Genomic DNA, 57,671 nt, shown 5'->3' with positions numbered 1-57,671 from the left:
AGGCATTTCGATAAAGTTGAGTAGTTGAGTAGGGTGCGTCAGACCGATAAAGTTAGCTATCTTACCCAAAATTCTGCTATCTGACGCACCCTACAGCCTTAAATGGGGAGAGCAATCGCACTTCTTGGGGAAAGATTAGCGATCGCACTGCATGATTCAGTATCTACTAAGCAACTGGGATTGTCACATCAATCTTACGATCGTCTTCATCTGTAGCTAACCATCGATAAGCCGGAAAATTCCAAGTCACACCGGATAATTCAACCCTAATCATTTCTACATACCAGTTAGCACCGCTTCCAGCGTTATCATGCCAAAGGCGGACTTTTTTTAAATTCCCTAACTCTTTATCAGTCCTGACTTGGTAAGTATCTTGATCCCCACGTTCAAAATCATCGTAACCATACTTGTCTAACAAGTACCCACTACTGTCAGTCTCTCCAAGATCGCCGAATAGTTGGATACGCACGTTAGCGTCAGTTCCTCCTCCCGCAACATTGCCAGTCTTAATGGTTACATTGTAAATGGGCATAGTTATGTCCTTGAACGATCTAAAAATGAAAGTTGTGTAAAAAACTTAGTACATAGGGCTTGCCGATCCGCCACCTTGTACCATGAGAAAAATCTCTAAATTTGTTCTTTACACTAATAAGACGTTTTCCCCAGGCAATTTCTGAATTTTTCGAGTTAGAGGCGTTTTTTTGCCAAAAAAATGCACTCGAAAAATCAGCATTAAGGACGAGAACGCTTTCTTAACTTAGCTCTCAGACGTTTGATTCGCTGTTTCACTTCGTCACGAACTGGAAAAAGCAATTGTTGAGTTAAGGCATTTCGATAAAGTTCGATCGCTCCCAAAGCATCACCCAACCCTTCTAAAGCTCTTCCTTGCCAGTAATCAGCCATAACTGGGTGAAATAACCGGAATTTTTGACTTCCCTGACAAGCTTCTTCCCACCACTGGCGACTGGATCGATCGTTCCCCAACGCCCGGTAACTTTCTCCCAGCCACACCGCAGCAGACACAGATTGCCTATATCCTCCTGTTTCGGGTAACAACTGCCATCCTTTCTCTAACGCCGCCACAGCTTTCTGATGTTTCCCCGCTAAAGCCAACACTCGCCCATAACAAAACCAAGCATCAGCTAACTGGGGCTGAAGTTGTGTTCCTCGCTGGGAAAGACTACATCCCTGTTTAATCTCCTGAAAACTTTCTACTAATACCCGCCCCGCCGTCGCCCAAACACTCCAGCGTTCCGGGAAACGCTCTAGCATTTCTTCGACTAGGGAAGCCAGGATTAAGCGATCCTTTTCTGTGATTTGGAGATCCCCCCCAGCCCCCCTTGGCAAGGGGGGAGTTAGGGAGAGAGGCAAAATCTCACATAATGCTCGATAGATTTCACAATCATCTGGATACAGACGATAAACTTTCAGCATCACTTCAGCTGCCTCCTGATATTCACCTGTATGGAACAAGCAGCGCCCGTAGTGATACCAACCGCTAGGGTTATAGGGATGTTCCTCAGTAAACTCTGCTAACACCTTGATTCCTTGTGTCCAATCGCCTCGGTAAATGTGATAGTATGCCAGGGATTTGTGGGCATCAGCGGCGCGATCGGTTTGTTCCAAAGCAGCGCCAATCATCTTTTTAGTTTGCTTTCCTGGCTCACCGGATACCAATCCGATCTGGCAACGTCGATCCAACTGTCGTTGCAGTACCCGGAGATCGTTGGCAGCTAAAATTATTAATTTGTCCAGCCTAGCCTGAGCTTGGGAAAGGTTGCCCACTGCCATAAGCGCATCATAGCTGTGAATCAAAGCCACAATGTCATCTGGGTTGAGCGACAAAATCTCGTCAAAGGCTTGTAAAGCTGCTAAAGGATTTTCTCTCCCGATTTGTAATTGTCCCAAAGCTAGCCAGTGAGCGGCGTTGTTTGGTTCTAGGTTAGCGGCAGTTTCAAAGGCGAGGATTGCTTTTTTGCTGTCACCTTGACAAATTGCAATTAATCCGGTAATATGCTGCTCAATTACTTGATTGCTGGACAATGCTAAGGCACGGTGATAAATGTCGATCGCCTCAGCCACTCGTCCCATTAGCTGCAAGAGTTTCCCCAATTTCAACCAGACATCGATTAATTGGGGTTGCTGCTCAACAATCCGGCGATATTCCGCTACCGCTTGCTCCCAGAAACCCTTTGCCGAGAGCAGATTGGCTAATTCCAAGCGTTTTTTCCAACCAGAGGCATATTGCTGTACATACTGGCTTAATGTTTTTAGTTTTTGGTCTTGTCGGCTGGGCTTTTCGTCTAAGACTAAGTGAACGTTCAATTCCACCCCAGAGGACTGGGTGATTGATACCAAACATGAGGCAGTGTTTCTAGACATATTGCTGTTACTTGATAATAGTGAGGGCAACGATCGCAGCAATCTTTTTGATTGGAGGTTGAAGGAGTTTGTACTTTAACTGCCATAGTTTGGCTGGGAAGTTTCTCAACTCCAAATTTCGCCTTTTTGCTCAATGATGGGGAAGGCTCAAAGGGAGAATCATCAAACTCTGATAAATAACTTCTCAACCGCTTTTGGAGAATTTCTCTTGCCTGGAAAATACGTTGGCAAAGGTTGTCGTAGGAAATTCCTAGCTCTTGAGCAATGTCTTGATAGGATTTTTCTAGAATGAAGTGTAAAGTAAACGGTTCGCGCAGTCTGGGGGGTAAATCCGCAATAGCATTGTGGATAATGGTTTTTAGTTCGTCCTGCATTGCTGATTTTCCAGGGGTATCAAACCAGGAAATCAATTCCACTTCCCCTCGTTCAGCCATTGCATCTAAACTTTCGACGCGATAACCACCCCTTTTCCACTCTCTCTGTATATCTACGCAGAGGTTATAAGTTAGTCGGATTAACCAAGCTTTAAAGTTGCTGATAACATAAGTAGAATCTCGAAATTTCTCCCAAGCTTTCAGCATGGCGCGACTTAGTACTTCTTCGGCATGGCTAGGATTGTCCCTCATCCACTTCAAACAGCAATGGTAAAGATGATCTCGATACTTTTCCCATTGCTGCCAAAACTCTTTTTCTCTGTCTTTGTCGCTATTTCGCTGGCAGAATGCCATCTGTGAAGTCATCAATTGAGAATTGGACATAACTCCTGTACTGAATTGATTTAGTATCAATGTCAATTCCTAAGCTCAAAAGCTCTTACTCTCTTTTGGATCGAAGAATTTCTCTGTTGGTAGTGAATCCTGAGACAATGGAAAAAGGTGTAGCCAAAACTCCTGGTGACGGGAAAAATTTTCGCCACGTCAACAGGTCAGGAGCGTCAATTTCAACTAAGAAATGATTGACCGCACCCACTAGGGTCTAGGAAATAAATTCAGTGATAACTTTGTATCCAGAAAGGAGTAAGTATGGGGTGGAATAAAACTCAAACTAGAGATTCGGTAATATTCCCTACTAATCTAATTTAACATCCTTCCCTAGAGTGATTTAATTAGTTTTATGAAGTTTTTACACATTTGTTGGGTAAAATATAAAGATTGTGCAAAAGGCGATCGCTTACTTTCTCGGCAGCAAATCTTAGAGAAATGTAAATAGAGACAACAATTATATAAAGATTTGTTTCATTAATATTAGGAATATTGCCCTTAGATCTAATCCTAGATAAGCAAACAAACCGCCCCCGAAAACAGAAGACGGTTTGTGATTTAATTTGAGATTCAGCTTAGCTTAGGCTTGCTTGCTGAAAAAGGCTTGGGCTTGAGCAATGGCATATTTACCGATATTGTAAACAGCCCAACCGCCTGCAACTGCCAAAGGTGCTAATACAACAATCACGCGCCAATCCATAGTTTGTTTCCCCTCTTTTAAAATTTTATGAAGCAGCTTTCATCTTTAATTTATATTTTGCGATCAAGTGAGCAAAATTTCCAGATCCAGCGGAGATTTTTTCAGGGGAGGGGACTGGGGACTGGGGACTGAGGGAATTGTTAGCTTTTGCCTTCTGGGTTCTGCCTTTTATAAGACAGGGGGAGGGAAACCCAAGTCTGTGCCTTTACCAGCGTGAACCAAAGCTAACTTGTGATAACGTTGGGCGTGGACGATTAATTCTTCGGCTTCTTCTTTTGAAAATTCGCGGACTCGTTTGCCTGGGACACCGACGACTAAAGATAATGGCGGGACATCTTTGGTTACAATAGAGCCTGCGCCAATTAAACTACCTGCGCCGACTCTGACTCCATCTAAAATGACTGCGCCAATGCCAATTAAACAACCGCGTTCGATGTAAGCGGAATGAACTACTGCCCGGTGTCCAACGGTAACGCAATCTTCTAAAATGGTTGGTTGTCCGGGGTCGCCGTGTAAAATTGCGCCATCTTGAATATTGGTAAACTCGCCTAGTAAAATTTTTTCGACATCGGCGCGAACTACGGCGTTGTACCAAATGCTTACGCCCGATGCTACTGTTACCCAACCCATAACTGTGGCGTTGGGGGCGATAAAAGCGGCTTTTGACAAATCGGGTGTGGGCCAATAGGATGATGAATTGGTGAGTAAGGGATTGATATTTTCCACAATCTGCGATCGTTCCTAATAAAATGCCTCAGTAACTCATATCAGTTATCTTAAATCGAGCCGAGGACTCCCGCTATACCTGAAAGGTTGGCAGTGAGATAATTATGAAGCACGAACAAATAAACGGACTTCGAGAAACATTCCCCACTGTGTAGACAGATGGGGAATTTCGCGACATTTCCGTTAAAATAGAACCACTGGTACCCATTCCACCGCAAAAAAATGTTATTACTCACTTCATGATTAGCCCCGGTTTGCAATACCCTATATTTGGCCCAGAAATTCAGTGTCCCCATTGTCGTCAAACTATTCCGGCATTGACACTGACGGATACTTATTTGTGTCCGCGTCATGGGGCTTTTGAGGCGAACCCAACGAATGGGGAACTCATTCATCTGCAATCTGGTCGTCAATGGCGGCGGTGGAATAATGAGTGGTATCGTCAGCATACTCATCCTGATGGGATTAGGTTTGAAATTCACGAGGCGCTCGATCGCTTGTATACTCAAGGTTATCGCGCCACCAGAGTGATTATTGCCCGTCGCTATCAGGAATTAATCAGTGGTTATTTGGAAAGAAGCACTCCTTGGCGCGGACAGTCGGACTCTTCCCGTCCTAGACTTTACGGCTTACCTGTTGATTTTAGCCCTGACCCGGAAGAGGAACCCTGCTGGGAAGTAATTAATTTCGATTTGGAAAAGGAACCAGGTGTTCCGGTGCGTTATCCTTATTACCGATTGTTTGAGTAGTTGATTGTTGACCTACCCAGTCCCCAGTCCCCAGTCCCCAGTCCCCAGTCCCCAGTCCCCAGTCCCCAGTCCCCAGTCCCCAGTCCCCTGCCCCCAGTCCCCTGCCCTATGCACCATGCTTCGATTCGGACTGCTAATATACATAGAGCGATCGCATTTTACGAACAGCTAGGTTTCACTGTCTGCGAACGTTTCACCACAGGTTACACTCTAGCTTGTTGGATGGAAGGTTTAGGGGGACGCATCGAGTTAATTCAAATTCCCGAACCTCACCCAGCGCCCGATGCTTTTGGTAACGAACATTACGTGGGATATTACCATCTATCGTTTGATTTAACAGAGTCTACCACTGATTTACCCAGTTGGTTATCATCGTTAAAAGAACGCTTTGCAGAAGTTTCCCGCCAACAACCGGAACAAGTTGCACCGCTGAAAGTGCTTTTAGAACCCACCCAGCAAATGATCGGGAATCAAGTTTATGAAGTAACATTTATTGCTGATACTGATGGATTACCCTTAGAATTTATTAGAGTTCTCAGTCCTAGTTAGCGATCGAGCCATCAATAAGAAACATTAAAATAATCAGGAATTTTCTAGTTAAGAGGCGAAAAGCTGGTTCTGGAAATTATGAAATAGGCATCAAGTTGGTAAAATGCTAATCTGTTACCCTGTATGCTGAGAAAATACTTCTACCAAATTTACAGATAGCCTATTGCTTAATTCAACCAACCACAAAATTTAATTTTCGCCAAATAAACTATGTCTCTTTCAAGATTGTGGCGTAAATATCGCCGATTCGGATTAATTTTTAGTCTCTGTCTGGGAACAATATTAATGTTCGCCAGCGTCGCAACTTCTACTCCATCTACTATTAGTTCCAATTTGCCAAATCCCAATTTCAAATCTAACGTTGAATTAGCAGTTAATCCTGCTTCACAAGTACCTAGTTTAACCGAAAATGTTCGCCAAACTGTACTAGAAAACGGATTAACAGTTTTGACGAAAGAAGTACATACAGCACCAGTTGTTACGGTGCAAGTTTGGTATAAAATAGGGTCGCGAAATGAAGAACCGGGAGTTAATGGGATTGCCCACCAATTAGAACATTTGTTATTCAAAGGAACTAACGATCGCCCAATTCAATTTGGGCATTTGTTTAGTGCTTTGGGAAGTGATTCTAATGCTTTTACTGGGTACGATCAAACGGCTTATTTTGGCACGGTAGAACGAGATAAGCTGACGGCATTACTCACATTAGAAGCAGATAGAATGCAAAATGCCCGGTTAGATCCTCAAGATTTAGAACGGGAAAAAAGAGTAGTAATTTCGGAATTGCAAGGTTACGAAAATAGTCCAGAATATCGCTTGTATCGTACCGTCGCTAAAGCGGCTTTTCCTAATAGTATGTACGGTCTACCTGTGGGTGGAACTAAGGCAGATGTGGAAAAGTTTACCTTGGAACAAGTGCGATATTATTACGAAACTTTCTACAGTCCTGATAATGCCATTGTCTTAATTGTGGGAGATTTTCAAACTGAACCGACTTTGGAAAAAGTTAAAGAGTTATTTGGCAATATTCCCCGACGGGGAGAAGCTGAAAGAAAAAAGGTTTTAGAAAAGCAAGCAACTCCGATTAATACTCCTTCACCAACTACTAAGAGCACAGCGCCAATTGTGGTTAAAGAACCGGGAAGCGTGCCTTTATTACAAATCATGTATCCTTTGCCAAAAGCAGGATATCCTGATGAAGCTGCTTTGCAAGTGATGGATTATGTATTAACAGGTGGACGCAGTTCTCGGTTGTATGAAGCTTTGGTAGAGTCGGGAATTGCTAACAGTATAGAAGGGGAAGTTTCTACTTTGGCGGGTGTTGGTTGGTATGGACTTTCTGCTAGTGCTGCACCTAATCAAAGACTGCAAAAAATCCAAAGTATGATTAGCCAAGTAATTACCAGTTTACAAACTAAAGGAGTTACTGCGGAGGAATTAAAAAGAGCGAAGGCACAATATAAAGCTGGGGCAATTTTAGGGAATCGAGATATTAATTCTCAAGCTGTTCAATTGGGAGAGGCAATAACTACTGCTGGTGATTATCGGTATACGGATAATTTGATGGCAGCAATTTCTCAAGTTACTGCTGCTGATGTGCAAAGAGTGGCGAAAAAGTATTTGACTCCGGCAAAAAGCAGTGTAGGTTATTTTTTACCTACTCAGTTGCGGGAAGAAGTTACGTCGCAAAGTGTTAATAATCATCAAACTTTGGCAAATCATAATTCTGGTGGGCGAGTAGATCCAGAGTTAGTGAATAAGTATTTGCCACCTATTTCTAGTAGTGCAGAAACACCGAGTCAAAAAGTATTGCCAGAGTCTTTTACTTTGGATAATGGGATGCAAGTTTTGCTGTTTCCCGATCGAAGTACTCCGGCAGTAACTTTGAGTGGTTATATTCGGGCTGGTACAGAATTCGATCCAAAGAATAAGTCAGGTTTAGCGGGTTTAACGGCGGCAAATTTGTTGAATGGAACTAAAACTAAGGATGTTTTAGCGATCGTCAAATCTTTGGAAAATATTGGTGCTAGTTTAGGTTTTGAGGAAGCAGCGGAAGGTGTGAGTATTGATGGCAGTAGTTTGTCTAATGATTTGCCAACATTAATTAAAACTTTAGCTGATGCGTTGCAAAATGCGACATTTCCAGTGGATCAGTTAGAAATTACCAGGGAAATGGCAATTTCCGATTTGGAACAGGGTAAAGACGATCCAGAGTTTTTAGCATATAAAACTCTGCAACAGAAGATTTATCCGCCAAATCATCCATTTCATGCTTTCCCTACGGCTAGTAGTTTGCAGAGTATTACTCGTGCGGAAATTGTGCGGTTTTACAAACAGCATTATCGCCCAGATACGATGATTTTGACGTTAATGGGTGATTTTGATTCGGGGAATGTGCGATCGCTAATTCAACAACAATTTGGTAACTGGAAAGCAACTGGTAAACTCCCAGAAGTAACTTTTCCTGATGTCCCAATGCCGGAAAAAACTGTGCAATTAAATCCCGTAATTCCCGGTAAAACGCAATCAATTACTTTCATGGGTTATCGGGCAATTAGTCGCAAAGATCCCCGTTATTATGCGGCAATAGTGTTTAATCACATTTTGGGTGGCGATGCTTTTTCTAGTAGGTTAGGGGGAGAAATTCGCGATCGCTTAGGCTTAACTTACGGCATTTATAGCAGCTTCAACGCAGGTAAACAACCAGGTTTGTTTTTAATTAATATGCAAACCGCCCCAGAAGATGCGAAAAAAGCAATTTCCAGCACCTTAAGTTTGCTGCAACAAGTTCACTCTGAAGGCGTAACTAACGCCGAAGTAGAAAATGCCAAAAACTCTATTTCCCGAAGTTACGCTGTAGAATTGGCAGATCCAGATAATTTAGCTGGGGCAATTTTGATGAATCGAGTTTACGGTTTGGAAATGTCAGAAATTCACAATTTCCCGCAACAAATTCAAGCTGTAACTACGGAACAAGTAAATCAGATTGCTAAAGAATTACTGCGACCTGATAATTTAATTATTGTCACCGCAGGGCCGTCTTTATCCGCTTCTCGATAGTGCAAAACTAGTAGATAGAGACGTTTCATGAAACGTCTCTACTAATTTATAATTAAACATAAGTTTTTCGTTTTCACCATGCTAAAAAAAATCATTCACCAAACTTGGATAGTAATTTCCTTAACCCTCTGCTTAGTTGGCATATTTTCATTACCAGTAATTGCTGCACCTGCCATTTCCACTAATCCAGAAGTAGTAAACATAGATTTGGGTAATGCTGCCAACGAATTGAAATTTTTCCCTAATGAACTTAAGCTAGTTGCAGGAAAACGTTACAAGTTAGTTTTAAATAATCCCAGTCCGCAAAAACATTACTTCACGGCAAAAGACTTTGCTGATAATAGTTGGACACAAAAAGTGGAAGCGGGGAAAGTAGAAATAAAAGGTGCAATTCACGAATTAGAACTTAAACCCGGTGCAACAGCAGAATGGGTATTAATCCCAGAAAAACCGGGGACTTATTCCCTGCGTTGCCCGATACCTGGGCATACGGAAGCGGGAATGACAGGGAAAATTATCATTTCTGCTGAGTAAAAATTTAGTTCGTTGTGAGGACTTTAGTCCTTTTATTTACCAAAGAAACGACTAAAGTCCCCTTAATAAGGGGGATTTAGGGACTAAAATAAAAATGTAGAGTTGGGAGATTTTAAAATTATGCAAGTCACAATTGATTTACCAGATAAGTTAACGGAAAAGATACAAGATCAATGGGGTAATTTACCACAAAAAATAATTGCCAATCTTGTATTAGATGCTTTTCGAGAAGGGTTAATTGATTTTGATGAACTCAAAGATATGCTTAACTTTTTTTCTGATTCTGAACTTAAGGAGTTTTTAAAACAAAAAAATATGCTTCACTTTGGAGGCATACTTAATTTATATGGTGCTTGTAACGATCTAGATTTTGTAGAAGATGAACTAGGAATTTCTGATGAGATGGATGATGATTTAATCGGAGTTTTTGATGAATAATAGTTCTTTAATTTATTTACTAGATACGAATGTTTGTATCATGTATTTAAAGGGTAGATCTATGAGTATTAATAATCATCTTGATAATCTAGAACCCGAAAAAATTGCGGTTTGTTCTGTGGTGAAAGCTGAGTTATTTTATGGGTCTATGAGGAGTAATAATACTCAAAAAAGTTTAAATATTCAAAAATCGTTTTTGCAGCAGTTTGTATCTCTACCCTTTGACGATCTCTGTGCGGAAATTTATGGCAACATTCGGGCGAATTTAGCAAATAAGGGAACTCCTATTGGCTCAAATGATATACAAATTGCTTCTATTGCTTTAGCGAATAATTTGATTTTAGTTACTCACAATGTCAGCGAACTGAGTCGAGTTCAAGGGTTACAAATTGAAGATTGGGAGATTATATAATGGGTAAGTATCAGGGTTATGAAAAGAATTTTACTTTTCTGAACACTCCTGATTTCACAAAAAATGGTTGCTGTTGAGAAGGGTATAAAGTAGAAGGGATTTTTGATTCATCGGGGGGAGGAAGAGGCGCAGTCAAAGGTTGGGTAATATCACGTCCTACTAATCGTTTAGATAAACTAGCAATCCGAGGATTTTGTCGCATTTGAGCTTCATTCATTCCATAAATGTGCAGATCAACATATTGTTGACTTACTGGATCGTATAGATGCTCTTTCATAACGCCTTCAAGTTGAAATCCCCCTGATAACAAAGCTGCATGGGCAGGATGATTATAACCATAACTATAAGCATAAAATCGATGCAAATGGTAAGCATTAAAAATTAAGTCTGTCATTAATGAACAAGCTTCAGCACAATAGGAAGCGGAACGGTATTGTTCATCAAAAATTCCAATTAATAATTCAGCCTTGCGATGCAATGGAGTATAATCTGCGGCGGCGATAATGCCGATCGCACCATGAGTTTTATGAATCATTAAGCATTCCAAATAACCTGTTTCTGCTGGGGTTGAATGCGATCGCTTAATTAAAATTTCCCTCACCTGTTCTACCGTTTCTGGCAGATCGTTCAAACGAAACAACCGCATAAACTCATAAGAAGAGTACATTTTTTCAAACAGCAAAGGCGCATCATCTGGGGTTGTTCGTTTGAAAGTCAAAGAGCGTCCTTGATGAATAATTAGCGGATTAAGAGTCATAATTTTATAGTAATAGCGGTTACAGAAATAATTGCTACAAAGAAGTAAGAGGTTAGCCAGATGCTTTGATGCCCAGGAATCAAATTGAAATCAAAACCCGCCCATTCCAACTTTAGCAAACATTGAAAGAATCAATATGACTTACAATTGACCTGGATAAAAAATCCGATAAAACCAACCAAAGTTTTGTTTAATAGTAACTTCAAAACGCTTAGGTAAAGTATAATAAACCAAAGGTTGATTTGGATTATAGGATTCTTCTACATATTTACCCGAAGATTCTGAATAATTTGGCAATTCCTGATTAATTTTAGTGAAATCAGGTGAAATAGGCGCAAGATTTAACCAGTTGACTAATTCTGTTAAAACCTCATTCGGATCGCTCATTAAATGTTCGTAAACCACATAAAATAATTGTTGTTCTAAGCTTTCTTCTAAATCTTGCAATTGTTCTAAAGATTTGAGAAACGAGCCGATCGCACCTTGAGGAGCAAATAATTGTTGGGCACGTTCAGTCCTTGACATTTCAGCCAATTTTTCGGGAAAATCTAACAAAAGAGTTTTTTGATGTTGGTTTTCTATCGCTGCATAAACTTGTCCTAACTCCCGCACACAAACCACAATGCGACAATTTGGATCGAGTAAATGAATTAATTCCAAATGTTGTAACCATTGGGGATGAATATCCACGATCCAAGGTTGAAAAATTGGGGAATACCAACCATTTATCAAGCCTCTCATCGCCAATAGCGATCGCTCCATTGTCAGATTAAATTCCTGATTTAAATGATTAGCAACTTGAGAGTTAGTGCTGACAAAAGAGCGGAAATTAACCAATATATCGCCAAGAGGTGATGGCAAATTACTACTATAAATATCGGGATGTTGTGCCAAAAGCTGAGATAAAAACCCAACTCCAGAACCAGGAAGACCAGTAAGATAAAGGAAATTGCGATCGAGCATAAAAAAATCCTCCACAACAAAAAGGTGATTTAGAAATTCCCCCCTTATTAAGGGGGGCTAGAGCGCCAGTCCAGCAAAAGAGGTTGACAAAAAAATAAAAATATGTTTCACGTAGGGGCGAAGCATTCGGGCGACAATTTGTTGTACAAAACCCAAGATTTTCTCCCCGAATGCTTCGCCCTGCCAAGGTCTGTACAACTAACCTCATTTAGTTCATTTTGTCAAATACTTCTACTGGACTGGCGCTCTAGGGGGATCTAAGTTTCAGGCTGAAAGTGCGTAAGTCCTAACATCAACCAACCAAAAAAGAATTAGCCGTAATCAAACTAGCAGAAACATTACTCAAAGATGCCAACAACTCATTAGTAGCACTCACCCGAATCAAAGTATCAGCAACTTGACTTCCACTCCCTTGAGTAATACTTAAATCAGCAAAACTGAGATTGTTAATCAACTGCACCAAATCTTGACCAACAGCAAAATCAGTAATTACATCAGAACCCTGACCAGCACCTAAAACAAAAATATCATTACCCGCCCCACCAAAGAGCGAATCATTACCAATATAACCGCAGAGAGTATCGTTACCCAAATCTCCAGAAACAGTATCTTTACCCACACCACCAGAGAGGAAATCATCATCCTTACCCCCATGCAGCAAATCATCACCATCGCCAGCGAACAAGGTATCCTTACCTTGATTGCCATTTAAAACATCATCACCTGCATTACCCAAGACCACATCATTACCGATACCGCCATACACCTGATCATTACCCAAATCACCGCACAGAGTATCATTACCCAAATCACCACAGATTAGGTGATCACCTTGACCACCCCGCACCAAATCATCATCTTTTCCCGCAAAAATGGTATCTTTGCCTTTATTACCATTAATGAAATCTTGACCTTGATTACCAAAAAGCAAATCATCGTCACTTCTGCCAAAAATCGTATCATTCCCAATTCCACCCATGAGAGTGTTAGCCAAATCATCGCCAAACATCAAATCATGGGGAGGATTGCTAGCCAGAATTGGAGTAATGTAAATACTATTAATTGAGCGTAAAACTTGGTCGCCACTCAAGTAACTATCTGCGTAAGCCTGAATAATTGCAGAAGTATCAATAGTCGCCGCATTAATTTGATTAGTTAGGGCAACTCCCGTATTTTCTGCTACCACTTCACTAAAAGATTTTGTCCCCTTGAAAGCAGCAACTAAATCTTCAGCAATGCTGGTTTGGGCAACTTTTTGGGCTTTGAAGATACCATCAGTGGTGGTTGCCGTCAGGATTTGCGCGTTGCTGGCAGCCATCACTTGGGAAAACTGACCTATATTACTACTGACTTGTTGAATCTTGGTAACATCGGCTGCCTCTAGCTGGGTGAGGTCTACCTCATTCAGGGCCTTATTTAACAAGGCTTCAATTTGCTTGGCATCGCTTAGATTTAACGGCCCGTCTTGGATAGCGGAAGCTAGACCTGCAATAACGACATTCCCGATGATACTAGCATCCAGGTCAGGGGCAATCGCTTGATAGGAATCACTAAACTGAGTTATGGAAGTTTGCACCGCCACCTGAGCCGCTAACACCGCTAATCCTTCAGGAGAACCCGCTTGGGCCGCCGCGATGGGGTCAAACGTGGCTAAATCAATGGAACTGGGCAATCCCAGGGAGGCTTTTACTTGAGTTGGGAGCGAACTTCAGTCCGTACAGGGCGACCGTGTTAGCATCATCATAGCTGCTTCCTGTGACATCAAAGCTCCGATCCATCCCATCAATCAGATAGTATTTGTCAGAGGTTTCGCTAATGGTATCAAACCAGTCGGGTAAACTCCCAGTTTTGGTTTCATTAGTGCCATCGCTATAGTTAAACTTCACCTCTATCCCGGCTGTACCATCTGCACTGGTGGCGAACAGGTGAATAGCTGAATATTGACCAGATGTAACGTTGAAGGTAAAGCTGGTATTGTTGGTGTTGAGGATTTTGGCGTTGTTGCCGTCACTGCTGTTACTGTAGCCGAGTTGAATGGCGGGATGGTAGCTATTGGCAGCGAAAAAGCCGTTGTCGGGCAAACCATTGCCATTAGCACCTACTTTAAAGGTGGCAAAGGTCTGAGTGACAAGGGTTTCATTCCAGACGCTCAGACCATCTTGGGTGGGGTCTGTGGTGGTGCCATTGCGGTTGATGATGACATCTTTATCAAAAACGGAAGAGAAGTTAAAATTTACGGTAGCCATTGTATTTTTTACTCAAAGATGTTAAGGTTCAGGAAGGAAATTATTTGTGCAATGCCAGGTTTTCCAGTGATGCTGGTTGAGCGGAAAATGCTGGTGTAGGTAGAGCGTTTACTATAAATAGATGTCCCTGATTAGTTGTTTTAAATAAAGCGGTGGTTTTGCTAAATAACCACAGGAAATTTGCCTAAAGAAGGGGGAAATTTTCTGCATTCATTTAGCGGAAAATTGTTTAATCTCTCGGTGATGATATTTCTAATTTAATTGGTTTGAATTGACTATAACTACCGTATTTCTACTGGTTATATTGATGTGGAGAGAAAAAGAGGTATTTTAGGACTTTTATCATGTCCGCTTGATTAACCATCATGTAGAGATGTTATATCGATTACCTAAATATTTGCTACAGATGCTTGGGAAAGGGCGGGTTTTGATTTTAATCTTATGGCTGGGTATTTCAGGCTTTTGGCTAAACCCGCCCCTACTTTATTTGTATCAATCATTTGGGTAAACGATATTATATATAACGTCTCTACATTAGTTGGGGTGTGTTCAACCTGCGGTTAGTGCAACAAAGTTGCAATATCAGTTAACTTAGATTAAGACAAGATAACAAACTGTCAAACAGAAGTTAGGTAGTGGGTAGTGGGTAGTAGGAAAGTAAGATGTATGTTTGTGCTGATATCGTTAATAAATCTTAGCTTTCAGGCTATATACTGTTACTAACTGCCAAATATTGACTACCGTCTACCTAACACTCTCAATTACCACCCTTAGCTACCTGTTAATCTATGAACATTCTCAGCAACATACTCCCCCAAGCACCAGCAGCCCCAACCACAAAAAAACGTAGAGGAATTGAAATTAAGTCGCAGCGTGAGATTGACATTATGCGACAGGCAGCGAAAATTGTGGCAACGGTGCTCAAGGAGATTTCTCAGACTGTAGAACCTGGAATGACGACTGCTGATATTGATGCTTACGCGGAAAAGCGGATTCGGGAAATGGGCGCAGCCCCCAGTTTTAAAGGTTATATGGGATTTCCGGCTTCTATTTGCTCTAGTATTAATAATGAAGTGGTGCATGGTATTCCCAACGCTAAAAAAGTTATTCGCGCTGGGGATGTCTTAAAAGTTGATACGGGCGCTTACTTTCAAGGTTTTCATGGTGATTCTTGCATCACTATTGGTGTAGGTGAGGTAACGCCAGAGGCGGCTAAGTTAATTCGGGTAGCGGAAGAAGCTTTATACAAAGGTATTGAACAGGTTAAAGCTGGTAATTATTTAATGGATCTGGCTGGCGCAATTCAAGATCATGTGGAAGCGAATGGGTTTACGATCGTAGAAGATTTTACCGGACATGGTGTAGGTAGAAATCTGCATGAAGAACCTTCGGTGTTTAATTTCCGCACTCGTGAAATGCCAAATGTAAAATTGCGGGCTGGGATGACTTTGGCGATCGAACCTATTGTAAATGCTGGTTCTAAGTTTACTCGCACTTTGCGCGATAAGTGGACTGCGGTAACTGTGGATAATGCGCTTTCGGCTCAATTCGAGCATACAGTTTTGGTGACTGAAGATGGTTATGAAATTTTGACCGATCGCTCACAAGTTTAATTTCAGTGACAAGCAAAAGTTACTCAGAGGGAGGGAGAAATTCTTCCCTCTTTTTTTTGGGGAATGGCAGAAGGCAGAAGGATTTGGGATGAAACGGTGACAGTTGTTTAATCGTCCACTCTAACTACTTTAAAATTACGATTTTACTTTGCTACAAAGCAGTTTAAACAGGACGATGGGTAAACTGTCAACGCCAATTTTCAGTTTGGCTAAACTCTCATCTAAAGTGTGATGCAACTAAGTTAATCAGGCAATAAACTAGCATGAATAGTAGCTTAGATGAGGGTTTAATTACGACAGAAAATGACGATCGGGAAAATTTTCTCCCACCACTGACAGAGGGGATTATTCACCGGGCTAAAGAAGGTTTAATGGCGGCGCGAGATCCTGAAGCTAGGGAAAGTGCAAGGGAATCTTTGGCAAATGCGGAGGCGATATATACGCCTGGTAATTCCCACAAACAAGTAAATGGCGAGTTGCGACGTTTACTAATCAGAACTATTATCCATTCTTTGTTTCGGGTAAAAGTGGAATACCGGGAAAGAATTCCCCAAGTTCCGGCAATTTTAGCATCGAATCATCTCAGCCATTTCGATCCTTTTCTGATTCTTGCGGAAGTTCCAGCAAATCCTTTTTATTACATTTTAGGTGATGCTAGAACTCTTTATAATAAATGGTGGAAACGAGGGTTTTTGAGTTTTAATGGTGGCACTATTCCCTTAGATCGTTTGTGGAAAGAAGAGTTAGCTGTTATTGAAGGGGCGCGGAAAGATAGAGAGGATTTAGTAGATTTAGCAAGTGCGATCGATCGAGATGTTCCTGATGGTAAATCTTTCCAAAAACTGAGAAGATTAGATCGAATTAGTCAAGGTATTTTATCTCATGGAAATGGGATGTTGATTTTTCCTGAAGGCAAATTGGGAACTGCGGAATCTAAGTTAATGCCTTTAAAAAAAGGTGTGGCAATTTATGCTTTGCGGGCGGGAGTGCCGATCGTTCCTGTGGCAATTATTGGCAGTAAAGATTTATATTTCAGAAAGTCAATAACTCTCAGGTTTGGTGAACCTTTACTTTTTCCTCAATCTCATCGACCAAAATCATCACAAGTGCAAGCAGTTTTAAATGCTTTGCAAGCAGCTTTAATTGATTTATTGCCGCAAAATTATCAGGAACCAAAGGGAATCAAATTATGGCGTAATTTCTTGAATCACGCATTATGTTAATCAAGGTTTGTAGTAGGTGCTTTAGCACTATTCACACTGAAATATTCGCAACTAACCTAAAGGTTTAATCATGAATCCAATTGATTTAGCATTTACTCCGGCTTTAGAACAAGCGCAACTAATTAAAAAAGGGGAAATTTCGCCTTTAGAATTAGTTGAAATTTATTTGTCACGGATCGAAAGTTTAAACCCACAATTAGGGAGTTATTTTACTGTCACAGCAGAGTCAGCGATAGCAGATGCGAAGGCGAAAACTGAACAATTAGCAGTAAGTAAGTCAGATTTGCCGCCTTTTTTTGCTGTGCCAATTTCGATTAAAGATTTGACTTCGGTTGCGGGTGTTCGCTGTACTTTTGGTTCGCCAGTTTTAATGAATCAAATTGCTACTTATGATGATGGGGTTGTGAGTAAAATTAAAGCAGCTGGTTTTACAATTTTGGGAAAAACTGCTGCTTCGGAATTGGGTTCTTTACCTTATACAGAACCGCTAGGTTTTCCGCCTGCGAGAAATCCTTGGAATGTGGAATATACGCCTGGGGGATCGAGTGGTGGTGCAGCGGCTTCGGTGGCAGCGGGGTTATGTGCTCTTGCCCAAGGTTCGGATGGTGGTGGTTCAATTAGGGGCCCAGCTTTTTGTTGCGGTGTGGTGGGAATTAAACCTTCGAGAGGTCGGATTTCTTATGCGCCTGTGGGCGATCGATTAAGTGGAATTGCTGTTAGTGGTCCGATCGCCCATACTGTAGCAGATGCCGCAGCATTACTTGATGTTATGTCCGGTTATATTACCGGAGATCCCTATTGGTTACAAGATCCAAATCCCTCATTTTTGGCAGCAACTAAGCAAAATCCTGGTTCTTTGAAAATCGCTTTTTCTAATACCCTTTTACCCTTGGGCGAAGCCGATCCAATTTGCCAAAAACCAGTATTAGAAACTGTACAACTTTTAACAGAAATGGGTCACAAAGTTACGGAAGCTTGTCCAGATTTTAATGGTTTAGTCGAACCGTTTCGATTAGTTTGGCAATCAGGTGTAGTAGCTGCGGGAATCCCTTCAGCTGCCTTAGATAAAGTGAATAAATGGTTAGCTGAAAATAGTTGCACTACAGGACAATATTTACAAGCTGTGGCGCAAATGCAAATAATTGCAAGGCGTATTGTGGCCTTTTTTGATAATTTTGATGTTTTGGTATTACCTGTGTTTATGCACCCCACAATTCGGGTTGGTGAATGGGCAGAATTGTCTCCCGAAGAAACCTTGGCAAAAGTGATTAATTGGGTAGCACCTTGTCCGCCTTTTAATGCTAGCGGACAACCATCGATCGCTATTCCAATGGGTTTTAATTCAGCCACAGGTTTACCTTTAGGAGTACAATTAGTAGGTCGTCCAGCAGCGGAAGCAACTTTAATTTCTTTAGCCGCCCAAATTGAAGCTGCTAAACCCTGGATGCAACATCGTCCAAGTTTAGCAACTTAAGATTTATCCCTCGCGAACGATCGAGCAAAGTCAAACTCGCCCATATCAAGATTTATTGAATGGCGATCACGTTCATCGAATATATCTTAATGAATTGGGCGAAATGGCTCATAAATTCACAAATCTAACGTACACGCCACATTCTAATTGTGCTGTCGTCATCATCACTCAACATAGCTGGTTTTTCAGAACTGGTAAAATAAAAGGAATTGTTATCTTTATTGTTAATAATTCGCAGCAATTTACCAGTACTTAATTGCCAAAATCTCACAGTATTATCATCACTACTACTAACTAAAGTTTGGTTATCAGGAGTGATTGCTAGAGATACAATTGCTCCTTGATGACCAGTCAAATTATATATTGGTGTGGTTCGGGGTTTGCCATCTTTTCCTAATTGCCAAATTTTAATTGTTTGATCGGAACCGCTACTAGCTAAAGTTTGACCATTAGAACTAATTGCTAGTGCATCTATCCAATTAGAATGACCTTTAAGTGTAGTGAGTAATTTACCTGTTTTAAGTTGCCAGATTTTAATTGTTTGGTCAGAACTCCCACTGGCAAAGGTTTGACCATCAGGACTCATAACTAAGGAAGCTACCCAATTACAATGTGCTTTGATATTGCGAAGTATTTTGCCATTGCTGGTTTGCCAAATTTTAATAGTATGATCGAAACTCCCGCTGATTATATTTTCTCCATCTGGACTCATGGTAAGTGCCATTACTGAGCTAGAATGTCCGGTAAGATTCCGCAGTAATTTGCCATCTTTTAGGTTCCAAATTTTAATGCTATTATCATTACTGCCGCTGACTAATGTTTGTCCATCGGAACTAATTTTTAATGCTAAAACTGCGCCTAAATGACCTGTGAGAGTTCGCAGTAAGCTGCCGTTTTCTAAACACCAAATTTTAATCGTGCGATCGTTACTACCACTGACTAAAATCTTACCCCCAGGACTAATAGCAAGCGATCGCACAGGCTCTAAATGACCTTGCAGAATCCGAAGTAATTTACCACTTACTAAATGCCAAACTCTAATATCCTGAGAGTTGCCAGTAATTAACGTTTGTCCGTCAGGAGTAATGCTCAGAACACGGACATAATCAGTGTGATTAACGCGAGTGTTTACAAGTGGAGGACGGGGAGGGGTAAACATTAATTTTCAGTTATCTCCTTTTTTATAATTAACGAAGTATTTTACTTATTTTCATTGGGGAAATCTTATACTTAAAAGCCAATTTTGGTAAGTATTTTTACTAAAAAAACCACTTTTGGAGGTGTTTTGGCGAGAAAATCCAGATAGATACAACTAATTTCTAGTATGTTTCTTTCTGTCTATGTCTGACAAGGTACTTTTAACTACAGCTGATTCTGCCTGTCAAATATCGCTTTTTGCAACCAACCTAGCTCTGCTAACTTTATTATTCCCAACTACATCAACTAATATTGAATCATTTTTTACTAAAAGTTGCACCAGTATTACGGAAACTTGTCTGAGTCTAAGGGGAAGTAGCAGATAATTATTATTACTCAGCAATTATTTAGATACACATACGCTTTTGCCTTCCTTCCTGAAGGGAATTTTACTTCTTTGCGTATTTTGACAGGAGAAATTGTGAAAATCAACCCCTATCCTACTTATCCTATCATGATTAAGCCAGTTGTACTAGTAATTCTGCTGTCTTCCCAAGTAAAAATGGGGCATTTAACTTAATTTATACTCAAAGTTTTTGCCCCATTAATATTATTTGTTCAGTTTGTCGCCTTGAGGCTGAGAAAAGTTTATGTACCAGAGCAGCGATCGAACCACTCCTGATAAGTCCTAAGATTTTCGGGATTATCCAGTACAATTTCTACTCGCACTAGTTTACAATCATGATGCTTTTGTTTATCGATCGCATCTAATAAAAGGCTGGCAGTTTTTGGTGAAGTAAATTCTCCTTTGACAGTGTTATTGCTGTTAGTTTGCTGAAAAGCAATTTCCCTAGTTCCCGTAGCATCATCTGGTTGTTGACTTAAATCAACTTCGGCGATCACTTTGGACTCTGGACTAACTTGTTCTACAATCAATTTTTCATATTTAACTGGCACTTCTACCATGCGAGTTTCAATTTCTTTACGGACAATTACTTCGCCTACTTTGCGTTTTTCGTGATTAACAACTAATCTTTCTTCTAGCAGACGAATCACTTCTTGTTCTAAAACCTCTGTAGTAATTGAATCGGAAGATTCGGGATTATTCACATAACCATCAGACAAATTTGATTGAGTATCTTCTTGGCTAATTTTTGCAGATTGAGGAGATGCCAGCATGGAAGGAATTTCTGATTGCTCAATATTTGCCAAAATCGATTTATTTGGGTAATCAACTTGCTGAATTTGATTACTTCTCAGGGAAAAAGTATGAGCTTTTGGTAAATTTCCTGGCGATATTAGTAAGTTAATTTGACGAGTGTTACTCAAGTAAACATCATTAACTGTGCCAATTTCTGTTCCTTGATTATCCAACACGCGAAAGTTTTTTAGTTTTTGTCTTAAATTATCTAACAAGATTTTAACTCGTAAATTGTGTTTGCTCATTTCTGTCTTTTTGGCAGCAGCTTGATTGTCCATTGTTTCCCCCATTTGATAACTTGATTACAGGCTATTTAAAAGTATAGGCAGAGCTTTATTTTGCCCCGCCTGAGTAGTGTTTAAACGCTCATTTGAATTATTATTTCAACAACTTATTCGTCAAAGTTGCTTAAATGCGATCGGAGTTATCGATAATGGGATTACCATCAGTATCGATATCTAATCTTTCCCGACGGACTGTTTCTTGTCGCTCTACTGTGTCGCGATCGACTACTTTCTTGACATTAACTTCTTCGCGCACGAAAGCTTCTTTATGAATGTCAGGAGTTTCTTCGTAAACTTCGATGCGTGCTACTTCTCCTTCGCGGAAGTTAACGTCACCTGGAGTGACACTTCTTCCTGCATCTACTGGTGTATTTCGTTCAATGATTACTCGTTCTTTTTCCACGGGAACTGAAACTTGTGCTCTTTCAGTTTCCACGTGCTTACCAATAGCTACTTCACCTGCTTTGCGGCGACTCTTGTTAGCAATTAAGCGTTCTTCGTAGAGTCTAAATGTTTGGTGATCGCGATCGTTCATGCCAAAGAAACTCGGTTCTTGTTCGTAGTCGTAAGTATTGCGATCGAAGTTTTGATAACCTGTACCTACATTAGTATTGTAAGAATCGCGATACACTCTTCTTACTCTTTCTTCGTAATCAAAATCTGTGATGGTATTTTCGTTAAATTCTGGTAGATCTTCTGCTTGTTTCCGAGTCATATTCATGGCGTATACCCGATCGGCATTATAATCGATTCGGGAAAGACCAACTGGTAATAAAACTTTCTTACCAAAAATCCAAAAGCCTAAATCAACTACTAAATAACGAAAACGTCCTTCTTCATCAACTAAAACATTGCTGACAGAACCAATTTTTTCTTCAGATTCGGTATATACTCCAAAATTTTTCACGTCGTCGCCTTCAAAACTTTGGGTATAATTAGGTTCAAAATCTTCAAGTTTCATCAATGCCATATTTTTAATCTCCTTTATTCCATTGTGTTTTAACACTCTATAAACCTAATAAATTTCTTGCTTTATTTACCTCTTCCTAGAGATGGAACTGATTAGTTTTTTCGCTCAATCTATGAGAATATCCACCACATTTTGCCTAATTAGTGATAGCACAGCTTACGCTTGTACATTGCCAAACTGGAAATGTTAGCGTAAGCTGCATTTGTTGTTCTAGCACCGCCGTCTGCGGTAAAGCTCTGCACAGCAAAATTTTATTGTTTGCGCCGAGTTTTTTCTTCTTTCAAGTTACCTTGATTCTTCACATCCAATTCTTCACGACGCAGGGTTTCTTCTGCACTTACACTTTCGCGATCGACTTCTTTTCTCACACTAACTTCTTCGCGAACAAACGCTTCCTTGCGAATTTCTGGCACTTCTTCGTAAACTTCCATCCGTGCCATTTCGCCTTCACCAAAGTTGGCGTTAGTTGCAGTTCCCGCATTTGTAGGAGTAGATCTTTCGACGATCACTCGTTCTTTTTCCACTGGTACAGAAACTTTAGCGGTTTGATTTTCAACGTGCTTACCAATTGCTACTTCGCCTACTTTGTGGCGCATTTTGTTAGCAACTAATCGTTCTTCGTACAATCTCAACTTTTGATGATCGGTGTCGTTGATACCATACAAATTTGGCTGTTGTTCATAGTCGTAGGTATGGCGCTGATTAGTCGCAACTTTTGGTTCTGGAGTAGCTTGAGGATGATAAACTCCTCTGACTCGATCTTCGTAATCGTAATCGACTTTCTCAAGCTCATCAAATTCGGGTAATTGTTCTACTTGTTCTTTCGTTAATCCAACTGCATAAATGCGTTCTGCATTAGCATCAATGCGAGAGCGACCAACAGGTAACAATACTTTTTTACCGAATACCCAAAAGCCTGTATCTACAACAAAGTACCGGAAGCGACCGCTCTGATCGTCAACTAGAACATCTTTGATTGTACCAATCTTGTCGTCGCTGCCATCAGCATAAACGTCCAATCCCTTGACATCTTCACCGTCAAATAGTTCGTCACGGTAATTGGGATAAAAATTTTCGATCTTAGCTAAGGCCATAATTTACTTCCTCGACTTGTCTACAGGAGAATGTTAGAAAAAAAGTGCTTTCGATACCTCTTTCTAGCGAATTATTCCCTTTGTTTAGAACTCTGTCATCAGAGGTAAAGAGTTACTTAGAATTCATTTAATCAGCAAATAAATCTTTATTTTATTTTCGGTTATAAAATGCTAAGATAAAAGTTTTAAGTGAATAATTAGAAAATAAATAAAATTAATTTCTTCCCATAACTACTGATAAAAAAGTATGGAATTGAGGAAAACAATCAGCAAATATTAGCATACAAAAAATTTTCCCAAAGTAAATGAATGGAAATGTCTAGTCAAACGTGGTTAAAAATGCTACGGCAGCAAAGAGCGATCGCCGTAATTCGCGCCCAAAGTTGGGAACAAGGTTGCGAAATGGCGAAAGCGGTAGCAGCGGGAGGAATGAAATTAATTGAGATTACTTGGAATAGCGATCGCCCAGAAAAAATTATTAGCTATTTGCGCCAAGAATTAGCAGATTGTCAAATCGGTAGTGGCACTTTGTTAAATTTAGAACAGCTAGAAAGAGCGATCGACTCTGGCGCAGAATTTCTCTTTACTCCTCACACAGATTTAACTTTAATTCAAACCGCAGTTAAAGCCAATATTCCGATCGTCCCAGGCGCACTTTCGCCCACCGAAATTGTCACAGCTTGGCAAGCTGGAGCTACTTGTATAAAAGTATTTCCGATTCAATCTGTAGGGGGAGCAAACTATATTCGCAGTTTACAAGGGCCATTAGGAAATATTCCCTTAATTCCCACTGGAGGAGTCACCTTAAAAAATGCCCGAGAATTTTTACTTGCGGGTGCGATCGCTGTCGGACTAGCTGGAGATTTGTTTCCACAAAATTTAATTAAAAAATCAGATTGGCAAGCAATTAGTAGAAATGCCCAAAACTTAATGCAGCAAATTCAAGATTGACCCAATGAATTAATTTGATTAACATGAAGTCAAACCCTCAACCCATAGAGGTAAAAATGATGAATAAAACTGATTCTTCTATCTGGATACGCTATTCTGGAGCATTATTAGTAAGTGCATTAATTAGTTTCACTGGACTACCTGCTTGGTCAAATACCGAAACAATCACTGCACAATCCGATCGAATAGCTAACAAAATCTTAGAATTGCAAGAAACAGAACAACGCTGGATTCAAATCGACCTTTCCAACCAAAGATTAGTCGCTTGGGAAGGAACAAAACCAGTTTACGCTGTCATCGTTTCCACCGGAAAAAGTGCTACTCCCACCGTTTTAGGAACCTTCGCCATCCAAACAAAACACCGCACCGCCAGAATGACTGGCCCAGGTTATGATGTGCCCAATGTACCTCACACGATGTACTTTCACAGAGGCTACGCCATCCACGGTGCTTACTGGCACAACCGTTTCGGCACTCCAGTCAGCCACGGTTGCATTAACGTCGCACCAAATCACGCTGCATGGTTATTTAAATGGGCAACTGTGGGAACGCCAGTAGTTGTGCATGACTAGGGATTGGGGACTAGGGATTGCGGTATCAATTCTCTAAAGTAGCCAGTAGGGTGCGAAGCGTAATAACGTAACGCACCAATTAAACTCCAAAATCACCCCGACAAAGTTTTAAATTTTCCCTTAAATTTGTAAAAAAAAGATAATATTTGCAGAAACTTACCCACCAAAAACTGTAGTTATTCCTCAATACTGGGAAACCTAAATGTAGAGGTTTACTTGTGTGAAATGAGGTAGCAAATCATGAATAACAAAATAAGTACCTTAAGTCGTTGCTTAATCGGTACAACCTTGACTTTGACAACATTATTTTCTTGGTCAACATCAGCTACATTAGCCCAAAGTATGCGAAACCGAGAAAACATTATCGCGGAAAGAATTGCCACCTTGCAACAGTCAGAAAAACGCTGGATTGAAGTCGATCTTTCCGAACAAAAACTGACTGCTTGGGAAGGCTCAAATAAACTTTATACTTTAACTGTTTCCACTGGTAAATCTGCAACTCCCACAATTACAGGAACTTTTACCGTCCAATCTAAGCACGTATCTGGGAGAATGCGAGGGCCAGGTTACAATGTTCCTTCTGTTCCTTATATTATGTATTTTTCTGGTGGCTATGCAATTCATGGAGCTTATTGGCACAACCGTTTTGGTACGCCAGTTAGTCATGGTTGCGTAAATCTGCGAGTTTCAGAAGCAGAGAAAGTTTTTCAATGGGCTTCTGTGGGAACGCCAGTGATTGTACATCGTTAAGAGAAACTTAGGTAAGTTTGTTTTAGATTTGTAATTAAATTTTAAATCTGGCTCAAAAATCTTTACATACTTAACAGTAACCAAGCCAAAGGAAGTTGCACAAATAACTCCTTTGGCTTGGTAATTTATGAGGTTTTCATTTCTTAATTTTTAATTGCTTTTCTAACTTTATCAGAGTAATCTAGATGCCAAGGAGGATGTGAATTTATGGAAACAATCATTCGCTCAGCTTGGTTACGTCGTTCAGGTGTTTTTTGGGTAGGTTTAGCGTTAATTATTAGTAGTTTATTTGCTTGGTCTGTACCTTCTTCGGCTGCACCAAGGTCAACAAGAACTAGGTCAGGTCGTTGGATTGAAGTTAATCTATCTAGCCAACGTTTATATGCTTGGCAAAATGGCAGAAGGATTTATTCAATTCGCATTTCTAGCGGTAAGCGTCGTACTCCTACTCGTGTCGGTACTTATGCAATTCAAAGAAAGTATCGATATAAAACTATGCGGGGACGGGGATATGTAGCTCCTAATGTTCCTTATACTATGTTCTATTCTGGAGGTTATGCAATTCATGGAGCTTATTGGCATAATCGTTTTGGCACTCCAGTTAGTCATGGCTGTATTAATTTACCAGTAAGTCAAGCCCGCAAATTATATAATTGGGCGGGATCAGGAACTAGAGTGGTAATTCGCCGTTAGAAAAATACATTGTTGCGCTTAAGCGCAACAATGTATTTTTGAACGATTAACTAAGTTGAACTACTGGCTGATTTTCTAAGAGAATTTGTTTGGTGAATAAGTCTTCCACTGTAATTCTCAAAAAGCGTTCAGCGTCAACTTGAAAAAGTAGTTTAATTCGATCGCTTCCCGGATATCCCGGTGGTGTTAATTGGGCGATCGTGCGGGCACCTTGGCGATCGTTTAAAGGTTTGACTTGGGTTTCTCCGCTAGCGAGATTTCGGGTGACTAAGCGATCGCCATCAAAGTAAACTTCAGTAGCACCTGTTTGTGTCCCTAATTCGCCGATAATTAACTCAATGCTGGGTTGATTTTCCACGGAAGCGCCCAACAATAATTCTACAGGTTCGCTCATTGGATAAGGTTGCCCTTCTTTAATTAAAGAATGCCAATTATGACGATTCAGTTTGCGATCCCAATAACGAATCCCGTAGCTGTGATAAAGAAAGTCTTTTAACTCGATACCTTGGGTAAGTTGTAAGGCACCTTGGGCGATCGCTTCAAAAGGCTTTTCACAACGAATCTTTGTTACATCAAAATATTGCTGTACCCACGTTTGCACCGCCGGAATTTGCACAGTTCCACCGACTAACAAGACTGCATCAATATCAGCAATTTCGATCCCTTGTCGCCTTGCTTGTTGCAAAACCTGGGTCATGGAATCATCCAATTTGTCAAAAAATTGCTGTTCTTTAAGGATGGTTTCAAAAGTATCTCGATCTAAGGCTAATTCGTAACTTTCAAAGGTTTCATCATCAAAATAAACCTCACTCGCCTGTTTTTGCAAAGAAAGTTCGATTTTCAACTTTTCGGCTAACCGAGTTGTTAATGGTGTCGCTTCGATTCCCTGAGTTTTGGCGAAGTAATCAACCAACCAATTATCAATATCTGTACCGCCTAAATTTTGTCCAGCTTTAGCGAGAACACGGGCGGTTTTGACCTTTTGACCGGAACTTTCTGCTAGGGATTTTTGCCCCCATTTCAAAATAAAACCTATGGGTTTTTTAGCAGCGATACTATCCAAACGTACCAAGGAAAGATCCAGGGTTCCTCCACCAAAATCAACAACTAAAATAATTTGTTGATCTTGCATTCCGTAACCTAAAGCAGCTGCGGTTGGTTCGTCCAACATTCGCACTTGTTCTACTGGCAAAGTTTTACATACTTCACCTAACCAATTACGATAAGCTTCAAAGCTATCTACGGGAACAGTTAATATTAAAGATTGTCCGACATCGGGGGAAGTTTCTTGTAACTTTTCAATTATATTAGTGAGAAACCATTGTCCGACTTTTTCAAAAGTAACAATTTGCCCATCTAATTCGGGGAGAAAACCTTGAATATCTGCACCTATTCCCCGTTTAAAACTGCGGAAAAAGCGAGGGTCGGTTTTGATATCCAAACCCCGATCGCGCACCGCCTGTCCAACTACAACATTACCAGCATAAGCATCTTCAACATAAAGCAAACTGGGAATTAAGGGCGGATTTTGTGCCAAGGTGACAGAAATTTCCGGTAAATTCCAGGTTTCTGCTTGCTGGGTTACAGGGTTCCAGCGAGTAATTACAGTATTGCTAGTACCAAAATCAATTGCGATCGCCATTCAGCAAAATTCAATCAATGAATTAGGTTTAAATCATACTATTGTATTTAGCCGCCCCAACACAAACGCAATAATTACTGAGATCTTGCACCTGCTAACTAAAGGCTAATTTTCCCAGTCGCACAAGCTATGTCCAAAGGCAGATTATTTGTTTCTGGACAGTAAAGGTTATTTTAATCACAGTTTTTAATGTATATATTTGGAATTATGTCAAGTAATTAAAACACTTCTTAATATTGGAGTGAATCGGGGATAGGCATCGGATTGTGAAAAGTAAGCATTCCTGTACCAGCAGGAGATATTTGCAGAAAAGGCGGATAAGTCATGAATAAAGAGCAAAAATCAGAGACGGCGAGGTTTTTAGGTCGCTTAAAGAGTGGAATTTGGTTTATTGGGATTTCTTCTTGGTTGTTTGGGATTAGCGATCGCACAATAGCCACCCTAGCAGACGGCTATCTCTCCGCAATGGATATCAGTCAATTATTTACAGCCTCCTTCTTGTTCGTCAGTTGGTTATTCTTGAAGCCAAAGTCTAGACTGTGAAACCCCTCATTTAGAAGTTGCATCGCTATGATTGAGATAGAAGTTTAAGTAAAAACCAAGGTAGTTTTTATGGATGTCGTCCGAATTATAGTTGCGATTTTTCTACCACCTTTAGGAGTATTCTTACAAGTTGGTTTTGGGGGACAGTTTTGGCTAAATATCCTATTAACATTGTTAGGATATGTTCCCGGATTAGTTCATGCGATTTGGATTATTGCTAAAAGAAGATAGAGTGAACCTGTTTCAAAAGTAACTCAGGTTTTCTGATGGTGAGAAAGTCGCCAGAGAGAAATCAACAGGGTGCGATCGCCATGACCAAAAAAAACGCGACGTACTTAACCAAGAAAAAGGGAAAGGGAGAAACAAAAAAGTAAACTTTTCCTTTCCCTTAAACCAGAAAAAATTATTCAACTGCTAACTTAGCTCGTCGAAAGCTAACATTACTGTAAGCAATACTATTACCCAAGAAAGCTTTAGCGAACAACTCAGCTAGCAAACAGTAAATAAACCGAGAATTCGTAATTAAGTAACGTTTCCACAATCTTCGGGGTTCTTGAAACAGACGGTAAAACCATTCCAATCCCAGTTCTTGCATAAACTTTGGTGCGCGTTTCTTTTGCCCAGCAATTACTTCAAAACTGCCACCTACACCAAGTCCTAAATTTACACCCAAATCAGACCAATATTGCTCCAAGAAAAATTCCTGTCTTGGTACGCCCATTCCTACCAAGAGAATATTAGCACCACTTTCGCGAATTTCTTTCACTCTTTCAGGTGCTTCATCTGGGGAAAAATATCCATCAGCAACACCGGATATTTTTAACTTGGGATATTTAGCTTGCAGACGTGCAGCGACAGTTTCAATTACTGCTTTTTTTGCACCTAACAAGTAAATGCTAAAATTCTCTTGTTCTGATTGTTTTGCCAAAGCATCAATCAAATCAATCCCTGTAACTCGTTCTGGCAATGGGCGAGACAGCCACCGAGAAGCCCAAACGATCGGTTTACCATCTGCAACAACTAAAGCAGCTTTATTAATAAATTTTTGTAGCCGCCGATCTGAAGCCATCATCATTAAAATGGCTACATTTACTGTACAGATATATCCTCTACAACCTGACTTAATCCATTGTGTTGCCCAGTCAACAGTCTCGTCAATAGTTACATGATCGAAATAACCATTAAGAATTGGTAATCTGTTAGTAACAGGAACTTTCAGCTTGTCTTCTTGGGCTATATAATTCAACCAACTGTTGAGAATTTCGACTCTATTCATAATTACCTCGATAGCATCATTAACGCATCAACAAAGAACTTTGCCGCCCAGTTTGGATAAGAAAGACGGGTGTATTTTCCCCAAATTGGTTGAGAACCTTTAATTCCACCAAAAATGTTTAAATCAGAGGTGCGGATATCTTGGTAAGACATTACATATCGCAAGCTATCTGCGGCTGCCCAATAATAAACTTGATCGGCTGTGCGTTGAAAAAGTTTGCACCAAATAATTGCCATTTGGCAATTACCAGTTAAGCAACTGTAGTTCCCTTGTGGATTACCTCGCAGATCGATTTGACCGGGAATAAATCCATCGGAACGTACATATTTCAGCATGGTTTCCGCAGCTAAAATAGCAGCATTAAGATATTTGTCTTCATCGAGCAAAATACTCGATTCAAAAAGACCGCGAATTGTGTAAGCAATGGTATGAGTAAATGGGGCAACTCCTTCTGTAAATGCACATTGTTGGAATAATCCATTGTGTTGCTGAGTTAATGCCCAATCGAGGTTAGCTTTGGCAATTTTTTCATATTCTTTTTTGGGGTTGATGCTGTTTAATTGCAGCAATGCCCAAGCGGTGCGGGTGTTGTAAACGTGAGGGATATTGTTGTGGGTATTGCGAGTCCATTTTCCGTCTGAGTCAGCAATTTTAACTAACCAGTTTCCGGCTTTTTCAGCTGCTTGGAAGAATAGGGGATTTTGAGTTTCTTGGAATGCTCTAACTAACCCAAATAGTACTTGACCTGTGTCAAAGACAATTCCTGTGGAAGCGTAGCGGGGATTGGAAATTGAGCCGTCGTTGTTTTGGATTTGGCATAGCCATTTGGCGATCGCTATAGCCCTTTCTCTCGCATCATTATCATTTAATTGCTGTGCCAAATTAAAAAATGTAACGGCAATATAACCGGATGTTTCTCGATAGGAAGGTCGCCATCCTCCTTTTAGGGAATATCCCCAACTCACCCCGTCATCTGGTGTGACATCGTGAGATCGTTTGAGCCAACTAATGGCGGCTTGTAAATGTTCTTGTAGGTTGTTTACTCCTTGGGAACGGGTTAACAGATCTTTGGTTGCTCTGCTAGCAAAACATTTGAGTAAGGTCAGTCTTTCCCCATCTGTAAATTTAGAAATATTTGCGGCAGAATTTGGTAATTCTGTGACAATTTTGCTGGGGTGATTTTCCGATTTTTTCGGTAATACTGGCATGGTTCTATATCTGGAGTTTGGTTAAAATTGGGAGACACAACTTATTTTTTTGCTATTTTCCTGAAATGAGATATCAGGTTTAACTTAAAGCAAACCCCTGAGCAAAAAACAGAAATATTCTTTCTGTTCACAAATTTGTGATATTTTTGTGAATTTTTTACTGGCTGGATTGCCGCCAATAGCTGATTGAAAAAAAATCTATATTTTTCAAGATTACTTTCTAAGTAAATCTCTACTTTTAGATAAAATTAAATTAATTTACTACAGTAAAATATGCAAGTTGTAAACATCTCTCTTCACACAATCTTTAAATAAAAGTATAATTACTGAAAAAAATATAAAGTTTAAATGAAGAAAATCTACGAGTCCGTATAATTAACTAGCGATTAGTAAATTTGCAAAATAATTCATCAACCCTAAGCAGCAAAATAGCAAGGAGATCGGTTATTAAATGTTAGGAATGATGCTAATAAGCTGTTACGCATTTAAAAGTCATATTGTAGGGTGCGTCAGATTTAGATATTTTCCTTTCTACATAGGCTTTAACGTCTGACGCACCCTACTCGTTAATAAGTGATTTAAATGCGTAACAGCTTACTGCTCAAAAATCTGATTAAATATCGAACTACTAGTGGTGTAGAAGGAGTGAAAAATCAATCATAAAGAAATAATAAAGAACAGTTGCTCGAAGGTCACAGCAAAAGCGGTCATGTTATATAAATAACAATTTTGCTACCAGTAAGAAAATTTCTATACCCCCCTAGAGGATTGAAATTTTTCTAAAAAATAGTTCTTATAAGAAAGTTACACCTTAAAATTAGGGTGCTCAAAGAAAATATCGATTATGGATTCATTTTTTCTCTTCAATGTATCATTTTCAACTTGGTTGCATTGGCTAATCCAACCACAGCTAGCCTTACACATACCTGATGGGTTTTTAAGTTTACCTGTTAGTTTGGTGACTTGGATTTTGGCGATCGCTCTAATTGCCTTGTCCTTAAATCGAGTCCAAGCAGAATACCAAGAAAAAGCCGTCCCATTAATGGGAGTTTGTGCCGCCTTTATTTTTGCGGCCCAAATGATTAATTTTCCGATTCCGGGAGGCACTTCGGGACACTTATTAGGGGGCACACTTGCAGGGGTTTTGTTAGGCCCTTGGGCAGGCTCTTTAGTAATGGTAGTAGTGTTTATTGTGCAAGCCGCAATCTTTCAAGATGGAGGATTGACGGTATTAGGCGCTAACATTACTAATATGGGCTTAATTGGCACTTTTGGCGGTTATTATGTATACCGCACAATACGTTATGCGATCGGTCGAGATAGCTGGAAAGGAGTCGCTATTGGTACAGTGGTTGCTAGTTGGTTAAGTGTATTTATCGCTGCAATTTTAACCGCATTTCAATTAGCTTTATCTGGAACTGTACCATTAGGAATTGCTTTAACTGCAATGGCTTCTTGGCATATCTTGATTGGCATTGGAGAAGCAATAATCACATTAGCAGCAGTCAGTTTTATTTGGCGAACTAGACCAGATTTGATTTACCATCCACCTCGGAAATTTAGCACTTCTCGTTCTTTAACACATCGTTCATAAATGCCCTATGACTAGTAACAATTCGCCAGGACGTAACCGCGCTTTAATCATTGCGGGATTAGGTATAGCTCTGTTAGTTGGTGTTTTCCTTTCTCCTTTCGCTAGTTCCGATCCCGATGGCTTGGATCGAGTTGCTCAAGACTTAAAATTTGAAGATAGAGCAATTGAAGATGCACCAGCTAGAAGATTACCATTTTATGGAATTTTCGATGAATATGCTCTACGAGGTGTACCGGAAGGAATTGCTACTCCGCTAGCAGGTTTAATCGGTACTTTAGCAACTTTTGGTTTGGCATGGGGCATTGGTAAATTAGTAATTCGTCGTTCTAATTCATCTGATAGGATCGGCAATTCAGATTCTTCAGGAAATTCTCTTTAAGCCAATGGGTAGATTTGGGATTTGGGATTTTTTGCCAAGATTAAATATTCAATGCGTTAAAATCCCCAAATCCGAAATCTTTAATCAACTAATGCTACTACACATCAACGCCTTTCACTTAGATATTGATAGCAAACAAGCTAGTTTTTGGCATTCTTTAGCCCCAAAAACTCGCGTTCTTTGTACTCTTCTCTTGGTGTTTGCTATTGCTTTAACTCCGAATGGTAGATGGTGGACTTGGGGAATTTATGCTATAGCTGTCCTTGCTTTAGTGTTACTAAGTAAGGTAACTTTGCCAGTGCTATTTAAACGGATTGCTGTGGAGTTTGCTTTTGTTGCAGTGATTCTTTTTGGGACTTTGTTTCGCAGCGGTGGGGAAGTTGTTTGGTCTTGGGGAATTATTAAAATTACCTCAGAGGGTTTAACTGTATTGGGTAGCGTCACCATTAAAGCTTTGCTATCTTTATTAATGTTAAATCTGTTAACCTTAACTACTTCGGTTCCAGCTTTATTAAATGGGTTAATTGCTTTAAAAATGCCGCCGCTATTAGTAGCAATTTTGGCTTCGATGTATCGCTATATTAGCGTGTTAATTGGAGAATTTAACGCGATGCGTCGGGCAGCTGCTTCGCGAAATTTGACGGGAAATAGCGGTTGGCAACGTCAAGTAATTGGCAATATGATCGGTGCTTTATTTATTCGCACTTATGAAAGGGGCGATCGCGTTTATCAAGCAATGTTAGCAAGAGGATATCAAGGAGTACCGCCTGTTTCGGAGTTACCTGCTGGAGGCAAACGCGATATATTCGCTTTAAATTTAACGTTAATTTTGGCGTTATTAGGACAAGCAATTTATTTAGTTTTAAACTAATTAAATCTATCATTTAGCTTCACATTTACAATTATCCAAATGCACCACAATCCCATTTTCATTGAAAACCTCAGCTACAGTTATCCCGATGGCACACAAGCACTTAGGAACATTAATTTAACAATTAAAGCTAATGAAAGAGTAGCTTTAATTGGTGCTAATGGTTCGGGGAAATCTACCTTACAATTACACTTAAATGGGATTATTCTGCCCCAAGAAGGACAGATAAAAATTGGGGAATGGGTAGTTAATACAGAAAACTTACGAGAAGTACGAAATTTCGTCGGGTTGGTGTTTCAAAATCCCGATAATCAATTATTTATGCCAACTGTTTGGGAAGATGTAACTTTTGGGCCAATGAATCAGGGTTTACGCGATCGCGAATTAACCGAAAGAGTCCTCAAAGCAATGGCAGCAGTTAGCATCGATCCAGAATATTATGGCAAGCGAAATACTGATAATTTATCGGGTGGGGAAAAGAAAAGAATTGCGATTGCTGGAGTCCTAGCAATGAACCCCCAAGTGTTAGTTTTAGATGAACCTTCCGCCCAATTAGATCCCCGTTCTCGCCGCCAGTTAATTACTTTATTACAAAGTTTATCGATCACCCAATTAATTGCAACTCATGACTTAGATTTGGCTTTGGAAATTTGCGATCGCACCATAGTATTAAGTGAAGGCGAAGTAGTTTTTGATGGCAAAACTGAGCAAGTAATGAGTAATTCTGACTTCTTAATTCAACATTCTTTAGAAGCGCCTCTCTGCTACAGTCGCCCTTACTGTTTACTTGCAGATGCGCCGAAAAATATCGCCCCAACCTTGCAAGAACTTGCTCCTCATCAACATTAATTCTCAACTAGCTGGCGAATAGATCGACAAATGATGTTAACTAAGGATAAATTTATTTCCTCAGCTGCATAGAACATTAGGCACCGAAAAACCAGTATGATAGAACTGAGCAAAGCTCGATCGGCTGCTACGCCTCCTCAATTAGTTAAAACAATAGAACAAAATTGCCAAAAAATCACTAGTAATGGTTAACTAGTGAAAGAAGGCAGAAAGCAGAGGGCAGAAGACAGAAGGGAAGAAGGCTTTTATATCAGCTTTTTACTTATTTTCAACTGCTTAATCGTTTCTGCCATTCTGTACTAGTAATGAGTAATAGATAAAGGGAAATCAAAATCCCATTCCTAATTTATCGCTATTACTTATTATTAACTGAAAACTAGTAAATGAAAGTTACGAATAATGAGAGAACTAGACCAAGAAAAGACGATCGGCATTCTCAACACAATCATGGAATTTGAGTTAGCAGGCGTAGTGCGCTATACTCACTACTCTTTGATGGTAACAGGGCCAAATCGGATTCCGATCGTACAATTTTTCAAAGCCCAAGCCAATGAATCTTTACTTCACTCCCAACAAGTAGGAGAAATTCTCACTGGCTTAGAAGGTCATCCTACCCTAAGAATTGCCCCAATTGAAGAAACTTACAAACATACAGTAAAAGACATTTTGGAGGAAAGCTTAAATCACGAAAAAAAAGCCTTAAGCTTGTATAAGTCACTTCTAGAAACAGTAGAAGATGCCAGCATTTATCTGGAAGAATTCGCCCGCACCATGATTGGTCAAGAAGAATTACATAATTTGGAAATCAAGAAAATGCTGCGGGATTTTATCTAATATTTATGAGTCATTGGTTATTGGTTATTAATGGCAATCGACGAATGACAAAACACAGAAAAATCTGTTAGTTCTTAATAGATACCCGACTTCTTGAAGAAGTCGGGTATCTAGCTTACTAAAGTATACTAAGCTCTGTCGATAACTCTTTTTGCCCGATCTTTTAAATCTTCTTTAGCGTGCATTGCCGCAGCTTCTCTTTGCTTAGCTCTACCTTCTACTTTATCTTGCGGATCGCCTGTTACTTCGCTCATTGCTTCTTGAACTTTGCCCTCAACATTTTTGGCAACTGCATTCAAACGATCTTCAACACTCATACTAACCTCCAAAAAAATATCTAATCTTTATATCAGCTATTATGGATAATTAAGAAGTAAAAAAGGCTCTTTCGAGAGTGATATTTAAAACATAATTAAAAACCTAGCGATCGCTAGATGTTGCAATAAAGTATTTGTGTTAACAGAGAAAAGTTAATAGGGTGCATCAGAAAAGCGAAAATCTCTGTTAATTTACAGATTTTCTCTCTGACACACCCTCCGATCGCGGTTAAATCTTACAGTCCCAACTGATTACCACGCTTGTACTGTAAGTAAGCAGCAACAAACAACCCAGCGAGGGTTACTAGCACTAAGCCCAGCACAATTCCTGAAAGTAGGGGTTCTACCACGTCAGATCTCCTTGAATGTTAACGTTTATTACCTGTATTTCATTATCCTACTAGTGAGCGTGACCACCAATAGTAACCAAGTGTAAAGCAAAAATTAGCTACCGCTTGGTAAGATAAAGCTGAATTACTTAAGGGAAGCCAACTCTAGCCCGTTGCGTTAGCTTGCCGTAATTGTCTAGAAATCTTAAGCTATGTATATGATTAAAAACATTGTTAGTAAATTCTTACTTTGCTAGGCAACCATGTGAATAAGCAACTGATTAAACCAGAAGCCGTGATTGGACAACTCACCTTATTGGTTCTCGCACTAGTGCTGGCGATCTTCTTGGGTATGGTGATTTTTCATCAGTGGCAAATGTCCGATCCTTATATTAAGAGTGTTATGTCCCTGACAGGCGATCCAGTTAGGGGTCATGCGATCTTTCAAATGAACTGTGCTGGATGTCATGGTTTACAAGCAGATGGTCGAGTTGGCCCCAGCTTGCAAGGTATCTCCAAGCATAAATCTGAAATAAGCATAATTCAGCAAGTGATCGGTGGCAAAACTCCACCAATGCCACAATTTCAACCAGGAACACAAGAAATGGCAGATCTCCTCAGTTATTTGGAAAAGCTGTAAACCTGTCAAGAAAAAGTACTATTTGCCCTCTTGCACTAGTTAGTGTTTGAGGGCTAATTTTTTAGATTTAATTCAGCTTCAGTCAAGTAAAATTGTCAAATATTAACATAAAAATCAACTCTCAGACAGATTCCCAGAATTTGAGATAATTGTATTTTAAGGAGAACGAATGAGAGTCAAAAGTAGCTAATGGTCAAAGTAGGCGCGAATTACTTAGGAAATGCCCGTTGTCAATTCACAGTTTGGGCACCTTTGCTCAAAGAAGTAGCAGTAAAAGTAGTTTCACCTCATGAACAATTGCTACCAATGCAGCAATTGGAATACGGTTTTTGGCAAGTTACCGGAGAAAATATTGAACCAGGTACTCGTTATGTTTATCAATTAGAAGGAACTAAAGAATTTCCCGATCCAGCTTCTTATTTGCAACCAGAAGGTGTACATAAAGCTTCAGAAGTATTCGATCATAGTACGTTTAATTGGAGCGATCGCGAATGGACAGGCATTCGTTTAGAAGACTACATAATTTATGAATTACACATTGGCACTTTTACACCAGAAGGAACCTTTGAAGCAGTTATTCCCCGACTTACTCGGTTAAAAGAGTTAGGAATTAATGCCATTGAAATTATGCCAGTATCACAATTTCCCGGCGAAAGAAACTGGGGTTACGATGGCGTTTATCCCTACGCAGTACAAGACAGTTATGGTGGGCCAAATGGCTTAAAAAAACTAATTAATGCCTGTCATCTGGAAGGAATTGCCGTAATTTTAGACGTAGTTTACAATCACTTAGGACCAGAGGGAAACTATTTAGGACAATTTGGGCCTTACTTTACGAAAAAGTATTTTGGCGCTTGGGGAGATGCACCGAATTTAGATTTTGCTTATTGCGATGGGGTGCGAGAATATTTCCTCGAAAATGCCTTATATTGGTTAGATACTTTTCATGTAGATGCCCTGAGATTAGATGCAATTCAGGGCATTTACGATTTTAGCGCCAAGCACTTTTTAGAAGAGTTAGCAGAAAGAGTCAAAGCACTTTCTGAGCAGAAAAAAAGGAAGTTTTATCTAACTGCTGAAAGTGACTTAAATGATGTGAGAATTATTCAGCCTAGAGAAATTGGCGGATATGGAATTGATGCTCAATGGTGCGATGATTTCCATCATGCACTGCATACTTTAATTACTGGCGAACAACAAAGATATTACCAAGATTATGGCAAGTGTAAAGATTTAGAAAAATCCTTGCGCGAAGGTTTTGTTTATTCTGGGCAATATTCACCAGATAGAAAGCGTCGTCATGGTAATTCTTCGGCGGAAGAACCTGCTTGTAAATTTGTAGTTTGTGCTCAAAATCACGACCAAACGGGAAATCGAATTTTGGGCGATCGAATGACTAAATTAACTTCATTTGAAGGGTTAAAGTTAACCGCAGGAACGTTAATTCTTTCACCTTTTATTCCCTTGCTGTTTATGGGTGAGGAATATGGGGAAGAAGCACCATTTTTCTATTTTATTAGTCACTCAGACCATGATTTAATTGAAGCAGTGAGAAAATCTAAAAAAGATGAGTTCTTGGAAGCTGGACATGAGAAAGATTTCCAAGATCCGCAAGATCCGGGAACGTTTAATAAGTGTGTTTTAAATTGGGAACAACAATATCAAGATAAACACAAAGTTCTCTGGGAATTTTATCAAGAGTTGATTTTCTTGCGCCGGATCAATGAAGCTTTGAAAGTTCTGGATAAAAAGAAATTAGAAGTTTCTAGTCGGGAAGAAGAGAAACTTTTATTTATGCGGCGTTACAGTGATGAGAATCAGGTGTTTTATGTGATGAATTTTAGCGATCGCACTCTCACCTTCGATATTGAAACACCCAGAGGAAGTTGGCAAAAACTACTCGATTCAGCAGACAGTAAATGGATGGGGCCGGGTGCTACAATGCCCGATAAATTAATCCCTGGCGAACTACTCACAATTCCCGCCAAAAGTTTTGTCCTGTACCAAGCATAAACCCAAATTAAAATGAGAATTCCTACCGCAACTTATCGGATTCAATTTCATGGTAAATTTCCCTTTGCCTCTGCCAAAAAAATTGTTAATTATTTGGCAGAATTGGGAATTTCCGATCTCTACGCTTCTCCGATTTTCAAAGCTAGAGTTGGTAGCAGTCACGGTTACGATGTAGTCGATCCTACCCAATTAAATCCCGAATTAGGAACACCAGAAGAATTCGAGGAATTATTAAGCGATCTCCAAAGTCGTGACATAGGATGGTTACAAGATATTGTACCAAACCACATGGCTTATGATAGCCAAAATAGATGGCTGATGGATGTCCTAGAAAATGGCCCAGATTCAGAATTTTTTGACTTTTTTGATATTGAATGGAATCACGCTTACGAAAGCTTTAGAGGTAGAGTTCTTACACCTTTACTCGGCTGTTTTTATGGGGAATGTTTGGAAAATGGCGAAATCAAATTAAAATACGATGAATCAGGATTAAACATTCAATACTATGGCTTAAACTTGCCAATTAGAATTGAATCTTACGCTCGTTTCTTGACCCAAAATCTCGGACAATTGGGGAGAGAATTAGGGAGAAGACACCCAGATTTTGTGAAATTGTTGGGGGTAGTTTATCTGATTAAAAACCTCCCCGCAGAATTCAAAGGAAGGGAAAGATACGACCAACTTGCCTTTGTTAAAGCATTATTGTGGGAACTTTACACCCAAAACGAATCGGTTAAAGAATTCTTCGATCATAATATTGACTTTTTCAATGGAGAACCGGGAAAACCAGATACTTTTAACTTGTTAGATAGCATCCTTTCCGAACAATTCTATCGATTATCTTTCTGGAAAGTGGGCGCAGAAGAAATCAACTATCGGAGATTTTTTACAGTCAATGAGTTGATTTCTGTAAAAGTAGAAGAAATGAAAGTTTTGGGCAGATCTCATTCTTTAATTGAGAGATTTGTCAGAGAAGGGAAATTTACCGGGTTAAGAATCGATCACATCGATGGACTTTATAACCCTAATGATTACCTAGAAAAACTGCGAGAAAAAGTAGGCGATATCTACATCACAGCCGAAAAGATTTTAGAATTAGTTGGGGAAGATTTACCTCATGAGTGGCCTATTCAAGGCACAAGCGGTTATGATTATCTCAACTATGTGAATGGTCTTTTCTGCTGTCGGGATAGTAAACAAGAATTTCAGGAAATTTACTCTGCCTTCACTGGTTCAACTACACCCTATCATGATTTAGTTGCTGATAAAAAGCATTTAATTATTGATAAAAATTTGTTGGGTGATGTGGATAATTTAGCCCAAAAATTGAAACATATTTCTGCCCAAACTAGGGAAGGAAGCGATTTTACTGCTAATGGTTTGAAAAGAGTTTTAACCGAGGTATTGGCATTATTTCCAGTTTATCGGACTTACACTTCTTCGCCTGATGTACGCCCCGAAGATAGTACTTACATCAAAGAAACAATTGAAAAAGCTAAGTGTAATGTACCATTGTTGGTAAAGGAACTTGGCTATTTAGAGAAGTTGCTGTTACGCCAAGATGAAAGTTATTTGAATGAGGAACAAAAAGCCGATCGCTATCACTTTGTTATGAAGTTTCAGCAGCTAACTGGCCCCTTGATGGCAAAAGGTGTAGAAGATACACTTTTTTATAACTATAATCGCTTAATTTCTCTGAATGAAGTAGGCGGAAATCCAGGGAGTTTTGGCGTTACTCCGGTAGAGTTTCATGAGTTTAATCAGCGAAGAATTGCTAATTGGTTACATTCGATGAATGCAACAGGAACTCATGATACTAAACGAGGTGAAGATGTTCGGACGCGAATCAATGTTTTGTCGGAAATAGCATCAGAATGGGAAGAAAATGTCTGGTGTTGGAGTGAAATGAATCATTCCAAGAAAACTGTAATTCATAGTAAACCCGTACCAGATGCAAATGACGAATATTTCCTTTATCAAACGCTGATTGGTGCTTTTCCGTTTGATGAAAAAGAGTTTCCTCAGTTTGTCCAAAGGGTGAAAGATTATGTAATTAAAGCAGTGAGAGAAGCTAAAGTTCATACAGCATGGTTAAGACCTGATAGTGCTTATGAAGAAGGATATCTCAATTTTGTGGATCAGATTTTAGCCGATCCAGAATCTAATGAGTTTCTGGCAAAACTGCGTCCTTTTCAACAAAAAATTGCTGAATACGGTATCTTTAATTCTCTTTCTCAAGTGTTGTTGAAAAACACTTCTCCGGGAGTTCCCGACCTTTATCAAGGTAATGAATTGTGGGATTTAAGTTTGGTAGATCCTGATAATCGTCGTCCGGTAGAATATGAAAGACGAATTGGTTATTTGCAGGAAATCAAACAGCAGATTAAATCAGATGTTTCGCAGTTGATTCAAGAACTATTTGCTACTAAAGAAGATGGCAGAATTAAAATGTTCTTGACTTATCAATTGCTGCAAGCGAGAAAAGAACATTTAGAACTTTTCCAAGATGGTGATTATAAACCGTTAATGGTGAAGGGAAAGTTTAGCGATCGCATCGTCGCCTTCGCCAGAATACATCAAAACAAAGTAGCAATTACCCTAGCAACTCGCTTATTAACCAAAGTAATTCAACCCGGAGAACTACCTTTAGGTAAAGATGTTTGGCAAGATACCCACATTGAATTACCCGAAGGAATTCCAACTAGTTGGAAAGATGCGATTACTTTGCAGGGTTTAAACTGCGATAAAACTCTCTATATTGGCGAAGCATTGCAACATTTTCCCGCAGCATTGTTGATCGGTTGATAAGCGTTTGGGCGATTAAAATCGCACCTACACAAACGAAGTCCGCCTGCGCGGACTGAATTAAAAAATACCTTTTACTGTAGAGACGTTTCATGAAACGTCTCTACATTTTTTCATGAAACGTCTCTACATTTTTAGCAAGCTTCTTTTAAAATAAAATTAGTCAGCGAAAGGAGACAGTAAAAATGGCTGTGACTCAAAAGCTAATTGTTCCGCCTTTGGAAGGTGGCGATCGCCTTTCCCGCAATGAATTTGAACGCAGATATGCCGCATCTCCTCATATTAAAAAAGCTGAACTAATCGAAGGAGTAGTTTATATGGCAGCAGCAGTTCGCGCCAAAAGTCACGGTCAACCACATGGCAGAATTATTACATGGTTGGGTGTTTATGAAGCAGCGACCTCTGGAGTTAGTGTGCTTGATAATACTACTGTTAGATTAGATGAAAATAATGAACCTCAACCTGATGCTTTGCTGCGAATTGAAATAGGCGGAAATTCTCAGGTTACAGATGATGATTATATCGAAGGTGCGCCGGAATTAGTAGCAGAAATTGCTGCTAGTAGTGCGTCTTATGATTTGTATGATAAAAAGCAAGCTTACCAGCGAAATGGAGTAAAAGAATATTTAGTTTGGCAGGTTTTCGAGCAAAAATTAGATTGGTTTCAGTTACAAAATGGTAAATATATATTATTGCAACCTGATGAAAATGCTGTGATAAAAAGTCAGGTATTTCCCGGACTTTGGTTAGCAATCAATGAATTATTATCAGGAAATATGGCAACAGTTTTAACAGTATTACAAGAAGGATTAAACTCACCGGAGTATGCAGAGTTCGCCAATAAGTTTTCGCAACGATAGTTTATTCTGGCAAAAACTCATCATTAATTACTTCTACTAATTCATAAGGACACTGCTGAGGAAATGCTTCTAATGGCAATCTTGTTTCTGCTTTGGCTTGCTTAACTGCTTGAGGATAACACTCAGCAAAAATACTTTCTAAATATGGTTGAAGACTGGGTGATTCGAGGATAGCTTCACGAATTCTTCTTCGATGTTCAATAATGCTACCTTCCCAACTTCCGCTTCTACATTCAGGTTGAAATTGCCATTTGAGTAAGTGAACTAAAACTACAATTAAATTACTTTTTAAACTCCTCCTTTCACTCCTCCCCATGTCTTCAATTTCCTCAATCAAATTTTCCCAGTCTACATTGGTATAGTCTCCAAACCGCAATTTTTTCACAGTGGTTTCTATCCATTGCAGGTAATCTGTTTCGTATAGATTTGGGCGATCGCCTTTTAGAGAAAACATGATACTTTTACAGATAAACTTTTAAAACACAATTATTTACCCATTTTACTAAGATTTTGCACCAATCCAAAAATCCGCCTGCGAATCAATTCGCAGGCTACTTATCTTGTATCTTGTAGGACAGGCATCTTGCCTGTCTATTCCTATTCCCTAAGACTCCCTACCACTAGCCCACATATCACGCCATTTCACAGTACCTTCACTCGCAACTACCCAACGGCGACAAACTAAATTTTCCCGCAAAGGAGATTGACCTTCGCGCAACAAAACATACTTATAACTAATCAATTTGCCAGCACTTTCATCGAAGGGAATTTCGCCAAACCAAGTATTAGTATTGATATATTCCAATGGGTAAGCTTTAGCAATATCCCAATTACCTAATTCGGGACAATCTCCAATTACCACAACTATTTCACCTGGTTGAGTATCTACTCCGTTAAGTTGGGCGCGAACAATTGTTTGTGCTTTCACTCTTTCGCCAACGTGACTAATTACAATTACATCTCGTGTTTCTAAAGGTAAATCGATTAATTTGCCTTCAACAACTTGGAATTTACGACGAGTCACAGCGCAAGTATGTTCACCATCAGGTAAGTCGGTTAACACTTCGGGAACTGTAGTTTCTGCGCCACGATTTAAAGCCACAAAACAAATTGAATCGCGGTATTTTCGCACGTAACAATATACATCAGGCGTGATAAATCTTTGCCATTGTCCACCCATTGAAACCGCCGGATTTAACCGTCGCAAACCAGAAAGTAAGCGAACAAAACGATAAATTTCTGTGTCGGTATCCCAATTATTCATCATCGGGCGATTATAAGGATCGTTACCGCCATTAGTATCATCATGCAAATATTGTTCTGTACCGTAATAAATGCAAGGAATACCGCGACAGGTCATAATTAAAGAAATCGCCACTTTTAACATCTCAGGATCGGGATTGAGACTTTGGAAACGTGGCATATCGTGATTATCAATAAATGTTATTAATTCATTGGCACTTTTGTATCGATAATCTAGGTCAAAAATATTTTCTATTTCATGAAATCCTCCCTCTGCACCTTTGCCTAAAGCTTGGCGAATTGCTACACAAAGTCCAAAGTCAAGAATTGACATTCCTGATTCGTTGGCAAATTCTACCGATCGCTCATCAAAAGGACTACTATAAATCCATTCCCCAAAAATGAAAACATCTGGTCTATGTCTTTGAATATCGGCATTAAATTCTTGCCAAAACCAGATCGGCATGTGTTTTACAGTGTCAACTCGTAAAGCATCTACGCCTCGATCTAACCATTGTTCGATCGCAGATTTAATATAATTTCGATACTCAACATTGTTTTCATTGAAAGTAGCTAAACCGGAAAGTTCGCAGTTTTGCACTTGCCATTCATCTTCCCAATTAGTAACAGGGCCATAATGGTGATACCAGTTATTTTTATCATCGTTAAAGTCAGCAATTTTTACACCGTCGTCGTATAATTCGCCTTTTTTTCCGCTAAAGTCGGGATTGCTATGATTGCAAACAATGTCGAGAATTAACTTCATGTTTCGCTGGTGCATTTCGGTGATTAGGCGATCGAAAACCGTATCTCGACTTTCCTGAGTTTGGTTCAGCGATGGGTTTTCATTCGCACCAATAAACCGCGGATTTAACCGCTTAAAATCTTTCGTCCAATAACCGTGAATTGCTGCTTGTTCGACAAATAAATCTTCCACTTGTTCAAATAAAGGAGTTAACCAAATTGCCGTGACTCCCAAATTTTTTAAATAATCCAGTTTGTCAATTACTCCTTGCAAATCTCCACCCCAATATTTCCCCCAATCTTTCGCTTCTGGGTCGTATAATTCGGGATTTGGCCCTTCGCTATTTTCGGGATCTCCATCAAAAAAACGGTCTACAACTAGAAAATAAATTGTTTCTTGGCGAAACTCAATATCTCGCGTGTAAAGGAACTCTAAATCAATTTCTGTGTCTTGTTTAGGTTCGGTTACTAATTCTTGAACTTTCTCAGCAGCATCGGTTACTTCGTACTGTTGCGAAGTAGATTTGGGGGGAGGAGTGGCAACCATAGTAATGTTTTTAGTTAAGTTTTTGACCAAATTATCTGTTGTAGCAGCCCTATTTGATTGACAAACTCTCGGTTTTTTGGAACCGCAGAGGCGCAGAGTACGCAGAGAGAAGAATGAGTTCTTTATTCAAAGAGGATTGCTATACAATAGACTTTAATCAGTAGAGTCTGCTTTTGTCTATCTATCGATGGGTAGAAGCTAGTAGAAAAAGGCAGAAGTTAAAAATAAACAAAGCTTCTGCAAATAATATTTTAGTTAGTTAACTACTGAAATTGTTGGGCATAAAAACCTGCATAACGTCCACCTTTTTTCAGTAATTCTTCATGAGTTCCTGATTCGATAATTTCTCCATTTTCTAATACTAAAATTCTAGTTGCACGGCGAACAGTGGCTAATCTGTGAGCAATTACAAACACAGTTCGATCGCGCATTATTCGTTCCAAAGCTTCCTGTACCAAAGCTTCTGACTCGGAATCTAAAGCGGAAGTTGCTTCATCCAAAATTAGAATTCTGGGATTATTAAATACGGCGCGTGCGATCGCAATTCTTTGTCTTTGTCCCCCCGATAAATTAACACCTCTTTCCCCGACCCAAGTTTGATAACCTTGCGGTAACTTGATAATAAACTCATGAGCATTAGCAACTTCTGCGGCTTTTTTCACCGCATTCATATCAAATTCACTATGTCCATAAGCAATATTTTCCGCAATAGTTCCTGAAAATAAAACCACATCTTGAGGAACTAATCCGATTTGCCGACGCAAACTTTTTAAAGTTACTTTTTGGATGTCGATCGTATCAATTGAAATCTTCCCTCCTTGCGGATCGTAAAACCTCAACAGCAAATTTACCAAAGTAGTTTTTCCCGCACCCGAAGTTCCCACTAAAGCAATCATTTCCCCCGGTTTAGCCGATAAACTGAGCTTTTGTAAAACTGGTTTATCTGCTAAATAAGCAAAAGAAACATCCCGATATTCCACCTTTCCTAAAGTAGAAAATAACTTAATCGCTTCGGAATTTTCCACAATTGAAGGTTGAACTTTCAGCAAGTCAAAAATTCGCTCAACCGATGCTTCCGTTTGCTTAAATTGGTTGTAATTCGTAGTAGTAAAAGATATCGGATCGATCAGCAATGCCACCGCAGTTACATAACTGACAAAACCAGGGCCAGTTAAATTCCCTTGAGCAATTTGCCAACCCCCCAACAAAAACAGAATCAGTACACTAATTCCCTGTAAAACCCCCACAATAAAAAACTGTAACGCCCGAATTTGTTCTGATTTATATCGAGCAATTCTATGCTGTTCTGCTTCTACAAAAAATCGTTTATTTTCATAATCTTGCGCCGAAAAAGCTTGCACCAAACGAATTCCGCTAAAAACTTCCGTCAGCAAAGCTGATAAATTAGAAATCCTGGTTTGACTGCGACGGGAATAATTCAACATTTTTTCGCCAAACCAAGTAATTAAAATTGCCATCAAAGGCGCTACAATCAAAGCAGCTAAAGTTAACTGCCAATTTAACCAAATCATGTAGCCTAAAACGACGATTAACTGCAAAATACAAGGAATAAATTCATGAAAGAATTTACTAATTACTTCGCCTATTCGATCGATATCTTCAGTTAACCGATAAGACAAATCGCCTGTTTTTGCCGTTTCAAAGAAATCTAAATTTAACTGTTGTAAATGAGCGTAAACTTCTCTGCGTAATTTCAGAGAAATTTTTAATGCAGCTTTCGCCATTAAAGCATTTTGTCCATACTGCACTATTCCCCGAATTAGGAAAATTATCGCACCAATACCTGCAAGTTGGGCGATCGCCTGCAAGTTACCTTGACCAATATATCTCGCGAATTGACCCGCCAAATTCGCCAAAATCGGCCAAAATACGGTAAATGCTAGAGTGCAAACTAATGCCAGAGCGATCGTTTTCCACTCAGGAACAATGTATGGAATCAGTAACCTGTAATTAGAACGCTTTTTCAATCTTTAACTTCCAAAAATACCCTGCTGAAATTTAGGGTATCAGCTTTCTGGACTCTCGCTGTAACTATTAGACAAATTGTTATCTTTCATTGACTCAACAGTTAAATCAGGTAATCCATTCAACTTTTCCACAGGTGCAGCAGCTTGGCTCTCCGGTACCATGATAATTAAACTGTGAGGAATCGCTTCCACAAATACAGGTGTAGTTCCAATCACTTCCCCATCCACAACAACTTTTTGCGGAGGGTCAGTATCAATTGTTGCTTTTTTCACACGGAGGTAGCCGATATCGTTGCGTTCTGTAGGTGTACCAGTAAAAGCAGTTTGTAACAAATGATAAGAAGCTGCGATCGCATTCAGCATAGTTACCGGAGCAAAAATTGTCACATCTAAAAACTCATCATCAGGAACCAAATTAGCCGGCCCCTGAGCCAAAATAGAAGTAGGCGGCGCAACATTAGCCACCGTCACCCCCACCGCCGAAAAACTAATAACTTCCTCATCCCTTTCTAAGCGAGTTTCAAAAGATTTTAAATCTTGCAATTGGTTAATTGCTGACAAAATATAAGCCAAAATTCCCAATCTATTTTTAGAACTTCTGTCAGCTTGAGCAATAGTTTCCGCCTCCAAACCAATCCCCGCCAAAAGTAACATTGGTTTCCCATTACAACGAGCCGTACTAATCACCCTAGTAATTCCTGCTAAAATTACCTCACAAGCACCTTGAATATTAGTAGGAATTCCCAAACTCACAGCAAAAGCATTTGCCGTACCACGAGGAATTACAGCCAGATGCACATTACTACTAATTAAAGCATCAGCCACCGCCGAAACAGTACCATCACCCCCAGAGGCAATAATTAACTTTGCACCCCTTTCCAAAGCTTCACCCGCCAACTGAGCCGCACCTATTTCTTCACTAGTAAAATGAATATCCAACTCTAATTTCGGCTCTAAAATTGACTCAATTAATTCTAAATCTCTTTCCGGGTTTCCTCTGCCAGCAACCGGATTAAAAATTAAGCAAGCCGAAGCATATTTTCGGGTTTCTTGAGCTTTTTCTGTCTCAGGTAAGTTGTTTTTTGACATCATAATTGGTATCAGAAGCTAAAAATATATCTGGCGATAGTTGTCGCTATTTTCCGAAATTGATTAACAATTTGCTGTAGTACAAAAAAAATAATCACTTTCTCTAATTCTAATTCTGACAAATTTTTTAATTGTTAATCAGTTTACCAATATCTACCACATCTCAATCAATAGGTAACTAACTACTATTTCGCCCAATTGGAAAAATAAAAACTACCTCGTTAAACTAAGTACAGAGGTTTCATTAATCCTCTGTACCGTATCCCCAAAAAAAGCAAACTTATGGTTAATGTTAGAGTTCCCAAAGTTGTTCCGCAACCGCCTACATTTACATCAATTGCAGCCGAACGTCTGCACCGCAAACAACGTCTCGCCGCGGCTTTTCGTCTGTTCGCCAAATTTGGTTTTAGTGAAGGTATCGCCGGACACATTACCGCCCGTGACCCGGAAAACCCGAATCATTTTTGGGTCAACCCTTTTGGAATGCACTTTCGGCTAATCCGGGTCAGCGATTTAATTTTAGTCAACCACCAAGGCGAAGTGATTGAAGGAAACAAACCCGTCAACGAAGCCGCTTTTGCCATTCACTCTCAAGTTCACGCCGCCCGTCCTGACGTAGTAGCTGCCGCCCACGCCCATTCCCCCTACGGCAAAGCTTGGTCTAGTTTAGGTCGTCTTCTCGATCCTTTGACTCAGGACGCTTGCTCCTTTTACGGAGATCACGCTTTGTTCGATGACTATACCGGAGTTGTGCTGGAAATTGAGGAGGCGCGACGAATTGCTGGGACATTGGGCGATCGCAAAGCCCTCATCCTCCGCAACCACGGACTTCTCACCGTAGGTCATACTATCGACGAAGCAGCTTGGTGGTTTATCACTATGGAGCGTTCTTGTCAAGTACAACTAATGGCACAAGCAGCTGGCAAACCAATCTCGATCGAACCAAACTACGCCAGCTTAACCGCCAAACAAGTAGGTTCACATCACATGGGTTGGTTTAGTTTTCAACCACTTTACGACCTAATTGTACAAGAACAACCCGACTTACTCGACTAACTTTTCGGCAAATAAACACTAGCGAAACCATGAAACAAGTAGAGACTAGCAAAGGAAAATTTCCCACTGGGGAATCACCATTTCGGGAAACATCAGGCTTACTAGAATTTAAACCCGGTTATGCCACACCAGAATTTTTTGCCCAGTGGTCTTTTCACACCGAAATTTACGGCAACCCCGTAGAAGTAGACCACTTAGTTGTCAGCTTCCCTGACTTTACAAGCTTAGAAAATTATGCCGCAGCTTTAGCTAAATTTCAAGGCAAAATTGTCGAAGGGCCGGGAATTTTTCCCTTAGAATTCTGTCCCCAAAACTATAACCTCACTACCGATTTGTGGATACATTTAGAAACCATATTAATGCCTTCAGGTGGTTTAGTTGTTTTACAAGCACCACACGCAGAAGGCGACTTTACCGATCGCTTTATCCAAGAACGAGGACTAGCAGCCGTCCATCACGTAGCCATTAAAGTTGACAACTTACAAACAGCAGCTTTAAATTGGCAAGAAAAAGACTTTACACCCCTATCTTTAGATCCTGTAATTGGTGATACACTCTCCCAATGGTTCCTAAGAAATTCCCCCGGACAAATCATCGAACTAATTAACCGTAACCCCGAAAATAACGCCACTTTCTTCTGTCAAAATATCGGCGGACTTCGGATATCGGAAACTAAGTAGGGTCGTAGGGGCGGGTTTAGCAGATAACCTTTATCGCCTACAGACAATTTCTCGACAAAACCCGCCCTGACAACTTCTTTGTTGTCTATTGGGTGGGTTTTGTTGTTAATTCTGATTCTCCTAACAAACAACCATCTGATGCTCTCCCGACAAATTTTCAGGGCGGGTTTTGTTGTTAATTCTTCTGTTATGACTACCAACTTTTCTGCTAAACCCGCCCCTACAAATTCAAAAAAAACAGTAGGACAAAAAGCCCTACCGCCACCCAAAGGAGAAACTTTATTAGTATTTAAAAACCTGCAAATTCTCTTACTTCCAACCCAGAAAGTTGTTGGGCAATCATTAACCTTGCTTCTAGTTTGGCAACGCTGAACTGATTTCTCAGATATTCTAAATGAGCAACAGCATTAGTTTTTTCTGTTGCTAATTTGGCGGAGAGTTCCTGAGCTTTTTGGTATTCTTGATTAACTTGCAGTAATGCAAATCTCCGTGCTTTCCGTTGCGTATCATTTTTCAGGTTAGCATCATTTCCAACTATCAGATCTGCTTTGCATTCAAAAGCAGAAATTACTTGACGCAATGCAGACAACTCATAATCTAATTCTGCGATCGCTTGGGCAGTTCTAGCGATCGCCACCGGATAATCACTCAGCTTGAGCATTAAAACTTATCCTCAGAAACAGTAGCCAGCAAACATTAAATCAACTACAACAACTGACTAAGCAACCAATTCCTGCGGTTGAGAATGAGCCGCAATTTCCGGCAAACTAAGAGTTAATTGCTCAGATTGTGGCAATCCAGCTTTATCCAAAACTTCAACTTCAATCTGCACAGAAACTAAATAAGAACCTGGTTTTCCTCCTACCGCTTCTGCAATCAACTTCGCGAAATCTGGGCGCTTAGCTGTTAACGGATCTCGCAAAGTACAACGATCCCACTCTTGCTTTGCGTGAGGATTAAGATTGAGAATATAGTGCTTATTCATCAGCAAAAACCCGCATCCATGCTCTACAACATTTTTCACTAGCCAATTCCTCAAAAAGGTTGGCTTAATCACTCAACTCGATCCCATTATAGTACAGGTGTACTATTTTGTCTAGTCAAAATCTTTTAAACATTAAAAAAGCCTGTCTCAGTTACTAGTTAGACAGGCGGAGAGAGATTGTATATATTTAGTTTGTCATAGGATTAGTGGATTAGGAAGTAGGTATTTATATATTTAATATAGGTAAAATTAATTATCATCAATTTAGAGCTTTAGAAAGGCTGAAAACCAAGCAAATCAATAAGAAAGGCTAGAGATTTCATCTACAATCACTAACTTTCCTTTGTGTATGCCATAAATAATTCGATTCACAGCCATTCTTTGTTCCTCATCCAAAGATTCATCCAACACAGCTGCCATTAATCCATAGCGATCGGCTAAAGTAAGTTGTCCAGAATTACTAACTTGAGCGTATAACTCAGAAATAGCATTGGGTAGAAGTTGAACCTGCATGATTAAAACTTGAATTCGATACTTATAATATCGTTGAAATTAATCAGATTCAAAGTGATGCAAACGAGCAATTAAATGTGATTAATAAAAAGCATATATTGTGAGACAAAACATTTTTTTACTGTGAGCAAAATTAGCTAAAACTGTGATACATATCACTTACTTTTTGTGTCAATAAAAAGCCGTCCCCAAGATAGAGACGGAAAATCAAAAAATCAAAAATTGCGATTAAAACTAAGGATTTGGCAATGGCGGAACTGTGGTGGGATCGGATGGTGTGAGTAAGGGAGTGGTTGGTGCGGGAACAATCAAGGGTGGCTGCGGGGGTGCTTCCTGCAAAGGATAAGCTCCCGGTGGGTAGAAATCTTGAGGGCGATCGCTACCATCAATACAATTTGCCATCACCGGAGCCACTGCCGCATTTAACGATCGAACTAAACCGACAACACACTCACCAAAACGGTTTGGTAACAAACTCCGACGACAATTATCTAAAATTGCGCCAGGAGAACCCCCAGTAGTATTCAAACTAATATTAGCCACACAATTGCCTAACTCACGGGGTCGTCGGACTTGTCTACAGCTACTAAGTGCAGCCTCTGGAGAAATGTCCGTTTGTCTGTAAATAGTTAAAACACAAGTAGTTAACTCTCGCGGATAAAGTGAGCCAGAACAAGCTTCTGAAATCACCGCGTCAGGAATACCCGCACGCGCCAACTCTTCTCCACAAGTCCTAAAGTCATAATCAAAAGCGTTCGATTCCACAGCCAAAGATTTGCTGGGAATCGCAACCGTTAACAACAACAGGGTAGCCCAAGAAGGGGCAAAAGAACGAAACAGCATTCTCATGCTAGTTCTACTCAAAAATAAGGGCACTTGGAATCATAAGAACTATAGTTACTGCTACACAAAACTTGGCTAAACTTACTTAAGTATCACCATTCAACTAGAAATGGATAATTTCTAGAGGGTCTGCTTCCTGCTTCTTCCAAGGTAGACGGCTACTTCTTGTCCACAGGCGTAAATTCGGGTGTAGCCCACCCTACTCCTTTGTATTCTAAAAATGCTGAAGCTTTTAGCCATTGTTCATCCGCTATTTTCCACCTATTTAACGAATCGTGGATTTCCGTTCGACCTTTTTACAGGCTGGCTAGTTTTGAATCGACTGTGGTTTACAAACCAGTAAGTTTTTAGCCTTGGTTTTCGGCATTTCTCACACATTACCAAGAGACTACAGATGTTGTCAATCCGGGAAATCTTCCTCAACTTAGATCGGTTTGATGAGGCATGAGCAATAATTTGGCTATTTAGTCAAGCTCTCGAACAAATTGACAATCTTTTTTCCCCTCTGTGCAAAGAAACTCAAATCTACAGAAACTAGATCTCCCTTTTGTTTCTAAACTAAGGTAAAATTTATGATTGCCCAGCTAAACAAATTGGTAATTTAACTATATACTAGAAATTCTGGGTAAAATTTGATCTGGATATTAGAGAGGAAGCGAGATGTCGCGATACAGAGGCCCACGCCTCAGAGTGGTTCGTCGCCTGGGAGATCTTCCCGGCTTAACTCGTAAGTCAGCGAGAAAAACTAACCCTCCAGGGCAACATGGTGCAAACCGGAAGAAACGTTCTGAGTATGCAATTCGTTTAGAAGAAAAACAAAAACTGCGCTTTAACTACGGGGTGTCAGAACGGCAACTCCTGCGTTATGTGCGGAAAGCTCGTCGCGCCACAGGTTCTACCGGACAAGTGTTGCTGCAATTACTAGAAATGCGTTTAGACAACACTGTTTTCCGTTTGGGTTTGGCTCCTACCATCCCAGCGGCTCGCCAAATGGTAAATCATGGTCACATTACAGTTAATGGTCGCAAAGTTACCATTGCTAGCTACCAATGCAAACCGGGCGAAGTAATTAGCGTCAGAGATCGGGATCATTCTCGCAAGTTGGCAGAAGCAAACCTGCAATATCCTGGTTTGGCTAACTTACCCAGCCATTTAGAATTCGATAAAACTAAGATGGTTGGCAAAGTTAACGGTGTAGTTGAGCGAGAATGGGTGGCGCTTCAAATTAACGAACTACTGGTGGTTGAGTACTACTCACGCCAAGCTTAAGGATTTTAGATTTAGGATTTTAGATTTTGGATTGCAGTTAAAATCGAAAATCTAAAATCTGAAATCTAAAATTCTCTTATCCGCCAATTTGTGACATAGTGCGCCTGTAAAGCCCTGTGTTTCCAGAGTTACGTTCTTTAAAGTTAATTTCTGGTTTAATTGTGAGTAATTCTCGGACTCGCTCTCTTAGTTCAGCAGGGTTGACACCATTGCGGAGGGCGGTTTTTAAGTCAATTTGTCCGGTTTCGTTCAATAGACAAGGGCGCAACCAACCGTCAGCAGAAAGCCGCATTCGGTTACACCGATCGCAAAAACACTCCGACATCTGACTGATAAATCCTAACGTTCCCTTGGCTCCGGGAATTTTAAATACATCAGCAGGCCCATTACCACGAACTTGCGATTCTGTCAAGCCCCAGCGCGATCGAATTTGTTGGCGCAACTCTTCGGAAGCTACCCAACCGCGATCGCCAAATAAATCCGAATTCCCGATCGGCATAAACTCAATAAATCGGACGTGCCATTCCCGGTCGATCGACAAAGCAGCTAAATCTAAAACCTCGCGATCGTTTACCCCTGGAATCACCACCACATTAAGTTTCAAGGGATTAAAACCAACCTGGTAAGCAGCTTGAATCCCTAACCAAACTTGTTCCCAGCGAGAACGTCCGCGATTACCACTAATCAGATCGAAAGTTTTTGGATCGAGAGAATCCAAACTAATATTAATTCGTCGCAAACCAGCGTTGTAAAGGTCTTGCGCCAGCGGTGCGAGTAAAAAAGCGTTAGTAGTCATTGAGAGATCTTGAGTTTGGGGAAGAGATGCGATCGCCCCCACCAACTCCACCACCCTTGGACGCAACAAAGGTTCACCCCCAGTCAACCGAAAACGAGTAAAACCTACAGGGATGAACACTTCCTCAATCAGCGTCAGCAGTTCCTCGTAGCTAAGTAGGGCTTGCTGCAAAATATAATCCAGTTCCGCACCCTCCGGCATACAGTACTGACAACGGAAGTTGCAGCGATCGATTAAACTAATCCGCAAATAATCAACTTGGTTCATTCGCCTGTGGAATTTCCAATAAGACTCATAGATCTAGTGTAAGAAGGTAGAAAGCAGAAAAGAAAAAATTTGGATCGTAATCACACTATGTACCCTTCATGTACTGGAACAATCATGGTTCAATTTTTCTTACGATCGCCCACATAAAATAAAATTTTGTCTATCAAGGTTCTCCTTTATATTGAATCCGAAGCTCTTTCATATTATTGAAACAAGACCCTTCGAGAGTATCAACTCGCGGTCTTCCAAGTGTTGGGCCAAATTCCGCCAATACACCTAGTACAGCAAATGTCTCATCTTGAAATCCTTGTTCTTGTTGATAAAACCAAATTCTAAAATTTGGATCAAAGATAATATTTCATTGCATAACTCCACTATATTGTATATATTGAATTGCTTTTTATAAAAAGGCGATCGCAGTCTAACCAACTACTTTCGACTGCATCCGCCAACCTTGCAACATAGCTCTTAAAGAGTAACTGCGTTGTTCCCAAACTAGCACCAAGGGAAGTAAAGCTAATAAACGTAATCCGCTAGTTAGAACGAATATTCCCGGTAAACCGCCTAAAACTGGTTGTTCAGCTAGAAAACCGCCCACTGTTGCCCCGAAAGCGCCACAGATTCCGGCGACAGCGGAAGCGATCGCAAAAAAAGTAGCTTGATTGTGGCGAGGTGCTACACTCATTTGAATGTTGTTGCTGCACAGATCGATCGCCGCCCAAACACCCCCACTCAACAAATGTAACAAGGGAAATCCCAGCCAAAGACAAAGCGGATGATAGCCAGTTCCCAACCAAAGCAAAGGCATTAACGCCACGACAATCCCCACCAAAATTAACAGAGGACGATTGCCAATTTTATCGGCTAGCTTTCCCCAGAAAACTAACATCAATAAATTCGCACCTGCTGACAAACTGCTATACACCGTTACCCAAGTCACATTGATATCTAAATTATCCAACAAGTAAAGATTAAAAAAGGGATTGCCGACATTAACCGCAAAAGCCCAGAAACCGAAATAAAGTAAGAATCTAAAAAAATTATGGGAAATTAAAAACCGCAGAGTGGTAATTAAAGATTGTCGATCGTTCTCTTCTAAAACTTGATTTGTCGTGGTTAGTTCAGCTTTTGGGTTGACATCAGTCATGAAAAACTGACAGCACAAACTAACTAAGCCAGCGATCACACCAAAAAACAGCAATAAGCTATAACCTTGGAGCATTCCCCCAGGCCAAGCTGATATGATTAAACTGATTAACGGCACACCGATTAGTGTCACCAAACTAGCGGCACTATTGCGAATGCCAAAATATCTGCCTCGGAGTTTTTCGGGAACTAACTTCGCCATCCAACTGAACCAAGAAGCAGTTCCAAATGCTGCTAAAAAATTACTGGCAAAAACGATCGCCAGTGTCAGTTGAACTAAATTGTAATTATTACTGCCGAGTTTGGGAAAGGCAATGGCGATCGCTAAAATTAACCAGAGCGATCGAGCAATCCCATACACCCAGAAACCGTACCAGTAGCGACTAGTAAGGAATCCAGAAATATAAGCTCCTACAGGTTGCAGTAAATTCACTACCATTGGAACTGAAGACAACATCCCGATTTGTGTGGGAGTAGCGCCCAATTGTAGCAGCAGATTACTCAACAAAACTCCAGTAGTAATACTGGAAAAGATCGCAGCAAAAATACCATCGCAGGTAGATGCTTTTAAACTTGTCCGAATTTCTTCTTTGGTAAACTTAGCCGGAGTTGTTGATACCAGTACCGATTCCGGTACAATCAAACTCTCTGTAATAACTTCGCTCTCTACCGGGCTTGATAAATTGGAATAGGCAACCACTTATTTCCTCACGCTTGTTAAATAAAATCCTGTAGAATTGGCTCTCAGGTTGGTAATAAATGAACAATAAACATCAAGCTGCTTACTAAACAGCACGCTACAGGAATAGGTATTCTTTAATCTTGCGAGACAAAAGTCCAATCTTCAGATAGTTGTCTGTCACCCGTTGGTTAAAAAGTTAACAAAAAAAAGATGAGCAGGGACAAGTGTTTAGGAAATGAGGCATCAACCAATACTTTGGTAAAAGCATATTTAACCAAATAGTTTTCTAATTCAAAGTATGCCCTTTTGACTTTAACTTATTAACAATCTCCAGCCATTTTTTTTGTTGCTCCTTCTCTGCATAACCTTAAAGATGAGCTATCGATCGAAAACTATATTAACCACTTTTACCAGATTAAGCAAACTACAATAACTCTGATTCTAGAAGGTTAGACAAAGTATTAACAAAGGAAAAAAGCTGAAGTATTAAGTAATACTAAATTTCTGCTTATCAGTCTAAAGCAGAACATTCTGTTCCCTGTACCCAAATAAACAATCAGCCTCACCTACTTAAAAGTAGATGAGGCTGATTGTAACTACTTAATAAAAGCTCAAGCTCGATCGTTATTATGGAGAGAAAAGCTTTAGACGCACTGACGATGGTACGCAGTTTCAACTGCTGCTTGTGTCGCTACATCCATGAATCGCAAAGAGAGGGTTTTACCTAAAGCAGAAGCTTGTTCTAAACCTGCAATTAAGCTAGAAATTCCCTCAGCTTCTACAGTATCTACCCATAAAAGATCTACAACCACAGTATCAGTGGTTAGCTGTAAAGCTTGTTCGAGAGCTTTGGTAAACGTCGGACTACTCAGACTATCAAGACAACCATTAGGTCTGAGTACAACAGTACGGGGGCGTTTTTCTTCTACGCTGTTGTCTAAGTGAGAGAAATTGGGGATCAAGTCCATGAGAGGTTGCATGGGAATCTCCAGTGAGTGCAGAGAAAGAATCAAAGGTAAAATTTATGCCTCGTTTAAAAACAACTTATTATCCCTTCTTACTATATAGCCTGAACTAAAATAACTGTTATGGGTTGCTTATCAATCACAATTAACCTGTGTTTTAAATCACAATGATTGAATTTAGGGACAATTTATAAATTGTCCATTGTCTTACAAATGTATATAATTAAGAGTCTAAATATTTTTATAATCAAGTACTAATTGATAAATGACTAAAGAGAAACCCCGTGCTGGCTATACTTTACCAGTGTTTGCTGCTGCTAGTTCGATCGCAGCTTTGCAATGGTTAAAACAACGTCAACCGATCGCATCAGTCAAGGTAAATTTAGTTAATCCAGCCGAATCTGTAGAAATTGCGATCGAACAAGTCAGCGGCATTAGTGAAAATACAGCCTTAGCCATT

58 protein-coding genes and 1 pseudogene (1 of these 59 only partly in view) are annotated in these 57,671 nt (G+C 40.0%); 29 read left to right on the top strand and 30 right to left on the bottom strand.

The genetic code is table 11. From position 1 onward, the window contains the following. Positions 1-166: 166 nt before the first annotated feature. The 5 genes from ACE1B6_RS03390 to ACE1B6_RS03370 all read right to left on the bottom strand — a co-directional run bounded on the left by ACE1B6_RS03390 (position 167) and on the right by ACE1B6_RS03370 (position 4,560). On the bottom strand, positions 167-532 hold the full coding sequence (locus ACE1B6_RS03390; RefSeq protein WP_413255824.1) for a PLAT/LH2 domain-containing protein: 366 nt from the start codon (positions 530-532) through the stop codon (positions 167-169). Between the two features lie 200 nt (positions 533-732). After that, on the bottom strand, positions 733-2,382 hold the full coding sequence (locus tag ACE1B6_RS03385; RefSeq protein ID WP_413255823.1) for a tetratricopeptide repeat protein: 1,650 nt from the start codon (positions 2,380-2,382) through the stop codon (positions 733-735). Next, positions 2,322-3,140, bottom strand: coding sequence for an RNA polymerase sigma factor (locus tag ACE1B6_RS03380; RefSeq protein WP_413255822.1), 819 nt, complete (start codon positions 3,138-3,140; stop codon positions 2,322-2,324). Before ACE1B6_RS03380 ends, ACE1B6_RS03385 begins: the two co-directional genes overlap by 61 nt. Before the next feature lie 583 nt (positions 3,141-3,723). Continuing rightward, positions 3,724-3,843 (bottom strand): photosystem II protein Y, encoded by a 120-nt coding sequence (locus tag ACE1B6_RS03375; RefSeq protein WP_413255821.1) that lies wholly within the window; start codon positions 3,841-3,843, stop codon positions 3,724-3,726. Between the two features lie 168 nt (positions 3,844-4,011). After that, positions 4,012-4,560, bottom strand: a complete 549-nt coding sequence (locus ACE1B6_RS03370; protein WP_459562965.1) for a gamma carbonic anhydrase family protein — start codon at positions 4,558-4,560, stop codon at positions 4,012-4,014. A 248-nt stretch (positions 4,561-4,808) separates the two neighbouring features. Between ACE1B6_RS03370 and ACE1B6_RS03365 the strand changes: the two genes are divergently transcribed. The 6 genes from ACE1B6_RS03365 (at position 4,809) to vapC (ending at position 10,311) form a co-directional block, all read left to right on the top strand. Then, entirely contained in the window at positions 4,809-5,318 is a 510-nt protein-coding gene (locus ACE1B6_RS03365) for a TIGR02652 family protein (RefSeq protein WP_413255819.1), read from the top strand. Between the two features lie 108 nt (positions 5,319-5,426). Beyond that, a complete protein-coding gene (locus ACE1B6_RS03360; RefSeq protein ID WP_413255818.1) occupies positions 5,427-5,867 on the top strand; it encodes a VOC family protein in 441 nt (146 codons plus the stop codon). A 210-nt stretch (positions 5,868-6,077) separates the two neighbouring features. Beyond that, positions 6,078-8,927, top strand: coding sequence for a M16 family metallopeptidase (locus ACE1B6_RS03355; protein ID WP_413255817.1), 2,850 nt, complete (start codon positions 6,078-6,080; stop codon positions 8,925-8,927). Positions 8,928-9,005: 78 nt separating this feature from the next. After that, positions 9,006-9,461 (top strand): cupredoxin domain-containing protein, encoded by a 456-nt coding sequence (locus ACE1B6_RS03350; RefSeq protein ID WP_413255816.1) that lies wholly within the window; start codon positions 9,006-9,008, stop codon positions 9,459-9,461. Between the two features lie 120 nt (positions 9,462-9,581). Next, on the top strand, positions 9,582-9,899 hold the full coding sequence (locus ACE1B6_RS03345) for a hypothetical protein (RefSeq protein WP_413255815.1): 318 nt from the start codon (positions 9,582-9,584) through the stop codon (positions 9,897-9,899). Continuing rightward, the gene (gene vapC / locus ACE1B6_RS03340) at positions 9,892-10,311 is read left to right on the top strand and encodes a type II toxin-antitoxin system tRNA(fMet)-specific endonuclease VapC (RefSeq protein ID WP_413255814.1); all 420 of its coding nucleotides are present in this window, start codon (positions 9,892-9,894) and stop codon (positions 10,309-10,311) included. The genes ACE1B6_RS03345 and vapC overlap by 8 nt, the downstream gene beginning before the upstream one ends. Positions 10,312-10,327: 16 nt before the next feature. Here the strand turns inward: vapC and ACE1B6_RS03335 are convergent, their stop codons facing one another. From ACE1B6_RS03335 to ACE1B6_RS03320, 4 genes are all read right to left on the bottom strand, one after another. Continuing rightward, on the bottom strand, positions 10,328-11,068 hold the full coding sequence (locus ACE1B6_RS03335) for a GNAT family N-acetyltransferase (RefSeq protein WP_413255813.1): 741 nt from the start codon (positions 11,066-11,068) through the stop codon (positions 10,328-10,330). Between the two features lie 141 nt (positions 11,069-11,209). Further along, a complete protein-coding gene (locus ACE1B6_RS03330) occupies positions 11,210-12,031 on the bottom strand; it encodes a sulfotransferase (protein WP_413255812.1) in 822 nt (273 codons plus the stop codon). 292 nt (positions 12,032-12,323) lie between these two features. After that, complete coding sequence (locus tag ACE1B6_RS03325) at positions 12,324-13,703, bottom strand: calcium-binding protein (RefSeq protein ID WP_413255811.1); 1,380 nt, start codon at positions 13,701-13,703, stop codon at positions 12,324-12,326. Further along, complete coding sequence (locus ACE1B6_RS03320) at positions 13,687-14,277, bottom strand: hypothetical protein (protein WP_413255810.1); 591 nt, start codon at positions 14,275-14,277, stop codon at positions 13,687-13,689. The genes ACE1B6_RS03325 and ACE1B6_RS03320 overlap by 17 nt, the downstream gene beginning before the upstream one ends. 788 nt (positions 14,278-15,065) lie before the next feature. Between ACE1B6_RS03320 and map the strand changes: the two genes are divergently transcribed. From map to ACE1B6_RS03300, 4 genes and pseudogenes are all read left to right on the top strand, one after another. Further along, the gene (gene map, locus ACE1B6_RS03315) at positions 15,066-15,890 is read left to right on the top strand and encodes a type I methionyl aminopeptidase (RefSeq protein WP_413255809.1); all 825 of its coding nucleotides are present in this window, start codon (positions 15,066-15,068) and stop codon (positions 15,888-15,890) included. Positions 15,891-16,153: 263 nt separating this feature from the next. Further along, positions 16,154-17,113, top strand: coding sequence for a lysophospholipid acyltransferase family protein (locus ACE1B6_RS03310; RefSeq protein ID WP_413255808.1), 960 nt, complete (start codon positions 16,154-16,156; stop codon positions 17,111-17,113). A 70-nt stretch (positions 17,114-17,183) separates the two neighbouring features. Next, positions 17,184-18,587: an amidase gene (locus ACE1B6_RS03305; protein WP_413255807.1), complete on the top strand. Its 1,404-nt coding sequence runs from the start codon at positions 17,184-17,186 to the stop codon at positions 18,585-18,587. A gap of 1 nt (position 18,588) precedes the next feature. Continuing rightward, positions 18,589-18,699: pseudogene (locus ACE1B6_RS03300) on the top strand (DUF2887 domain-containing protein); the annotation flags it as partial. A gap of 12 nt (positions 18,700-18,711) precedes the next feature. On the opposite strand, the gene ACE1B6_RS03295 reads toward ACE1B6_RS03300, so the two are convergent. The 4 genes from ACE1B6_RS03295 to ACE1B6_RS03280 all read right to left on the bottom strand — a co-directional run bounded on the left by ACE1B6_RS03295 (position 18,712) and on the right by ACE1B6_RS03280 (position 23,273). Further along, entirely contained in the window at positions 18,712-19,746 is a 1,035-nt protein-coding gene (locus ACE1B6_RS03295; RefSeq protein ID WP_413255806.1) for a WD40 repeat domain-containing protein, read from the bottom strand. 626 nt (positions 19,747-20,372) lie between these two features. Next, positions 20,373-21,203 carry a YsnF/AvaK domain-containing protein gene (locus tag ACE1B6_RS03290; protein WP_413255805.1) on the bottom strand — a complete coding sequence of 277 codons (831 nt, stop codon included), beginning with the start codon at positions 21,201-21,203 and terminating at the stop codon, positions 20,373-20,375. Between the two features lie 130 nt (positions 21,204-21,333). Beyond that, the gene (locus ACE1B6_RS03285; protein ID WP_413255804.1) at positions 21,334-22,179 is read right to left on the bottom strand and encodes a DUF2382 domain-containing protein; all 846 of its coding nucleotides are present in this window, start codon (positions 22,177-22,179) and stop codon (positions 21,334-21,336) included. 251 nt (positions 22,180-22,430) lie between these two features. Further along, positions 22,431-23,273: a DUF2382 domain-containing protein gene (locus ACE1B6_RS03280; protein WP_413255803.1), complete on the bottom strand. Its 843-nt coding sequence runs from the start codon at positions 23,271-23,273 to the stop codon at positions 22,431-22,433. A gap of 315 nt (positions 23,274-23,588) precedes the next feature. Here ACE1B6_RS03280 and ACE1B6_RS03275 point away from each other — a divergent pair, with 315 nt between their 5' ends. From ACE1B6_RS03275 to ACE1B6_RS03260, 4 genes are all read left to right on the top strand, one after another. Further along, the gene (locus ACE1B6_RS03275; protein WP_413255802.1) at positions 23,589-24,224 is read left to right on the top strand and encodes a bifunctional 4-hydroxy-2-oxoglutarate aldolase/2-dehydro-3-deoxy-phosphogluconate aldolase; all 636 of its coding nucleotides are present in this window, start codon (positions 23,589-23,591) and stop codon (positions 24,222-24,224) included. Between the two features lie 56 nt (positions 24,225-24,280). Next, positions 24,281-24,796 (top strand): L,D-transpeptidase, encoded by a 516-nt coding sequence (locus ACE1B6_RS03270; protein WP_413255801.1) that lies wholly within the window; start codon positions 24,281-24,283, stop codon positions 24,794-24,796. A gap of 240 nt (positions 24,797-25,036) precedes the next feature. Then, positions 25,037-25,546, top strand: coding sequence for a L,D-transpeptidase (locus ACE1B6_RS03265; RefSeq protein WP_413255800.1), 510 nt, complete (start codon positions 25,037-25,039; stop codon positions 25,544-25,546). A 207-nt stretch (positions 25,547-25,753) separates the two neighbouring features. Then, on the top strand, positions 25,754-26,239 hold the full coding sequence (locus tag ACE1B6_RS03260) for a L,D-transpeptidase (RefSeq protein ID WP_413255799.1): 486 nt from the start codon (positions 25,754-25,756) through the stop codon (positions 26,237-26,239). 46 nt (positions 26,240-26,285) lie between these two features. On the opposite strand, the gene ACE1B6_RS03255 is transcribed toward ACE1B6_RS03260, so the two are convergent. Continuing rightward, the gene (locus tag ACE1B6_RS03255) at positions 26,286-27,881 is read right to left on the bottom strand and encodes an Hsp70 family protein (protein WP_413255798.1); all 1,596 of its coding nucleotides are present in this window, start codon (positions 27,879-27,881) and stop codon (positions 26,286-26,288) included. 324 nt (positions 27,882-28,205) lie between these two features. Between ACE1B6_RS03255 and ACE1B6_RS03250 the strand changes: the two genes are divergently transcribed. Both ACE1B6_RS03250 and ACE1B6_RS03245 read left to right on the top strand, forming a co-directional pair. After that, positions 28,206-28,424 carry a hypothetical protein gene (locus ACE1B6_RS03250; protein WP_413255797.1) on the top strand — a complete coding sequence of 73 codons (219 nt, stop codon included), beginning with the start codon at positions 28,206-28,208 and terminating at the stop codon, positions 28,422-28,424. 69 nt (positions 28,425-28,493) lie between these two features. Continuing rightward, positions 28,494-28,655 carry a YqaE/Pmp3 family membrane protein gene (locus ACE1B6_RS03245; protein ID WP_413255796.1) on the top strand — a complete coding sequence of 54 codons (162 nt, stop codon included), beginning with the start codon at positions 28,494-28,496 and terminating at the stop codon, positions 28,653-28,655. Between the two features lie 172 nt (positions 28,656-28,827). On the opposite strand, the gene ACE1B6_RS03240 is transcribed toward ACE1B6_RS03245, so the two are convergent. Next, the gene (locus ACE1B6_RS03240; protein WP_413255795.1) at positions 28,828-29,700 is read right to left on the bottom strand and encodes a WecB/TagA/CpsF family glycosyltransferase; all 873 of its coding nucleotides are present in this window, start codon (positions 29,698-29,700) and stop codon (positions 28,828-28,830) included. A 2-nt stretch (positions 29,701-29,702) separates the two neighbouring features. After that, positions 29,703-30,908, bottom strand: a complete 1,206-nt coding sequence (locus ACE1B6_RS03235; protein WP_413255794.1) for a prenyltransferase/squalene oxidase repeat-containing protein — start codon at positions 30,906-30,908, stop codon at positions 29,703-29,705. Between the two features lie 844 nt (positions 30,909-31,752). Between ACE1B6_RS03235 and ACE1B6_RS03230 the strand changes: the two genes are divergently transcribed. The 5 genes from ACE1B6_RS03230 to ACE1B6_RS03210 all read left to right on the top strand — a co-directional run bounded on the left by ACE1B6_RS03230 (position 31,753) and on the right by ACE1B6_RS03210 (position 35,435). Beyond that, entirely contained in the window at positions 31,753-32,502 is a 750-nt protein-coding gene (locus ACE1B6_RS03230) for an energy-coupling factor ABC transporter permease (protein ID WP_413255793.1), read from the top strand. Between the two features lie 7 nt (positions 32,503-32,509). Further along, the gene (locus ACE1B6_RS03225; RefSeq protein WP_413255792.1) at positions 32,510-32,881 is read left to right on the top strand and encodes a PDGLE domain-containing protein; all 372 of its coding nucleotides are present in this window, start codon (positions 32,510-32,512) and stop codon (positions 32,879-32,881) included. 91 nt (positions 32,882-32,972) lie between these two features. Further along, positions 32,973-33,752, top strand: a complete 780-nt coding sequence (gene cbiQ / locus ACE1B6_RS03220) for a cobalt ECF transporter T component CbiQ (protein WP_413255791.1) — start codon at positions 32,973-32,975, stop codon at positions 33,750-33,752. Between the two features lie 39 nt (positions 33,753-33,791). Continuing rightward, positions 33,792-34,601 (top strand): energy-coupling factor ABC transporter ATP-binding protein, encoded by an 810-nt coding sequence (locus tag ACE1B6_RS03215; protein ID WP_413255790.1) that lies wholly within the window; start codon positions 33,792-33,794, stop codon positions 34,599-34,601. 399 nt (positions 34,602-35,000) lie between these two features. Then, positions 35,001-35,435, top strand: a complete 435-nt coding sequence (locus ACE1B6_RS03210; RefSeq protein WP_413255789.1) for a ferritin-like domain-containing protein — start codon at positions 35,001-35,003, stop codon at positions 35,433-35,435. 128 nt (positions 35,436-35,563) lie between these two features. Here the strand turns inward: ACE1B6_RS03210 and ACE1B6_RS03205 are convergent, their stop codons facing one another. Beyond that, the gene (locus tag ACE1B6_RS03205) at positions 35,564-35,752 is read right to left on the bottom strand and encodes a CsbD family protein (RefSeq protein ID WP_413255788.1); all 189 of its coding nucleotides are present in this window, start codon (positions 35,750-35,752) and stop codon (positions 35,564-35,566) included. A gap of 236 nt (positions 35,753-35,988) precedes the next feature. Beyond that, positions 35,989-36,102 carry a cytochrome b6-f complex subunit V gene (gene petG / locus ACE1B6_RS03200; RefSeq protein WP_413255787.1) on the bottom strand — a complete coding sequence of 38 codons (114 nt, stop codon included), beginning with the start codon at positions 36,100-36,102 and terminating at the stop codon, positions 35,989-35,991. A 244-nt stretch (positions 36,103-36,346) separates the two neighbouring features. On the opposite strand from petG, the gene ACE1B6_RS03195 reads away from it, so the two are divergent. From ACE1B6_RS03195 to ACE1B6_RS03180, 4 genes are all read left to right on the top strand, one after another. Then, positions 36,347-36,721 carry a c-type cytochrome gene (locus ACE1B6_RS03195; RefSeq protein WP_413255786.1) on the top strand — a complete coding sequence of 125 codons (375 nt, stop codon included), beginning with the start codon at positions 36,347-36,349 and terminating at the stop codon, positions 36,719-36,721. Positions 36,722-36,910: 189 nt separating this feature from the next. After that, the gene (gene treZ, locus ACE1B6_RS03190; protein ID WP_413255785.1) at positions 36,911-38,734 is read left to right on the top strand and encodes a malto-oligosyltrehalose trehalohydrolase; all 1,824 of its coding nucleotides are present in this window, start codon (positions 36,911-36,913) and stop codon (positions 38,732-38,734) included. Positions 38,735-38,746: 12 nt separating this feature from the next. Beyond that, positions 38,747-41,539, top strand: a complete 2,793-nt coding sequence (treY, locus tag ACE1B6_RS03185; protein WP_413255784.1) for a malto-oligosyltrehalose synthase — start codon at positions 38,747-38,749, stop codon at positions 41,537-41,539. A 185-nt stretch (positions 41,540-41,724) separates the two neighbouring features. Beyond that, positions 41,725-42,399, top strand: a complete 675-nt coding sequence (locus ACE1B6_RS03180; protein ID WP_413255783.1) for a Uma2 family endonuclease — start codon at positions 41,725-41,727, stop codon at positions 42,397-42,399. Between the two features lies 1 nt (position 42,400). Here ACE1B6_RS03180 and ACE1B6_RS03175 read toward each other — a convergent pair whose 3' ends face one another. From ACE1B6_RS03175 to ACE1B6_RS03160, 4 genes are all read right to left on the bottom strand, one after another. After that, a complete protein-coding gene (locus ACE1B6_RS03175) occupies positions 42,401-42,853 on the bottom strand; it encodes a DUF29 domain-containing protein (protein WP_413255782.1) in 453 nt (150 codons plus the stop codon). A gap of 150 nt (positions 42,854-43,003) precedes the next feature. Further along, the gene (locus tag ACE1B6_RS03170) at positions 43,004-44,932 is read right to left on the bottom strand and encodes an alpha-amylase family glycosyl hydrolase (RefSeq protein WP_413255781.1); all 1,929 of its coding nucleotides are present in this window, start codon (positions 44,930-44,932) and stop codon (positions 43,004-43,006) included. 263 nt (positions 44,933-45,195) lie between these two features. Then, positions 45,196-46,920, bottom strand: a complete 1,725-nt coding sequence (locus ACE1B6_RS03165; RefSeq protein WP_413255780.1) for an ABC transporter ATP-binding protein — start codon at positions 46,918-46,920, stop codon at positions 45,196-45,198. 39 nt (positions 46,921-46,959) lie between these two features. Continuing rightward, a complete protein-coding gene (locus ACE1B6_RS03160) occupies positions 46,960-48,012 on the bottom strand; it encodes a YegS/Rv2252/BmrU family lipid kinase (protein ID WP_413255779.1) in 1,053 nt (350 codons plus the stop codon). A 279-nt stretch (positions 48,013-48,291) separates the two neighbouring features. Here ACE1B6_RS03160 and ACE1B6_RS03155 point away from each other — a divergent pair, with 279 nt between their 5' ends. Both ACE1B6_RS03155 and ACE1B6_RS03150 read left to right on the top strand, forming a co-directional pair. Further along, positions 48,292-49,065, top strand: coding sequence for a class II aldolase/adducin family protein (locus ACE1B6_RS03155; protein WP_413255778.1), 774 nt, complete (start codon positions 48,292-48,294; stop codon positions 49,063-49,065). A gap of 29 nt (positions 49,066-49,094) precedes the next feature. Continuing rightward, positions 49,095-49,745 (top strand): hypothetical protein, encoded by a 651-nt coding sequence (locus ACE1B6_RS03150; protein WP_413255777.1) that lies wholly within the window; start codon positions 49,095-49,097, stop codon positions 49,743-49,745. A gap of 289 nt (positions 49,746-50,034) precedes the next feature. On the opposite strand, the gene ACE1B6_RS03145 is transcribed toward ACE1B6_RS03150, so the two are convergent. The 4 genes from ACE1B6_RS03145 to ACE1B6_RS03130 form a co-directional block, all read right to left on the bottom strand. Then, complete coding sequence (locus ACE1B6_RS03145; RefSeq protein ID WP_413255776.1) at positions 50,035-50,406, bottom strand: hypothetical protein; 372 nt, start codon at positions 50,404-50,406, stop codon at positions 50,035-50,037. Between the two features lie 57 nt (positions 50,407-50,463). Further along, complete coding sequence (locus ACE1B6_RS03140) at positions 50,464-50,730, bottom strand: hypothetical protein (protein WP_413255775.1); 267 nt, start codon at positions 50,728-50,730, stop codon at positions 50,464-50,466. A 297-nt stretch (positions 50,731-51,027) separates the two neighbouring features. Beyond that, positions 51,028-51,243, bottom strand: a complete 216-nt coding sequence (locus tag ACE1B6_RS03135) for a hypothetical protein (RefSeq protein WP_459562964.1) — start codon at positions 51,241-51,243, stop codon at positions 51,028-51,030. A 234-nt stretch (positions 51,244-51,477) separates the two neighbouring features. Continuing rightward, the gene (locus tag ACE1B6_RS03130) at positions 51,478-52,092 is read right to left on the bottom strand and encodes a hypothetical protein (RefSeq protein WP_413255774.1); all 615 of its coding nucleotides are present in this window, start codon (positions 52,090-52,092) and stop codon (positions 51,478-51,480) included. 654 nt (positions 52,093-52,746) lie between these two features. Between ACE1B6_RS03130 and rpsD the strand changes: the two genes are divergently transcribed. Then, positions 52,747-53,355 (top strand): 30S ribosomal protein S4, encoded by a 609-nt coding sequence (gene rpsD, locus ACE1B6_RS03125; protein WP_413255773.1) that lies wholly within the window; start codon positions 52,747-52,749, stop codon positions 53,353-53,355. Positions 53,356-53,431: 76 nt separating this feature from the next. On the opposite strand, the gene moaA is transcribed toward rpsD, so the two are convergent. The 4 genes from moaA to ACE1B6_RS03105 form a co-directional block, all read right to left on the bottom strand. Then, on the bottom strand, positions 53,432-54,418 hold the full coding sequence (gene moaA, locus ACE1B6_RS03120) for a GTP 3',8-cyclase MoaA (protein WP_413255772.1): 987 nt from the start codon (positions 54,416-54,418) through the stop codon (positions 53,432-53,434). Positions 54,419-54,581: 163 nt separating this feature from the next. Beyond that, complete coding sequence (locus tag ACE1B6_RS03115) at positions 54,582-54,749, bottom strand: type II toxin-antitoxin system RelE/ParE family toxin (RefSeq protein WP_413255974.1); 168 nt, start codon at positions 54,747-54,749, stop codon at positions 54,582-54,584. A gap of 90 nt (positions 54,750-54,839) precedes the next feature. After that, positions 54,840-56,264, bottom strand: a complete 1,425-nt coding sequence (locus ACE1B6_RS03110; RefSeq protein ID WP_413255771.1) for an MFS transporter — start codon at positions 56,262-56,264, stop codon at positions 54,840-54,842. A 626-nt stretch (positions 56,265-56,890) separates the two neighbouring features. Then, entirely contained in the window at positions 56,891-57,226 is a 336-nt protein-coding gene (locus tag ACE1B6_RS03105; protein ID WP_413255770.1) for an STAS domain-containing protein, read from the bottom strand. A gap of 250 nt (positions 57,227-57,476) precedes the next feature. Between ACE1B6_RS03105 and cbiD the strand changes: the two genes are divergently transcribed. Next, positions 57,477-57,671, top strand: the 5' portion of a protein-coding gene (cbiD, locus tag ACE1B6_RS03100) for a cobalt-precorrin-5B (C(1))-methyltransferase CbiD (RefSeq protein ID WP_413255769.1). The gene runs 1,041 nt beyond the window's last position; only the first 195 of its 1,236 coding nucleotides appear in the window; it begins with the start codon at positions 57,477-57,479; its stop codon lies beyond the right edge, outside the window.

This window comes from Floridaenema fluviatile BLCC-F154 (assembly GCF_041929135.1).
GTDB classification, from domain to species: Bacteria; Cyanobacteriota; Cyanobacteriia; order Cyanobacteriales; family Aerosakkonemataceae; genus Floridanema; species Floridanema fluviatile.
This window is presented reverse-complemented; position numbering and strand designations above follow the sequence as displayed.

Coding starts and splice junctions, on each gene's coding strand:
- ACE1B6_RS03140 (WP_413255775.1), bottom strand. CDS start 50,730: ATGAATAAGCACTATATTCTCAATCTTAATCCTCACGCAAAGCAAGAG.
- ACE1B6_RS03170 (WP_413255781.1), bottom strand. CDS start 44,932: ATGGTTGCCACTCCTCCCCCCAAATCTACTTCGCAACAGTACGAAGTA.
- ACE1B6_RS03335 (WP_413255813.1), bottom strand. CDS start 11,068: ATGACTCTTAATCCGCTAATTATTCATCAAGGACGCTCTTTGACTTTC.
- ACE1B6_RS03360 (WP_413255818.1), top strand. CDS start 5,427: ATGCACCATGCTTCGATTCGGACTGCTAATATACATAGAGCGATCGCA.
- map (WP_413255809.1), top strand. CDS start 15,066: ATGAACATTCTCAGCAACATACTCCCCCAAGCACCAGCAGCCCCAACC.
- ACE1B6_RS03135 (WP_459562964.1), bottom strand. CDS start 51,243: ATGCAGGTTCAACTTCTACCCAATGCTATTTCTGAGTTATACGCTCAA.
- ACE1B6_RS03385 (WP_413255823.1), bottom strand. CDS start 2,382: ATGTCTAGAAACACTGCCTCATGTTTGGTATCAATCACCCAGTCCTCT.
- ACE1B6_RS03145 (WP_413255776.1), bottom strand. CDS start 50,406: ATGCTCAAGCTGAGTGATTATCCGGTGGCGATCGCTAGAACTGCCCAA.
- ACE1B6_RS03365 (WP_413255819.1), top strand. CDS start 4,809: ATGATTAGCCCCGGTTTGCAATACCCTATATTTGGCCCAGAAATTCAG.
- ACE1B6_RS03245 (WP_413255796.1), top strand. CDS start 28,494: ATGGATGTCGTCCGAATTATAGTTGCGATTTTTCTACCACCTTTAGGA.
- ACE1B6_RS03345 (WP_413255815.1), top strand. CDS start 9,582: ATGCAAGTCACAATTGATTTACCAGATAAGTTAACGGAAAAGATACAA.
- ACE1B6_RS03285 (WP_413255804.1), bottom strand. CDS start 22,179: ATGGCATTGATGAAACTTGAAGATTTTGAACCTAATTATACCCAAAGT.
- ACE1B6_RS03105 (WP_413255770.1), bottom strand. CDS start 57,226: ATGCAACCTCTCATGGACTTGATCCCCAATTTCTCTCACTTAGACAAC.
- ACE1B6_RS03310 (WP_413255808.1), top strand. CDS start 16,154: ATGAATAGTAGCTTAGATGAGGGTTTAATTACGACAGAAAATGACGAT.
- ACE1B6_RS03305 (WP_413255807.1), top strand. CDS start 17,184: ATGAATCCAATTGATTTAGCATTTACTCCGGCTTTAGAACAAGCGCAA.
- ACE1B6_RS03130 (WP_413255774.1), bottom strand. CDS start 52,092: ATGAGAATGCTGTTTCGTTCTTTTGCCCCTTCTTGGGCTACCCTGTTG.
- ACE1B6_RS03205 (WP_413255788.1), bottom strand. CDS start 35,752: ATGAGTGTTGAAGATCGTTTGAATGCAGTTGCCAAAAATGTTGAGGGC.
- cbiQ (WP_413255791.1), top strand. CDS start 32,973: ATGCTACTACACATCAACGCCTTTCACTTAGATATTGATAGCAAACAA.
- ACE1B6_RS03330 (WP_413255812.1), bottom strand. CDS start 12,031: ATGCTCGATCGCAATTTCCTTTATCTTACTGGTCTTCCTGGTTCTGGA.
- vapC (WP_413255814.1), top strand. CDS start 9,892: ATGAATAATAGTTCTTTAATTTATTTACTAGATACGAATGTTTGTATC.
- ACE1B6_RS03175 (WP_413255782.1), bottom strand. CDS start 42,853: ATGTTTTCTCTAAAAGGCGATCGCCCAAATCTATACGAAACAGATTAC.
- treY (WP_413255784.1), top strand. CDS start 38,747: ATGAGAATTCCTACCGCAACTTATCGGATTCAATTTCATGGTAAATTT.
- ACE1B6_RS03350 (WP_413255816.1), top strand. CDS start 9,006: ATGCTAAAAAAAATCATTCACCAAACTTGGATAGTAATTTCCTTAACC.
- ACE1B6_RS03320 (WP_413255810.1), bottom strand. CDS start 14,277: ATGGCTACCGTAAATTTTAACTTCTCTTCCGTTTTTGATAAAGATGTC.
- ACE1B6_RS03355 (WP_413255817.1), top strand. CDS start 6,078: ATGTCTCTTTCAAGATTGTGGCGTAAATATCGCCGATTCGGATTAATT.
- ACE1B6_RS03180 (WP_413255783.1), top strand. CDS start 41,725: ATGGCTGTGACTCAAAAGCTAATTGTTCCGCCTTTGGAAGGTGGCGAT.
- ACE1B6_RS03295 (WP_413255806.1), bottom strand. CDS start 19,746: ATGTTTACCCCTCCCCGTCCTCCACTTGTAAACACTCGCGTTAATCAC.
- treZ (WP_413255785.1), top strand. CDS start 36,911: ATGGTCAAAGTAGGCGCGAATTACTTAGGAAATGCCCGTTGTCAATTC.
- ACE1B6_RS03240 (WP_413255795.1), bottom strand. CDS start 29,700: ATGAATAGAGTCGAAATTCTCAACAGTTGGTTGAATTATATAGCCCAA.
- ACE1B6_RS03390 (WP_413255824.1), bottom strand. CDS start 532: ATGCCCATTTACAATGTAACCATTAAGACTGGCAATGTTGCGGGAGGA.
- ACE1B6_RS03150 (WP_413255777.1), top strand. CDS start 49,095: ATGAAACAAGTAGAGACTAGCAAAGGAAAATTTCCCACTGGGGAATCA.
- ACE1B6_RS03215 (WP_413255790.1), top strand. CDS start 33,792: ATGCACCACAATCCCATTTTCATTGAAAACCTCAGCTACAGTTATCCC.
- ACE1B6_RS03290 (WP_413255805.1), bottom strand. CDS start 21,203: ATGGACAATCAAGCTGCTGCCAAAAAGACAGAAATGAGCAAACACAAT.
- moaA (WP_413255772.1), bottom strand. CDS start 54,418: ATGAACCAAGTTGATTATTTGCGGATTAGTTTAATCGATCGCTGCAAC.
- ACE1B6_RS03225 (WP_413255792.1), top strand. CDS start 32,510: ATGACTAGTAACAATTCGCCAGGACGTAACCGCGCTTTAATCATTGCG.
- ACE1B6_RS03275 (WP_413255802.1), top strand. CDS start 23,589: ATGTCTAGTCAAACGTGGTTAAAAATGCTACGGCAGCAAAGAGCGATC.
- ACE1B6_RS03270 (WP_413255801.1), top strand. CDS start 24,281: ATGATGAATAAAACTGATTCTTCTATCTGGATACGCTATTCTGGAGCA.
- ACE1B6_RS03155 (WP_413255778.1), top strand. CDS start 48,292: ATGGTTAATGTTAGAGTTCCCAAAGTTGTTCCGCAACCGCCTACATTT.
- ACE1B6_RS03380 (WP_413255822.1), bottom strand. CDS start 3,140: ATGTCCAATTCTCAATTGATGACTTCACAGATGGCATTCTGCCAGCGA.
- ACE1B6_RS03230 (WP_413255793.1), top strand. CDS start 31,753: ATGGATTCATTTTTTCTCTTCAATGTATCATTTTCAACTTGGTTGCAT.
- ACE1B6_RS03280 (WP_413255803.1), bottom strand. CDS start 23,273: ATGGCCTTAGCTAAGATCGAAAATTTTTATCCCAATTACCGTGACGAA.
- ACE1B6_RS03260 (WP_413255799.1), top strand. CDS start 25,754: ATGGAAACAATCATTCGCTCAGCTTGGTTACGTCGTTCAGGTGTTTTT.
- ACE1B6_RS03210 (WP_413255789.1), top strand. CDS start 35,001: ATGAGAGAACTAGACCAAGAAAAGACGATCGGCATTCTCAACACAATC.
- ACE1B6_RS03235 (WP_413255794.1), bottom strand. CDS start 30,908: ATGCCAGTATTACCGAAAAAATCGGAAAATCACCCCAGCAAAATTGTC.
- ACE1B6_RS03375 (WP_413255821.1), bottom strand. CDS start 3,843: ATGGATTGGCGCGTGATTGTTGTATTAGCACCTTTGGCAGTTGCAGGC.
- ACE1B6_RS03250 (WP_413255797.1), top strand. CDS start 28,206: ATGAATAAAGAGCAAAAATCAGAGACGGCGAGGTTTTTAGGTCGCTTA.
- ACE1B6_RS03160 (WP_413255779.1), bottom strand. CDS start 48,012: ATGATGTCAAAAAACAACTTACCTGAGACAGAAAAAGCTCAAGAAACC.
- ACE1B6_RS03265 (WP_413255800.1), top strand. CDS start 25,037: ATGAATAACAAAATAAGTACCTTAAGTCGTTGCTTAATCGGTACAACC.
- ACE1B6_RS03255 (WP_413255798.1), bottom strand. CDS start 27,881: ATGGCGATCGCAATTGATTTTGGTACTAGCAATACTGTAATTACTCGC.
- rpsD (WP_413255773.1), top strand. CDS start 52,747: ATGTCGCGATACAGAGGCCCACGCCTCAGAGTGGTTCGTCGCCTGGGA.